At 71.6% G+C, this 57671-nt stretch carries 46 protein-coding genes; 33 read left to right on the top strand and 13 right to left on the bottom strand.

All coding sequences use genetic code 11. The features are described 5' to 3' along the window. Positions 1 to 596 precede the first annotated feature (596 nt). The 6 genes from dxr to ACZ4M8_RS05500 all read left to right on the top strand — a co-directional run bounded on the left by dxr (position 597) and on the right by ACZ4M8_RS05500 (position 9075). On the top strand, positions 597 to 1871 hold the full coding sequence (gene dxr, locus ACZ4M8_RS05525) for a 1-deoxy-D-xylulose-5-phosphate reductoisomerase (protein WP_467603574.1): 1275 nt from the start codon (positions 597 to 599) through the stop codon (positions 1869 to 1871). After that, the gene (locus ACZ4M8_RS05520) at positions 1868 to 3172 is read left to right on the top strand and encodes a M50 family metallopeptidase (RefSeq protein WP_467603573.1); all 1305 of its coding nucleotides are present in this window, start codon (positions 1868 to 1870) and stop codon (positions 3170 to 3172) included. Before dxr ends, ACZ4M8_RS05520 begins: the two co-directional genes overlap by 4 nt. Positions 3173 to 3358: 186 nt before the next feature. Beyond that, entirely contained in the window at positions 3359 to 4516 is a 1158-nt protein-coding gene (ispG, locus tag ACZ4M8_RS05515) for a flavodoxin-dependent (E)-4-hydroxy-3-methylbut-2-enyl-diphosphate synthase (RefSeq protein ID WP_399085093.1), read from the top strand. A gap of 174 nt (positions 4517 to 4690) precedes the next feature. After that, on the top strand, positions 4691 to 5536 hold the full coding sequence (locus tag ACZ4M8_RS05510; protein WP_467603570.1) for a GNAT family N-acetyltransferase: 846 nt from the start codon (positions 4691 to 4693) through the stop codon (positions 5534 to 5536). Between the two features lie 410 nt (positions 5537 to 5946). Next, positions 5947 to 6483 (top strand): GNAT family N-acetyltransferase, encoded by a 537-nt coding sequence (locus ACZ4M8_RS05505; protein WP_467603569.1) that lies wholly within the window; start codon positions 5947 to 5949, stop codon positions 6481 to 6483. Between the two features lie 882 nt (positions 6484 to 7365). Next, entirely contained in the window at positions 7366 to 9075 is a 1710-nt protein-coding gene (locus ACZ4M8_RS05500; RefSeq protein ID WP_467603567.1) for a proline--tRNA ligase, read from the top strand. A gap of 436 nt (positions 9076 to 9511) precedes the next feature. Here ACZ4M8_RS05500 and ACZ4M8_RS05495 read toward each other — a convergent pair whose 3' ends face one another. The 3 genes from ACZ4M8_RS05495 to ACZ4M8_RS05485 all read right to left on the bottom strand — a co-directional run bounded on the left by ACZ4M8_RS05495 (position 9512) and on the right by ACZ4M8_RS05485 (position 11744). Further along, positions 9512 to 10423 (bottom strand): aminoglycoside phosphotransferase family protein, encoded by a 912-nt coding sequence (locus ACZ4M8_RS05495; RefSeq protein WP_467603564.1) that lies wholly within the window; start codon positions 10421 to 10423, stop codon positions 9512 to 9514. A 61-nt stretch (positions 10424 to 10484) separates the two neighbouring features. Continuing rightward, positions 10485 to 10982 (bottom strand): DUF4439 domain-containing protein, encoded by a 498-nt coding sequence (locus ACZ4M8_RS05490; protein WP_467603562.1) that lies wholly within the window; start codon positions 10980 to 10982, stop codon positions 10485 to 10487. Positions 10983 to 11144: 162 nt separating this feature from the next. After that, a complete protein-coding gene (locus ACZ4M8_RS05485) occupies positions 11145 to 11744 on the bottom strand; it encodes a hypothetical protein (RefSeq protein ID WP_467603559.1) in 600 nt (199 codons plus the stop codon). Positions 11745 to 11903: 159 nt separating this feature from the next. Here ACZ4M8_RS05485 and rimP point away from each other — a divergent pair, with 159 nt between their 5' ends. The 8 genes from rimP to ACZ4M8_RS05445 all read left to right on the top strand — a co-directional run bounded on the left by rimP (position 11904) and on the right by ACZ4M8_RS05445 (position 20721). Then, complete coding sequence (gene rimP, locus ACZ4M8_RS05480) at positions 11904 to 12446, top strand: ribosome maturation factor RimP (protein ID WP_467603558.1); 543 nt, start codon at positions 11904 to 11906, stop codon at positions 12444 to 12446. A 2-nt stretch (positions 12447 to 12448) separates the two neighbouring features. Next, positions 12449 to 13441 (top strand): transcription termination factor NusA, encoded by a 993-nt coding sequence (gene nusA / locus ACZ4M8_RS05475; RefSeq protein ID WP_467603556.1) that lies wholly within the window; start codon positions 12449 to 12451, stop codon positions 13439 to 13441. A gap of 134 nt (positions 13442 to 13575) precedes the next feature. Beyond that, on the top strand, positions 13576 to 13863 hold the full coding sequence (locus tag ACZ4M8_RS05470) for a YlxR family protein (protein ID WP_467603555.1): 288 nt from the start codon (positions 13576 to 13578) through the stop codon (positions 13861 to 13863). A 164-nt stretch (positions 13864 to 14027) separates the two neighbouring features. Next, complete coding sequence (infB, locus tag ACZ4M8_RS05465) at positions 14028 to 17072, top strand: translation initiation factor IF-2 (RefSeq protein WP_467603552.1); 3045 nt, start codon at positions 14028 to 14030, stop codon at positions 17070 to 17072. 173 nt (positions 17073 to 17245) lie between these two features. After that, complete coding sequence (locus ACZ4M8_RS05460; RefSeq protein WP_467603550.1) at positions 17246 to 17545, top strand: DUF503 domain-containing protein; 300 nt, start codon at positions 17246 to 17248, stop codon at positions 17543 to 17545. A gap of 61 nt (positions 17546 to 17606) precedes the next feature. Further along, positions 17607 to 18062 carry a 30S ribosome-binding factor RbfA gene (gene rbfA, locus ACZ4M8_RS05455; protein ID WP_399085058.1) on the top strand — a complete coding sequence of 152 codons (456 nt, stop codon included), beginning with the start codon at positions 17607 to 17609 and terminating at the stop codon, positions 18060 to 18062. Continuing rightward, on the top strand, positions 18059 to 18985 hold the full coding sequence (gene truB / locus ACZ4M8_RS05450; protein ID WP_467603546.1) for a tRNA pseudouridine(55) synthase TruB: 927 nt from the start codon (positions 18059 to 18061) through the stop codon (positions 18983 to 18985). Before rbfA ends, truB begins: the two co-directional genes overlap by 4 nt. A 788-nt stretch (positions 18986 to 19773) precedes the next feature. Next, positions 19774 to 20721 (top strand): bifunctional riboflavin kinase/FAD synthetase, encoded by a 948-nt coding sequence (locus ACZ4M8_RS05445; RefSeq protein ID WP_467603544.1) that lies wholly within the window; start codon positions 19774 to 19776, stop codon positions 20719 to 20721. A gap of 593 nt (positions 20722 to 21314) precedes the next feature. On the opposite strand, the gene ACZ4M8_RS05440 is transcribed toward ACZ4M8_RS05445, so the two are convergent. The 3 genes from ACZ4M8_RS05440 to eccE form a co-directional block, all read right to left on the bottom strand. Next, positions 21315 to 24047: an SCO5717 family growth-regulating ATPase gene (locus ACZ4M8_RS05440; protein WP_467603543.1), complete on the bottom strand. Its 2733-nt coding sequence runs from the start codon at positions 24045 to 24047 to the stop codon at positions 21315 to 21317. 317 nt (positions 24048 to 24364) lie between these two features. Next, positions 24365 to 25213 carry a hypothetical protein gene (locus ACZ4M8_RS05435; RefSeq protein ID WP_467603540.1) on the bottom strand — a complete coding sequence of 283 codons (849 nt, stop codon included), beginning with the start codon at positions 25211 to 25213 and terminating at the stop codon, positions 24365 to 24367. After that, entirely contained in the window at positions 25213 to 26430 is a 1218-nt protein-coding gene (gene eccE, locus ACZ4M8_RS05430; RefSeq protein ID WP_467603539.1) for a type VII secretion protein EccE, read from the bottom strand. The genes ACZ4M8_RS05435 and eccE overlap by 1 nt, the downstream gene beginning before the upstream one ends. 335 nt (positions 26431 to 26765) lie before the next feature. On the opposite strand from eccE, the gene ACZ4M8_RS05425 reads away from it, so the two are divergent. The 7 genes from ACZ4M8_RS05425 (at position 26766) to ACZ4M8_RS05395 (ending at position 34299) form a co-directional block, all read left to right on the top strand. Then, a complete protein-coding gene (locus ACZ4M8_RS05425; RefSeq protein ID WP_467603537.1) occupies positions 26766 to 28460 on the top strand; it encodes a type VII secretion protein EccB in 1695 nt (564 codons plus the stop codon). Positions 28461 to 28845: 385 nt separating this feature from the next. Beyond that, on the top strand, positions 28846 to 29184 hold the full coding sequence (locus tag ACZ4M8_RS05420) for a WXG100 family type VII secretion target (RefSeq protein WP_467603535.1): 339 nt from the start codon (positions 28846 to 28848) through the stop codon (positions 29182 to 29184). A 118-nt stretch (positions 29185 to 29302) separates the two neighbouring features. Next, positions 29303 to 29587: a WXG100 family type VII secretion target gene (locus ACZ4M8_RS05415; protein WP_467603533.1), complete on the top strand. Its 285-nt coding sequence runs from the start codon at positions 29303 to 29305 to the stop codon at positions 29585 to 29587. A gap of 268 nt (positions 29588 to 29855) precedes the next feature. Beyond that, a complete protein-coding gene (mycP, locus tag ACZ4M8_RS05410) occupies positions 29856 to 31058 on the top strand; it encodes a type VII secretion-associated serine protease mycosin (RefSeq protein WP_467603531.1) in 1203 nt (400 codons plus the stop codon). Further along, on the top strand, positions 31051 to 31380 hold the full coding sequence (locus ACZ4M8_RS05405) for a hypothetical protein (protein WP_467603528.1): 330 nt from the start codon (positions 31051 to 31053) through the stop codon (positions 31378 to 31380). The genes mycP and ACZ4M8_RS05405 overlap by 8 nt, the downstream gene beginning before the upstream one ends. 69 nt (positions 31381 to 31449) lie before the next feature. Further along, positions 31450 to 32907, top strand: a complete 1458-nt coding sequence (locus ACZ4M8_RS05400) for a hypothetical protein (protein WP_467603526.1) — start codon at positions 31450 to 31452, stop codon at positions 32905 to 32907. 87 nt (positions 32908 to 32994) lie between these two features. Next, entirely contained in the window at positions 32995 to 34299 is a 1305-nt protein-coding gene (locus tag ACZ4M8_RS05395; RefSeq protein ID WP_467603524.1) for a S8 family serine peptidase, read from the top strand. Between the two features lie 297 nt (positions 34300 to 34596). Here the strand turns inward: ACZ4M8_RS05395 and ACZ4M8_RS05390 are convergent, their stop codons facing one another. Together ACZ4M8_RS05390 and ACZ4M8_RS05385 are read right to left on the bottom strand one after the other, a co-directional pair. Continuing rightward, positions 34597 to 35661, bottom strand: a complete 1065-nt coding sequence (locus ACZ4M8_RS05390) for a WXG100-like domain-containing protein (RefSeq protein WP_467603522.1) — start codon at positions 35659 to 35661, stop codon at positions 34597 to 34599. A gap of 142 nt (positions 35662 to 35803) precedes the next feature. Continuing rightward, entirely contained in the window at positions 35804 to 36133 is a 330-nt protein-coding gene (locus ACZ4M8_RS05385) for a hypothetical protein (RefSeq protein ID WP_467603521.1), read from the bottom strand. Between the two features lie 201 nt (positions 36134 to 36334). On the opposite strand from ACZ4M8_RS05385, the gene ACZ4M8_RS05380 reads away from it, so the two are divergent. After that, positions 36335 to 36634: a hypothetical protein gene (locus ACZ4M8_RS05380; RefSeq protein WP_399085014.1), complete on the top strand. Its 300-nt coding sequence runs from the start codon at positions 36335 to 36337 to the stop codon at positions 36632 to 36634. A gap of 117 nt (positions 36635 to 36751) precedes the next feature. Here the strand turns inward: ACZ4M8_RS05380 and ACZ4M8_RS05375 are convergent, their stop codons facing one another. Further along, the gene (locus tag ACZ4M8_RS05375) at positions 36752 to 38761 is read right to left on the bottom strand and encodes an ATP-binding protein (protein WP_467603519.1); all 2010 of its coding nucleotides are present in this window, start codon (positions 38759 to 38761) and stop codon (positions 36752 to 36754) included. A 398-nt stretch (positions 38762 to 39159) separates the two neighbouring features. Continuing rightward, complete coding sequence (locus tag ACZ4M8_RS05370; protein ID WP_467603518.1) at positions 39160 to 39564, bottom strand: hypothetical protein; 405 nt, start codon at positions 39562 to 39564, stop codon at positions 39160 to 39162. Positions 39565 to 39799: 235 nt separating this feature from the next. Between ACZ4M8_RS05370 and ACZ4M8_RS05365 the strand changes: the two genes are divergently transcribed. Continuing rightward, positions 39800 to 40108 carry a WXG100 family type VII secretion target gene (locus ACZ4M8_RS05365; RefSeq protein WP_467603516.1) on the top strand — a complete coding sequence of 103 codons (309 nt, stop codon included), beginning with the start codon at positions 39800 to 39802 and terminating at the stop codon, positions 40106 to 40108. After that, positions 40105 to 40854, top strand: a complete 750-nt coding sequence (locus tag ACZ4M8_RS05360; protein ID WP_467603514.1) for a WXG100 family type VII secretion target — start codon at positions 40105 to 40107, stop codon at positions 40852 to 40854. The genes ACZ4M8_RS05365 and ACZ4M8_RS05360 overlap by 4 nt, the downstream gene beginning before the upstream one ends. Before the next feature lie 219 nt (positions 40855 to 41073). Here the strand turns inward: ACZ4M8_RS05360 and eccCa are convergent, their stop codons facing one another. Further along, positions 41074 to 45030 carry a type VII secretion protein EccCa gene (gene eccCa / locus ACZ4M8_RS05355; protein WP_467603512.1) on the bottom strand — a complete coding sequence of 1319 codons (3957 nt, stop codon included), beginning with the start codon at positions 45028 to 45030 and terminating at the stop codon, positions 41074 to 41076. Positions 45031 to 45317: 287 nt separating this feature from the next. On the opposite strand from eccCa, the gene eccD reads away from it, so the two are divergent. The 6 genes from eccD to ACZ4M8_RS05325 all read left to right on the top strand — a co-directional run bounded on the left by eccD (position 45318) and on the right by ACZ4M8_RS05325 (position 52382). Next, entirely contained in the window at positions 45318 to 46778 is a 1461-nt protein-coding gene (gene eccD, locus ACZ4M8_RS05350; RefSeq protein WP_467603509.1) for a type VII secretion integral membrane protein EccD, read from the top strand. A gap of 154 nt (positions 46779 to 46932) precedes the next feature. Continuing rightward, positions 46933 to 47220, top strand: a complete 288-nt coding sequence (gene rpsO, locus ACZ4M8_RS05345) for a 30S ribosomal protein S15 (RefSeq protein WP_009714645.1) — start codon at positions 46933 to 46935, stop codon at positions 47218 to 47220. Positions 47221 to 47515: 295 nt separating this feature from the next. Next, entirely contained in the window at positions 47516 to 49759 is a 2244-nt protein-coding gene (locus ACZ4M8_RS05340) for a polyribonucleotide nucleotidyltransferase (protein WP_467605241.1), read from the top strand. Further along, positions 49756 to 51135, top strand: a complete 1380-nt coding sequence (locus ACZ4M8_RS05335) for a M16 family metallopeptidase (protein WP_467603506.1) — start codon at positions 49756 to 49758, stop codon at positions 51133 to 51135. The genes ACZ4M8_RS05340 and ACZ4M8_RS05335 overlap by 4 nt, the downstream gene beginning before the upstream one ends. Positions 51136 to 51166: 31 nt before the next feature. Further along, positions 51167 to 51919 (top strand): 4-hydroxy-tetrahydrodipicolinate reductase, encoded by a 753-nt coding sequence (dapB, locus tag ACZ4M8_RS05330; protein WP_467603504.1) that lies wholly within the window; start codon positions 51167 to 51169, stop codon positions 51917 to 51919. Positions 51920 to 51923: 4 nt separating this feature from the next. Continuing rightward, the gene (locus ACZ4M8_RS05325) at positions 51924 to 52382 is read left to right on the top strand and encodes a hypothetical protein (RefSeq protein WP_467603502.1); all 459 of its coding nucleotides are present in this window, start codon (positions 51924 to 51926) and stop codon (positions 52380 to 52382) included. Positions 52383 to 52511: 129 nt separating this feature from the next. Here ACZ4M8_RS05325 and ACZ4M8_RS05320 read toward each other — a convergent pair whose 3' ends face one another. Together ACZ4M8_RS05320 and ACZ4M8_RS05315 are read right to left on the bottom strand one after the other, a co-directional pair. Beyond that, positions 52512 to 53063, bottom strand: a complete 552-nt coding sequence (locus tag ACZ4M8_RS05320) for a hypothetical protein (RefSeq protein ID WP_467603500.1) — start codon at positions 53061 to 53063, stop codon at positions 52512 to 52514. Between the two features lie 133 nt (positions 53064 to 53196). Further along, the gene (locus tag ACZ4M8_RS05315; protein WP_467603498.1) at positions 53197 to 53436 is read right to left on the bottom strand and encodes a hypothetical protein; all 240 of its coding nucleotides are present in this window, start codon (positions 53434 to 53436) and stop codon (positions 53197 to 53199) included. A gap of 229 nt (positions 53437 to 53665) precedes the next feature. On the opposite strand from ACZ4M8_RS05315, the gene thyX reads away from it, so the two are divergent. From thyX to ACZ4M8_RS05300, 3 genes are all read left to right on the top strand, one after another. Beyond that, the gene (thyX, locus tag ACZ4M8_RS05310; protein ID WP_467603496.1) at positions 53666 to 54442 is read left to right on the top strand and encodes an FAD-dependent thymidylate synthase; all 777 of its coding nucleotides are present in this window, start codon (positions 53666 to 53668) and stop codon (positions 54440 to 54442) included. Between the two features lie 193 nt (positions 54443 to 54635). Beyond that, a complete protein-coding gene (dapA, locus tag ACZ4M8_RS05305; RefSeq protein WP_399084976.1) occupies positions 54636 to 55535 on the top strand; it encodes a 4-hydroxy-tetrahydrodipicolinate synthase in 900 nt (299 codons plus the stop codon). 112 nt (positions 55536 to 55647) lie between these two features. Next, on the top strand, positions 55648 to 57333 hold the full coding sequence (locus ACZ4M8_RS05300) for a ribonuclease J (RefSeq protein WP_467603494.1): 1686 nt from the start codon (positions 55648 to 55650) through the stop codon (positions 57331 to 57333). Positions 57334 to 57671 lie beyond the last annotated feature (338 nt).

The raw sequence follows: 57671 nt of genomic DNA, 5'->3' as shown, positions 1-57671 counted from the left end.
GCCCGTACAGGGCTGTCCGCACGAGGCGCCCGCAGGGGGCCCGGCACGTGGAGCCGTCCGCATGGGGCCCGGGACATGGGGCCGTCCGCGTGGACTCGTCCACAGAGGGCCCGGCACGTGGGGCCGTCCGCATGGGGCCCGCCCCACGCGCCGGGCGGGCCCCACTCCACCGAGGCTGGGTGCCCCCGCCCCGCGCCACGCAGGCGCCCCGTGCGACGTGCCCCACCAAGCCGCAGCCCCCTCTCCCGAACAGGACCCCGCCCCGGCGCATGGCGCCGCCACCCACGCCCCGTCCCCACGCATGGGGCGACGTTCCGCCCCACGCGCCCTGCCCCGTCCCTGCCCCCGCGCCCGCACCGGGCGACGGCTCCGCCCCCACGCATGGGGCGATGCTCCGTCCCGCGCATGGGGCGACGGCTCCCCCCGCGCCCCACCCCACGCGCCCGCATCGAGCGACGGCTCCACCCCGCGCATGGGGCGACGCCCCGCCGGCCCCGCGCCCGCCCTGCCCCGTTCGCCCGTTTCCGTCGCGCCGTATGTGCCCGGACGCCGACGCGGGGGGCGTGGCACCCCGGCGACCGGCCACAATGGACCCCATGACCGACTCCCTCGCCCACCCGCACCTGCGTTTCACCCCGGCTCCCACGGGCCCGGAGGCGCAGCACGGTCCCCGCGACATCGTGATCCTCGGATCGACCGGTTCCATCGGCACCCAGGCGATCGACATCGTGCGGCGTAACCCCGACCGCTTCCGGGTGACCGCGCTCTCCGCCGCCGGCGGCCGGGTGGACCTCCTCGCCGAGCAGGCGCACCAGCTGCGGGTCCGCACCGTCGCCGTGGCCCGCGAGGAGGCCGTACCGGCGCTGCGGGAGGCGCTGCGCGCGCGGTACGGCGCGGGGGAGCCGCTGCCGGAGATCCTCGCCGGCCCCGACGCGGCCACCGACCTCGCCGCCTCCTCCTGCCACACGGTCCTCAACGGCATCACCGGCTCCATCGGCCTCGCACCGACGCTCGCCGCCCTGAAGGCCGGACGGGTGCTCGCCCTCGCCAACAAGGAGTCGCTGATCGCCGGCGGCCCGCTGGTCAAGGAAGCCGCCGCCCCGGGGCAGATCATCCCCGTCGACTCCGAGCACTCCGCGCTGTTCCAGGCGCTGACCGGCGGCGCCCGCCAGGAGGTCCGCAAGCTCGTCGTCACCGCCTCCGGCGGCCCGTTCCGCGGCCGCAGCCGCGCGGAGCTGGCCGGGGTCACCCCCGAGCAGGCGCTGGCCCACCCGACCTGGTCCATGGGGCCCGTCGTCACCATCAACTCCGCGACCCTCGTCAACAAGGGTCTCGAAGTCATCGAGGCACATCTGCTGTTCGACGTCCCCTTCGCGCAGATCGAGGTCGTCGTCCATCCGCAGTCCTACATCCACTCGATGGTGGAATTCACCGACGGCTCCACCCTCGCCCAGGCCAGCCCGCCCGACATGCGGATGCCCATCGCACTCGGTATGAACTGGCCCGACCGCGTCCCCGACGCCGCGCCCGGCGTCGACTGGACGACGGCCCGGACCTGGGAGTTCTTCCCCCTCGACGCGAAGGCGTTCCCCTCCGTCCCGCTCGCCTGCCACGTCGGCGACCTCGGGGGCACCGCGCCCGCCGTCTTCAACGCCGCGAACGAGGAATGCGTCGACGCGTTCCTCCACGGCGGGCTGCCTTTCACAGGGATTGTGGATACGGTCGCCGAAGTGGTCGCCGCGCACTCCGTGCCCGGACGGGGAACTTCCCTCACCGTCGCGGACGTACTGGAGGCGGAGACCTGGGCGCGCGCCCGCGCCCGCGAACTGGCCGCCCGTGCGGCACGTACCCCTTCGGAGGCTCGCGCATGACGACCTGGATGACCATCCTCGGCATAGTCGTCTTCGTCGTCGGCCTGCTGTTCTCCATCGCCTGGCACGAGCTCGGCCATCTCTCGACGGCCAAGATGTTCGGCATCCGCGTGCCGCAGTACATGGTGGGCTTCGGGCCGACGCTCTTCTCCCGCAGGAAGGGCGACACCGAGTACGGCATCAAGGCCGTCCCGCTCGGCGGCTACATCCGCATGATCGGGATGTTCCCGCCCGGTGACGACGGAAAGCTCCAGGCCCGCTCCACCTCACCGTGGCGCGGCATGATCGAGGACGCCCGTTCGGCCGCCTTCGAGGAGCTCCAGGAGGGCGACGAGAAGCGGCTCTTCTACACGCGCAAGCCGTGGAAGCGCGTCATCGTGATGTTCGCCGGGCCGTTCATGAACCTGATCCTCGCGGTCGCGATCTTCATGGGCGTCCTGATGGGCTTCGGCATCAACACCCAGACCACCCGGGTCGGCTCGGTCTCCGACTGCGTCATCGCCGCGTCCGCCAAGACCGACAAGTGCCCCACCGGCGCCAAGGACTCCCCGGCCAAGGCCGCGGGACTGCGCGCCGGGGACAAGATCGTCAGCTTCGACGGCCGGCCCGTCCCCGACTGGGACACGCTCCAGGGACGGATCCGCGACACCACCGGTCCCGCCGCGCTCGTCGTCGACCGCGACGGCACCCGCCGCACCCTGCACGCCGACCTCATCGAGAACAAGGTCGCCAAGACCGACGGCCACGGCGGCTATGTCGACGGCCAGTTCGTCACCGCCGGATTCCTCGGCTTCACCCCGGCCAGCGGCGTCGTCCAGCAGTCCTTCGGCCAGTCCGTCGACCGCATGGGCAACATGGTCCAGCAGGGCGTCACCTCCCTGATCCAGCTCCCCGGCAAGGTCCCCGATCTGTGGAACGCCGCCTTCAACGGCGCGGAACGCAAGCCGGACTCCCCGATGGGCGTGGTCGGCGCCGCCCGCGTCGGCGGCGAGGTCTTCTCCCTCCACATCCCCCCGGAGCAGCGCGTCGCGACGATGCTCCTCCTGGTGGCGGGCTTCAACCTCTCCCTCTTCCTGTTCAACATGCTGCCGCTGCTCCCGCTGGACGGCGGCCACATCGCCGGCGCCCTGTGGGAGTCGCTGCGCCGCGCCTTCGCGAAGGTCGTCCGCCGCCCGGACCCGGGCCCGTTCGACGTCGCCAAGCTGATGCCGGTCGCGTATGTCGTCGCAGGTGTGTTCATCTGCTTCACCCTGCTCGTCCTCGTCGCCGACGTCGTCAACCCGGTCACCCTCACCGGATAGCGCGAAGCGGCAGGTCACACAGGAGGACGGCCGGATGTCCCGCGGAGTGCCGCGGGCGTCCGGCCGTCGTCCTACGGCGCGGCCGGGCGGCCACGATGTGCTTCGGGGAACCCCGGTGCCGTAATCTCGGAGGCCGGAGCCCGCCGACTTCGGGACCTAGATCCACACCTTGGGGTTGCTCGCCAGATGACTGCCATTTCGCTGGGAATGCCGGACGTACCGACCAAGCTTGCCGACCGCAGGGTCAGCCGCAAGATCCACGTCGGGACGGTACCCGTAGGCGGAGACGCACCGGTGTCGGTGCAGTCGATGACGACCACCCGCACCTCCGACATCGGTGCCACGCTCCAGCAGATCGCCGAGCTGACCGCCTCCGGCTGCCAGATCGTCCGCGTCGCCTGCCCGACCCAGGACGACGCCGACGCGCTGCCCGTCATCGCGAAGAAGTCCCAGATCCCGGTGATCGCGGACATCCACTTCCAGCCCAAGTACGTCTTCGCCGCCATCGACGCCGGCTGCGCCGCGGTCCGCGTCAACCCCGGCAACATCAAGAAGTTCGACGACCAGGTCAAGGAGATCGCCAAGGCGGCCGGGGACGCGGGTACCCCCATCCGCATCGGCGTCAACGCCGGTTCGCTCGACGCGCGGCTGCTCGCCAAGTACGGCAAGGCCACGCCCGAGGCGCTCGTCGAGTCCGCGCTGTGGGAGGCGTCCCTCTTCGAGGAGCACGGCTTCCGCGACATCAAGATCTCGGTCAAGCACAACGACCCGGTCGTGATGGTCAACGCCTACCGCCAGCTCGCCGCGCAGTGCGACTACCCGCTGCACCTCGGCGTCACCGAGGCGGGCCCGGCCTTCCAGGGCACCATCAAGTCCGCGGTCGCGTTCGGCGCGCTCCTCTCCGAGGGCATCGGCGACACCATCCGCGTCTCGCTCTCCGCGCCGCCCGCAGAGGAGGTCAAGGTCGGCCTCCAGATCCTGGAGTCCCTCAACCTCAAGCCCCGCCGCCTGGAGATCGTCTCCTGCCCGTCCTGCGGCCGCGCCCAGGTCGACGTGTACAAGCTCGCCGACCAGGTCACCGCCGGTCTGGAGGGCATGGAGGTGCCGCTGCGCGTCGCCGTCATGGGCTGCGTCGTCAACGGTCCCGGCGAGGCCCGCGAGGCCGACCTCGGTGTCGCCTCCGGCAACGGCAAGGGCCAGATCTTCGTCAAGGGAGAGGTCATCAAGACCGTCCCCGAGTCGAAGATCGTCGAGACGCTCATCGAAGAGGCCATGAAGATCGCCGAGCAGATGGAGAAGGACGGCGTCGCCTCCGGCGAGCCCGTCGTCACCACCGCCGGCTGACCTCCGCGTCCCCCGCCGCACCGCGCCCGCCGCGACCGAGCCCCGCCGCCCCGTACCCAGGGGCGGCGGGGCTCACACGCAGCGCCATAGGTGGTGTCCGACGACGGGAGGTACAGTGCGAGAACCTGCTCCTGCCTGGCCTCCCAGGCCCGCACCGGTGAGGCTTTCCGACACGTGCTGACGACCACCACCCTCAAGGTTCTGGAGCCGGGGGAGCTCGACGCCGCCCTGGAGGTCCTGGACCGCGACCCGGTCGCCAACGCCTTCGTCGCCGCCCGCGTCCAGGTGGCCGGGCTCGATCCTTGGCGGCTCGGCGGCGAGATGTGGGGCTGGTACACCGGCGGCCGCCTCGAATCCCTCTGTTACGCCGGGGCCAACCTCGTCCCCATCTGCGCCACCCCCGAAGCCGTCCGCGGCTTCGCCGAACGTGCCCGCCGCCAGGGCCGCCGCTGCTCCTCCCTCGTCGGCCCGGCCGAGGCCACCGCCGCCCTGTGGTCCCTCCTGGAGCCCGCATGGGGCCCCGCCCGTGAGGTCCGCGCCCACCAGCCGCTCATGGTCACCAGCTCCCCGTCCGCGGAGATCGCGCCCGACCCGTACGTCCGGCGCATCCGCAAGAACGAGATGGAACTGATCATGCCGGCCTGCGTGGCCATGTTCACGGAGGAGGTCGGCATCTCCCCGATGGCCGGCGACGGCGGACTCCTCTACCAGGCACGCGTCGCCGAACTCGTCGGCTCCGGCCGCTCCTTCGCCCGGGTCGAGAACGGCAAGGTCCTCTTCAAGGCCGAGATCGGCGCCGCCACCCCCCGCGCCTGCCAGATCCAAGGTGTCTGGGTCGACCCCGAACACCGCGGCAAGGGCCTCTCCGAAACCGGCATGGCGGCCGTCCTGCGCTACGCCCTCGCCGACGTCGCCCCCGTCGTCAGCCTCTACGTCAACGACTACAACACCGCCGCCCGCGCGGCGTACCGACGGGTGGGGTTCGAGGAGGTCGGCGCGTTCATGAGCGTGCTGTTCTGACAGGGGCGGGGCGCCTGGGGCGGCATGCGGCGTTCCGGGCATGGTGCGTGAGGCGCTGCGTGGCGCGGTGCGTGAGGTGCTCTGCGGTGTGGCGCGTGGTGCGTTCTGTGGTGTGGCGCGTGATGCGCTCGTGGTGGTGCGGCCGTCGTTCGTGCCGGGCGTCGTCCGCGCCGTGCGGCACCGCTGCACTCGCGCACGGTGCGGACGCCGCGTCGGTGCGGTGCCCGAGGCCGTCCGCCCCGTGCGGCCGCGCCGTCTCGGCGCCCCATGCGGCCGCGCCATGCGGCGACGCACCATCGGCTCGGCCGTGCGACGGCGCCTTGCGTCGCACGGTTCTGCCCGGCCGCACCACCGTGACCGTACGGCTGTGACCGTGCTGTTCCGGTCGTCCGCCTTGTACGCTCCCGACCATGGATGACATCGCGGTCGGCCCCCTCGATCTCGCCGCCCGTGTGGATGACGCGCTGGCGGTCCAGGCCCTCGCCTTCGGCCTCACCGACGGGGAGATGGCCATCCGCCGCCCCATCATCCTCCGGCACCTGCAGTGCCCCGGAGCCCGCGCGCTGGGCGCCACCACGCCCACCGGTCGCCTCGTCGGCTTCATCTACGGCATGCCCAACGACCGCGCCCACTGGTGGTCCGGCGTCGTCGAGCCCTACCTGCGCGCCCAGCGGCTCGACCACTGGCTCGACGACTCCTTCGTCATCACCGAACTCCACGTCCACCCCGCGTACCAGCACCGCGGCATCGGCCGGCGGCTGATCACCGAGCTGACCGACGCCACCACGTGCCCCCGCAGCATCCTGTCCGCCCTCGACACCGAGAGCCCCGCCCGCGCGCTCTACCACTCCCTCGGCTACCAGGACCTCGCCCGCCGCGTCCTCTTCCCCAGCGCCCCCACTCCCTACGCCGTCATGGGCGCCCCCTTGCCCCTGCCCCGCCACTGACGTCACGCGCCCGCGCGGGGCCCGCCGCGGAGGGGGCAGCTGCGCGGGGCGGGTGCGGGGCCGATACGGGACGGGTGTGGGCCGATACGGAGCTCTTCGCATGGGGTGGCCAGGGTGCGTGCTCCGTATCGTGCGGGTCCGGCGCACGCCGCATGGGGCGGCCCGACGCCCGGAACGTGGGGCAGGCCGGGGCCGCACCCGCAGTGACCTGACGGGACTGCCGCCGCCTCGCGCGCCGCCCCGAGGCCGGGGCCCGGCGTCCCGGGGCCCGGAAGCCCCAGGGCCCGGCGCGCGGTAGCCGCCCCATGCGCAGTGCTCCATTCGGCGCCTCGTGCTCCCGCCATGCGCCGCGCTCCATGCGGTGCTTCGTGCTCGCGCCATGCGCCGCGCCCCAGGCAGTGCCTCGTACCGTCCCGTCCGCCACGCTTCCTACCCGCCCCATGCCCCGTGCCCCATGCCCCACGCGAGCGCCTTACGCCGCCCGTCGCCCCGCCCCATGCAGGCACCGAGCCCTACGAGCCGCGCCTTGATCGGGCGCCCCCTGTGTACGCGGCAGGGCCCGCGCCCCATGCGGCTATGCCCCACGCGGTCATGCCCCGTGCGGGTGCTTCACCCTGTATGCGGCCCGGCGGGGCCGCACGCGTCATACCACCGCGCCCTGTACGGCCCGCCCCATGCCCTAAAGCTGCCCGCCCCCGTACCGCGCCCCGTACGTGGCACCTTCGCCGCGCTCCGGGCCCCGTCCGTGGCGCCCCACGCACGGGGCACGGGGCGTCGGCGTGATGCCCCGCGCCCCGTGCGGCGCGGGCAACCCATTTCCGTGCGCCATACCGCGGCGGCTAACCTCCAGGGAGTCACCTTTCTTACGCAGGAGAAATTCCCATGGCCCACGCCGCTCAGGTCCAGCGCATGTCCCGATTGATGATCAAGACGCTGCGCGACGACCCGGCCGACGCCGAGACCGCCAGCCACAAGCTGCTGGTACGCGCCGGGTACGTCCGCCGTACGTCCGCGGGCATCTGGACCTGGCTCCCGCTGGGCAAGAAGGTGCTGGAGAACGTCTCCCGCATCGTCCGCGAGGAGATGGACGCCATCGGCGGCCAGGAAGTCCTGCTCCCCGCCCTGCTCCCCAAGGAGCCGTACGAGGCGAGTGGCCGCTGGGAGGAGTACGGCGACCTCCTCTTCCGCCTCAAGGACCGCAAGGGTTCCGACTACCTCCTCGGCCCCACCCACGAAGAGATCTTCACCCTCACGGTCAAGGACCAGTGCACGTCCTACAAGGACCTGCCGGTGATCCTCTACCAGATCCAGACCAAGTACCGCGACGAGGCCCGCCCCCGCTCCGGCGTGCTCCGGGGCCGCGAGTTCCAGATGAAGGACTCGTACAGCTTCGACACCACCGACGAGGGGCTGGCGACCTCCTACGCGCTCCACCGCGAGGCGTACACCAAGATCTTCGCGCGGCTCGGCCTGGACTACCGCATCGTCTCCGCCGTCTCCGGCGCCATGGGCGGCTCCGCCTCCGAGGAGTTTCTCGCCCCCGCCGCGGCCGGTGAGGACACCTTCGTGGACTGCCCCTCCTGCGACTACGCGGCGAACACCGAGGCCGTCACGGTCAAGGTCGCCCCGGTCGAGGACGCCGATCACGGCCCCGTCGAGGAGCTGGACACCCCCGACACCCCGACGATCGAAGCGCTCGCCGCACACCTGGACGTCCCGGCGTCGGCGACGCTGAAGAACCTTCTGGTGAAGGTCGACGGCGAGATCGTCGCGGTCGGCGTCCCCGGCGACCGCGAGGTCGACCTCGGCAAGCTCGGCGAGCACCTCGCCCCCGCCACTGTCGAACTGGTCACCGCCGAGGACTTCGTCGACCGGCCCGACCTGGTCCGCGGCTACGTCGGCCCGCAGGGCCTGGCCGGCACCGCGTTCCGCTACCTCGCCGACCCGCGGGTCGCCGCCGGTACCGCATGGATCACCGGCGCCAACAAGCAGGGCATGCACGCGAAGAACGTCGTCGCCGGCCGGGACTTCGAGGTCGACGAGTACCTCGACGTGGTCGTCGTCGAGCCCGGCGACCCCTGCCCCCGGTGCGGCGCCGGCCTGCGCATCGACCGCGCCATCGAGATCGGTCACATCTTCCAGCTCGGCCGCAAGTACGCGGACGCCTTCGAGCTGGACGTACTCGGCCAGAACGGCAAGCCCGCCCGCGTCACCATGGGCTCGTACGGCATCGGTGTCTCCCGCGCCGTGGCGGCTCTCGCCGAGCAGAGCCACGACGAGTCCGGCCTGTGCTGGCCCCGTGAGGTCGCCCCGGCCGATGTGCACGTCGTCGCCGCCGGCAAGGCCAAGCAGACCGAACTCGCCCTGGAACTCGGGGAGAAGCTCGGCGCCGCCGGGCTGCGGGTGCTGGTCGACGACCGTGCCGGTGTCTCGCCGGGCGTGAAGTTCACCGACGCCGAACTGATCGGCGTCCCGACCATCGTGGTCGCGGGCCGCCGTGCGGGCGAGGGCGTCGTCGAGGTCAAGGACCGCCGTACAGGCGAGCGCGAGGAACTGACCGTCGAGGACGCGGTCGCGCGACTCGGCGCGTAACACGGACGACGGGGCCGGCCGGGACGATGACTTCCCGGCCGGCCCCGTCGCATGCCCGCGGCGGCCCTGAGCACGGGGCGGCCCCGTGCGGCCCGGGAGGCGGGGGCGGCGTCCCCTTCCACACGGAGCAGCGGCCTGTCCGAGCCGCGGAGCCGCCCCATGCGCTCGCCCCATGCGCTCGCCCCATGCGCTCGCCCCATGCGCTCGCCCCATGCGCTCGCCCCATGCGCTCGCCCCATGCGCTCGCCCCGTGCGCTCGCCCCATGGGGGAGGGAGCGGCGCGCCATTCGTGAACACTGCGGGGCGTGGGACCCCGGGGCGCGGGGCCGGGGCGCACAGCGCATGAGGCGCGCCGCCCCGCCCGTATCCAGCGGTACGGGACGGCACCTCCGGGGCGTAGGTGGCATGGCGCGTCCGCCCGGGAGGGGCGGGCTCCTCAGAGCCAGGTGGCGAATTCCAAGAGGAGTTCGCCATGGCGGCGGTCGCCCGAGGCGATCTCGCGGACCCCGGCGGCCACCGCGCGGTACAGCGTCCAGTCGCGCAGCCGGTCCCGGTCGAGCTCCAGGGAATCGGCGAGCTTCGCCACCCGGCGGCGGACCGCGGCCGCGGCGCCCGAGGCGGCCGCCAGATCCTCGAAACGGTCCATGACCAGCGCCGCGAGATCGTAGGCACGCTCGCCCACCACCGGGGCCGGCCCCACCGCGAGCCAGGGCGCCCGCTCCCCGGCCAGAACCTTGCCCTGGCGGAACGCACCGTGCAGGACGTACTCCTCGGCCGCGGAGGACGGCAGCGCCCGGCGCAGCTCCGCCGCCTGCTCCACCAACGGGGCGGCCGCCGGCGTCCGGGCACCCGCCGTGCGCAGCTCCGCGACCGCCCCCTCGGTACGGCCCGACAGTGTCGCGAAGCCATGGTCCGCATCGGGCACCACCCACAGGCGCCGTACCGTTCCTGCAGCTTCCAGCAGCGCCCGTGCCTCCGGCAGCGACCGCAGCGATACCGCCCCCTGGAGCCGCTCCAGCAGCAGCGCACCGCTCGCCTCGTCCGCCCGTAGCAGCTTCACCGCGCCCCAGCCGTCCCACAGCCGCAGCGCTACCGCCTCCTCGGCGTGGGAGCGGTCCGGTACGGGGAACTTGAGCGCCGCCGGGGTCCCGTCCTGCTGCCGGACGAACGCGACCAGGCTGCTGCGGCCCCCGGGGGTGACCACCCGCTCCAGCGTCAGCTCCCAGGCGGCGAGCCGCTCGTGGACCGCCGACGGCAGCGCGGCCAGCCAGGCACGCACCGGGGCGGCCGGGTCGCTGCCGAGGGAGTTCACCAACCGCCGCGGTGGTTCGACGGGTGCCGTTGCCATGCCGTGCCGTGCCTTTCCGGAAGCAGGGGCCGCCCGGCCCGCGTGGGCCCGCGGCCGGTCGTCAGAGCGCGTTCGCCGAGGCGCTCGTGGACGGGGACGGAGCACCGCTCGCCGCCCGTTCCGCGAGCCCTGGGAAGGCTACGCCGCTGCCGCGCCAGCGCACCGCACGCACCGCCGCCTCACGGAGCGCGGCGGCCGCCTCCGCGCGGTGCGCCTCGTCCCCCGCGCGCACCAGCCCCGCGTAGACGGCGGCGATCCGGTCCTCCAGCTCGGCGGCGAGCCGGACCGCGGCGGCGGCGTCCGGCACCGGGAAGGGCAACTCGTACGCGGCGGCCGCCGCCGCGGGCGTCCCGCCGAGATCACGCACCGTACGGCGCAGCGCGTCGCGGCGCGCACGGTGCGCGTCGTAGGCCTCGCGGGCCTCCTTGCGGCGGTCGTCGCCGACGCGCCCGCCGACCACGCCGTAGCCGTAGACGGCGGCGTGCTCGGCGGCGAGGGCGCTCTGCGCGGCGGACAACTGCGTGGGGCGGGCATCGGCGGTGCGCGGGGTGGGCGTCACGGGGCGGGCCTGTTCCTTCGGAGGGGGCGGGGGTCGGGGCGTGCCGCACGGGGCACGGTGCGGCACGCACGGGGCGGACGCCCCCTGCACGCCGGGCGGGCGCCCCGTGCGGACCGGGGCGCCGCCTGCCCGCGACGGTACGGGCACGGCGTACCGGCGGGGTCAGCCGGCGGCGGTCAGCAGATACGCGTGGGCGGCACCAGCCGCGGCCACCGAGGCGAGCAGGCGGGCCAGGTCCGGCGACGCGGTGCGCAGCGTACGGGCGCGGGCATCGGCCAGCCGGCGCTCGGCATCGGCCAGCGCGCCACGCGCCGCCTTCTCGTCACCGGGGACGTCCGGCGTGTCCGCGGTGGCCCCCGCAGCGGCCTTCTCCGGGGCCTCGGGCTCCGGTGGTGCCGCGGACTTCTCCGGGGCGTCCGGCCTCCCCGGACCGCCGGGCACCGACGGTCCCGGCGAACCCGAGGGCTCGCCGGCGGGGGAGGACGCGCCCTTGGCCGACCGGGCGCCGAACGCCTCCGCATGGCGCGCCACTTCGGCGCGGAGCGGCGCCAGACGGGGCGCCAGGGCGGGGTGGGCGGCGAGGGTCGCGTCGTAACGGGCCAGCAGGCGGGTACTGTCGTCCGCCGCCGCGGCACGCAGCCGCGCCGTGGCCGCCGCCCGCCCCGCACGGGGCGGCCCGGAACCGTCGGAGCAGCCGGTCAGCAGCGGGGCGGCGCCCAGCGCGGCACCGGCCAGCAGGGTCGTTCTACGCGTGAGCGCCACGTTCGGCACCATCCACATCCCGGGTCTTCCGTAGTGATCACCGCTGGCGAGCGTAGCCGCGACCGGCCACCGAATCGTCAGTACCCCGCCGGAACAGATAGGCTTTGACCCGACACGCGACCCACCCACAACAGCACACGCGGCCGAGGAGTCACCCGGATGAGCACCACCCAGAGCGAGAGGCTGCGCGGGCTGCTTGAACCGCTCGTCGCCGCACGAGAGCTGGATCTGGAAGAGATCGACGTGACCCCCGCGGGCAAACGGCGGGTGCTGCGGGTCGTGGTGGATTCCGACGCGGGCGTCCAACTGGACGAGTGCGCCGAGCTGAGCCGTGAGGTCTCGCAGGCGCTGGACGACTCCGACGTGATGGGCGGCGCCCCGTACACCCTCGAAGTCACCTCGCCCGGCGCCGACCGGCCGCTGACCGAGCTGCGGCACTACCGCCGCGCCGTCGGCCGGCTGATCAAGGCGCAGCTGCGTGAAGGCGGCGAGCTGGTGGCCCGTATCCAGGCGGTGGACGAGGACGGCCTCGACCTCGAGGTGCCGGGCGTCAAGGGCCGCAAGCCGACCCAGCGGCGGATCGGCTTCGACGCGATCGCCAAGGCGCGGGTCGAGCTGGAGTTCAACCGTAAGAGTGAGCCGTCCGATCGGCACGCCGAGCAGGACGAAGAGAAGATCGACGAGAGCCAGGAGGAGGCGTAGCCGTGGATATCGACATGAGTGCCCTGCGGGGTTTGGTGCGGGAGAAGGAGATCTCGTTCGACCTGCTGGTCGAGGCGATCGAGTCGGCCCTCCTCATCGCCTACCACCGCACCGACGGCAGCCGCCGTCAGGCGCGGGTGCAGCTGGACCGCAGCACCGGCCATGTGACGGTATGGGCGAAGGAAGACGCGGCGGACCTGGAGCCGGGCGAGGAGCCCCGCGAGTTCGACGACACCCCGTCCGGCTTCGGCCGGATCGCGGCGACCACCGCCAAGCAGGTCATCCTGCAGCGGCTGCGGGACGCCGAGGAGGAGATCACCTTCGGCGAGTTCGCCGGGCGTGAGGGCGACGTCATCACTGGCGTCGTCCAGCAGGGCAAGGACCCGAAGAACGTCCTCGTGGACGTCGGCCCCATGGAGGCCATGCTCCCCGTGCAGGAGCAGGTCCCCGGCGAGGACTACTCGCACGGCACCCGGCTGCGGTCGTACGTCGTACGGGTCGCCAAGGGTGTCCGCGGCCCGTCCGTGACGCTGTCGCGCACCCACCCCAACCTGGTGAAGAAGCTTTTCGCCATGGAGGTGCCGGAGATCGCCGACGGTTCCGTCGAGATCGCCGCCATCGCGCGGGAGGCCGGACACCGTACGAAGATCGCGGTGCGCTCCACGCGCTCCGGGCTCAACGCCAAGGGCGCCTGCATCGGCCCCATGGGCGGCCGGGTGCGCGCGGTCATGGCCGAGCTGCACGGCGAGAAGATCGACATCGTGGACTGGTCGGACGACCCGGCCGAGCTGGTGGCGCACGCGCTGTCGCCGGCGCGGGTGAGCAAGGTGGAGGTCGTCGACCTCGCCGCGCGCTCCGCGCGGGTCACCGTCCCCGACTACCAGCTGTCGCTGGCCATCGGCAAGGAGGGGCAGAACGCCCGTCTCGCCGCCCGGCTGACGGGCTGGCGGATCGACATCCGCCCGGACACCGAGCAGCAGGCCCCCCGGGACTGAGCCGCACGGCACGCCCCCGCGGCACCGTTTGCGGAAAATGAGTGGTGCCGCCGGGGGACGACGGGGAATTCTGAGCAGTCGTCCCGCCTTTACCCCATCGGGGTGAGGCCGGTGCGGGGAGGTAGACTTAAGCAGTGTCTGGCCGGACGCATGCCCGCGCATGCCCTGAGCGAACCTGTGTGGGATGCCGGGAGCGAGCGGCCAAGGGCGATTTGCTGCGCATCGTGGCGATCGAGGGTGAGTGCGCCCCCGATCCTCGCGGTACGCTGCCCGGCCGGGGTGCTCATGTGCACCCGACACGGGTCTGTCTCGACCTGGCGGTCCGCCGCCGGGCGTTCAACCGGGCCTTCCGGGGCCCGGGGCCGTTCGATACGGAGGCCTTGCGGCGGTACGTCGAAGGCGTCGAACAACGGCCCGGGTAATAACGCACAGCACGAATGCACAGCGCACGGAAAACCCCGTGCGGTCAGGTACCTCGCGAGTCGGAAGTAGGTCGAGATTGCGATGAGCACTCGATGAGTACGCGATGAGTACGCCCATGAAGTAGCGACGGTCCGGTGGACAACCCGGACCTAGAAGGAGCGAAGTGGCTAAGGTCCGGGTATACGAACTCGCCAAGGAGTTCGGAGTGGAGAGCAAGGTCGTCATGGCCAAGCTCCAAGAACTTGGCGAATTCGTCCGATCGGCATCCTCGACGATCGAGGCGCCGGTTGTTCGCAAGTTGACCGACGCTTTCCAGGCGGGTGGCGGCAGCGGCCGCGCCGCCGGTAAGCCCGCGGCGCCGCGCAAGGCCGCGCCCGCAAAGCCGTCCGCGCCCTCTCCGGCGCAGGCGGCCCGTCCGGCTGCCCCGAAGCCGGGCGCCCCCAAGCCCGGTGCGCCGAAGCCGGGCCCCGCGGCTCCGGCCGCGCCGGAGCCCCCCAAGAGCAGCGCGCCCACCCCGGGCCCGCGGCCGACGCCGGCCCGTCCGGCCCCCAAGCCCGCTCCGGCCGCCCCCGCGCAGCCCGAGTTCCAGGCCCCGCCGTCCGCGCCCGCCGCGCAGCCCGGCCCGCGCCCCGGTGCCACCCCCGGCCCCCGTCCGGCGCGCCCCGCGCCGCAGGGCGGCCAGGGTGGTCAGGGCCGTGGCAACGCCCCGCGTCCCGGTGGCGAGCGTGCCCCGCGTCCCGGCGGCGGCCGTCCGTCCGGCCCGCGTCCGGGCAACAACCCCTTCACCTCCGGTGGCTCCACGGGCATGGCCCGTCCGCAGGCCCCCCGTCCCGGTGGCGCGCCGCGCCCCGGCGGCCAGGGTGGTCCCGGCGGTCCCCGTCCCCAGGGCGGCGGCCAGGGCGGTCCCCGTCCTCAGGGTCAGGGCGGCGCCCGTCCGACCCCCGGTGGTATGCCCCGTCCGCAGGGTGCGGCCCCCGGTGGCGCTCCGCGTCCCGGCGGCGGTAACCGTCCGAACCCGGGCATGATGCCGCAGCGTCCGGCTGCCGGCCCGCGTCCGGGCCCCGGCGGTGGCCGTGGTCCCGGCGGTGCCGGTCGTCCCGGTGGCGGTGGCGGTCGTCCCGGTGGTGGCGGCGGTTTCGCCGGTCGTCCCGGTGGCGGCGGCGGTCGCCCGGGTGGTGGCGGCGGTTTCGCCGGCCGTCCCGGTGGCGGCGGCCCCGGTGGCGGCTTCGGTGGCCGTCCCGGTTTCGGTGGCCGTCCCGGCGGTCCCGGTGGCCGCGGTGGCACACAGGGTGCGTTCGGCCGTCCCGGCGGTCCCGCGCGTCGCGGCCGTAAGTCGAAGCGGCAGAGGCGCCAGGAGTACGAGGCCATGCAGGCCCCGTCGGTGGGCGGCATCATGCTGCCGCGCGGCAACGGCGCGAAGGTCCGCCTCTCGCGCGGTGCCTCGCTGACCGACTTCGCGGAGAAGATCAACGCGAACCCGGCGTCGCTGGTCCAGGTCATGCTGAACCTCGGCGAGATGGTGACCGCGACCCAGTCCGTCTCCGACGAGACGCTGGAGCTCCTCGCCGGCGAGATGAACTACGTCGTCGAGATCGTCAGCCCGGAGGAGGAGGACCGCGAGCTGCTCGAGTCCTTCGACATCGAGTTCGGCGAGGACGAGGGCGGCGAGGACATGCTCGTCGCGCGTCCGCCGGTCGTGACCGTCATGGGTCACGTCGACCACGGTAAGACCCGCCTGCTGGACGCGATCCGCAAGACGAACGTCATCGCGGGCGAGGCCGGTGGCATCACGCAGCACATCGGTGCGTACCAGGTCTCCACCGAGGTCAACGACGAAGAGCGCCGCATCACCTTCATCGACACCCCCGGTCACGAGGCGTTCACCGCCATGCGTGCCCGTGGTGCCAAGTCGACCGACATCGCGATCCTAGTGGTGGCGGCCAACGACGGTGTCATGCCGCAGACGATCGAGGCGCTGAACCACGCCAAGGCGGCCGACGTGCCGATCGTGGTCGCGGTCAACAAGATCGACGTCGAGGGCGCCGACCCGACCAAGGTGCGCGGTCAGCTCACCGAGTTCGGCCTGGTGGCCGAGGAGTACGGCGGCGACACCATGTTCGTCGACATCTCCGCCCGCCAGGGCACCAACATCGAGCAGCTGCTCGAGGCCGTGGTCCTGACCGCGGACGCCTCGCTGGACCTGCGCGCCAACGCGGAGCAGGACGCCCAGGGCATCGCGATCGAGGCCCACCTCGACCGCGGTCGCGGCGCCGTCGCGACCGTCCTGGTCCAGCGCGGTACCCTCCGCGTCGGCGAGACCATGGTCGTCGGTGACGCCTACGGCCGCGTCCGCGCGATGCTCGACGACAAGGGCAACAACGTCGAGGAAGCGGGTCCGTCGACCCCCGTGCTGGTCCTGGGTCTCACCAACGTCCCGGGCGCCGGCGACAACTTCCTCGTCGTCGACGAGGACCGTACGGCCCGCCAGATCGCCGAGAAGCGCGCGGCGCGCGAGCGCAACGCCGCCTTCGCCAAGCGCACCCGCCGGGTGTCCCTCGAGGACCTCGACAAGGTGCTCAAGGCGGGCGAGGTGCAGCAGCTCAACCTCATCATCAAGGGCGACGCGTCCGGTTCGGTCGAGGCCCTGGAGTCCTCGCTGCTCCAGCTCGACGTCGGCGAAGAGGTCGACATCCGGGTGCTGCACCGCGGCGTCGGTGCCGTCACGGAGTCCGACATCAACCTGGCGTCCGGCTCCGACGCGATCGTCATCGGCTTCAACGTGCGCGCCGAAGGCCGTGCCACGCAGATGGCCGACCGCGAGGGCGTCGACGTCCGGTACTACTCGGTCATCTACCAGGCGATCGAGGAGATCGAGGCGGCCCTCAAGGGCATGCTCAAGCCGGAGTACGAGGAGGTCGAGCTCGGTACCGCGGAGATCCGCGAGATCTTCCGCTCGTCCAAGCTCGGCAACATCGCGGGTGTCCTCATCCGCTCCGGCGAGGTCAAGCGCAACACCAAGGCGCGCCTCATCCGCGACGGCAAGGTGGTCGCGGAGGACCTCACCATTCAGGGTCTGCGCCGCTTCAAGGACGACGTCACCGAGATTCGCGAAGGTTTCGAGGGCGGTATCAACCTCGGCAACTACAACGACATCAAGATCGACGACGTCATCGCGACGTACGAGATGCGTGAGAAGCCGCGCGGCTGATCATGTAGCGCACTGTCCGCGCGGAGCCCGGCCCCCTTCGGGGCGGCCGGGCGGCGGGCGGACCCGGGGCCGGTCGGCGGAGCGTTATTTCCGTCGATCGGCCCCGGCCGTTGCGTGTACGGTGCGAGGGACTCGCGATTCCGAGGCCCCACGGGTGGCTCTACCCGTCGTACATGTACGTAGGGACACTGTCCTTCGATCTGCTTCTCGGCGACGTACGGTCGCTGAAGGAGAAGCGCTCCGTCGTCCGCCCGATCGTCGCCGAGCTGCACCGCAAGTACGCGGTGAGCGTCGCGGAGGTCGGGGAGCAGGATCTGCACCGCCGGGCCGTCATCGGCCTCGCGGTGGTCTCCGGGGACGCGGGGCATGTCACCGAGGTGATGGACCGCTGCGAGCGCCTGGTCGCCGCACGGCCCGAAGTGGAGCTGCTGTCGGTTCGCCGGCGGCTGCACGGCGACGACGACTGGTCATGACGGCCGGGCGGACGGACGCCGGTGGAAGCACAATTGTGGAAGATACGAAGGAGACGGACCAGTGGCCGACAATGCGCGGGCGAAGAAGCTGGCGGACCTCATCCGGGAGGTGGTCGCCCAGAAGCTGCAGCGCGGCATCAAGGACCCGCGGCTCGGCACGCACGTGACCATCACGGACACCCGCGTCACCGGCGACCTGCGGGAGGCTACGGTCTTCTACACGGTGTACGGCGACGACGAGGACCGGGCCAGCGCCGCCGCGGGCCTGGAGAGCGCCAAGGGCATCCTGCGCTCGGCGGTCGGCGCCGCGGCCGGTACGAAGTTCACGCCGACGCTGACGTTCGTCGCGGACGCCCTGCCGGAGAACGCCAAGACGATCGAGAACCTGCTCGACAAGGCGCGGGCCTCGGACGCCAAGGTGCGGGAGGTGTCGTCGGGCGCGCAGTACGCCGGGGACGCCGACCCGTACCGCAAGCCGGGCGACAACGAGGACGATGAGGGCGCAGCCGCAGAATGAAGCGTAAGAACACCGGGCCGGACGGTCTTGTCATCGTCGACAAGCCGTCCGGCTTCACGTCGCACGACGTCGTGGCGAAGATGCGGGGCATGGCGCGGACGCGCCGGGTCGGCCATGCCGGGACGCTCGACCCGATGGCGACGGGCGTCCTCGTCCTCGGCATCGAGCGGGCCACCAAGCTGCTCGGCCATCTCGCGCTGACGGAGAAGGAGTACGTCGGCACGGTGCGGCTCGGGCAGACCACCGTCACCGATGACGCGGAGGGCGAGATCACCGCGTCGAAGGCGGCGCACGGCCTGGCGCGGGCGGACATCGACGCGGGCGTCGCGGAGCTGTCCGGCGCGATCATGCAGGTGCCGTCGAAGGTCAGCGCCATCAAGATCGACGGTAAGCGGTCGTACTCGCGGGTGCGGGACGGCGAGGACGTCGAGATCCCGGCCCGGCCGGTCACCGTCTCGTCGTTCCTCGTCCACTCCGTGCACGAGGCGGAGGCGGAGGACGGCACCCCGGTGACCGACCTGCTGGTCTCCGTCACCTGCTCCTCGGGGACGTACATCCGCGCGCTCGCCCGGGACCTCGGCGCCGGATTGGGCGTCGGCGGGCATCTGACGGCGCTGCGGCGCACCCGGGTCGGGCCGTACAAGCTCGACCGGGCGCGGACCCTGGAGCAGTTGCAGGGTGCGGTGGACGACACCGAGGGCGCCGGGCTGCCGGTGATGCCGATCGGTGAGGCGGCGGCCGCCGCCTTCACCCGGTGGGACGTCACCGCGGCGCAGTCCCGGCTGCTGGTGAACGGTGCGCGGATCCCGATGCCGCTGTTCGAGACCGACGGCCCCGTGGCGGCCTTCGACCCGGACGGCACCTTCCTCGCCCTGGTGGAGAACCAGGGGGGCCGGGCCAAGAGCCTGGCCGTGTTCGCCTAGGAGGGGCGGGGCCGTACGGCGCGGAGGGCGTCGGGCTGCGTGGCGTTGGCCGCGTGGTGCGGGGGCGTCGTGCGGCCGACGGCCGGCAGGCATGTGAAGGACGGGTGAGGCCGGTCCGGAGCCATGGGGCTCCGGACCGGCCTCTTTGTTCGGGCGGGGGCTCTGGGCCTTGATCTCTGTGCCCTGCGCCCCGTGCCCCCTGCCCCGCGCCCTCTGCCCCTGCCCCGTGCCCCCGCGCTTCGTGTGGAGTGAGGGTTGTGTTGTGCCTGCCTGGTGCATGAGGCGGACGGCGTGTGGGGCCGGCATGGGGCAGCGCGGGGCTGCCCGCGTGACGGGGCGGGTTCGGGCGCTGTGTGAGGGCGGAGTTCGGGGCGCGGCCTCGTGCCGTGCGTACGGGACGTTCCGCACGGGGCGGGTGGTTCCTGGTGCGGGTCCGCATGGTGCCCCGCGCTTCCGTTCGGGCTGAGGGGGCGGGCAGGCGGCCCCATGCGCTGCGCCCCGTGCGCTGCACCCCGCGCGGCGGTTCCGCTCAGCCTCGTGCGGTGCGGGGCAGCCGTCCGGGCCCCGTGCGCCGCCTCCCCGTGGGCCCCGTGCGCCGCCGCCCCGCGGGGCCCACGCGGGTGCCCCATGCGTCCGTGTCAGGGGGCGGGGGACGAAGCGGGCGGGGGCTTCGGAACGGTGAGGCCACCCTTCTCGGGTGGCGTGGGGCCCGGCATGGCAGTCTTAGACCTGCGTCATGCCGACTTGACGCAGTGGACGGACAAGAGTTCGGGCGAGGAGCGGGCACAGTGCAGCGCTGGCGTGGCTTGGAGGACATCCCCGAGGGCTGGGGGCGCAGCGTCGTCACCATCGGCTCGTACGACGGAGTGCACCGCGGCCACCAATTGATCATCGGTGAGGCCGTCGCGCGCGCCCGGGAGCTGGGCATCCCCGCGGTGGTCGTCACTTTCGACCCGCACCCCAGTGAGGTCGTCCGTCCCGGTACCCACCCGCCGCTGCTCGCCCCGCACCACCGGCGCGCGGAGCTGATGGGGGAGCTGGGCGTCGACGCCGTTCTGGTGCTGCCGTTCACCCGGGAGTTCTCGCAGCTGGCGCCCGCCGATTTCGTGGCGAAGGTACTGGCCGACAAGTTGCACGCGCGGATCGTCGTCGAGGGCCCCAACTTCCGCTTCGGGCACAAGGCGAAGGGCACCGTCGAGACCCTCGCCGAACTGGGCGTCGCCCACGGCTTCACCGTCGAGGTCGTCGACCTCGTGGAGCGGGGCTCGGTGGGCGGCGGGGTGCCGTTCTCGTCCACGCTCACCCGCCGGCTGGTCGCCGAGGGCGACGTCGCGGGCGCGGCGGAGGTCCTGGGACGACCGCACCGCGTCGAGGGCATCGTCGTCCGCGGCGCGCAGCGCGGCCGTGAGATGGGCTTCCCCACCGCCAACGTGGAGACGCTGCCGCACACCGCGATCCCGGCCGACGGTGTGTACGCGGGGCTCCTGCACGTCGAGGGCGAGGCGATGCCCGCGGCCGTATCGGTGGGGACCAACCCGCAGTTCGACGGGGAGAACCGCACGGTCGAGGCGTACGCGATCGACCGGGTGGGACTCGACCTGTACGGCCTGCACGTCGCGGTGGATTTCCTCGCGTACATCCGGGGCCAGGAGAAATTCGCCACGCTCGACGCGCTGTTGGAGCGGATGGCGATCGATGTGAAGCAGGCCCGCGAACTGATCGCCGCGGCGGACTGAACCGGCCGGCGGGGCGGTTTCGCGCCGCACGACGGGGCGCCCGGAGAGATATCCGGGCGCCCTTTGCCGTGCCTCCGTGCCACGCGTCGGCCCCGTGCGGGCGCCCTGGCCGGTGCAGCGGGGCCTGGTGCCGGAGCGTGACCTCCGCGCCATACGTCGTGGCCCCGTGCGGGCGGTCGCTTCGTGAGGCCCGTCCCGTGGGTATCGGGGGAGCGCCCTGTGTGCCCCGTGCGGGTGCGGGCGTACGGCCCCGTGAGGCCGTGGGCGCCCATGTCACGCCCTCCGACGTCTGTGACCGGACGCCTGCAGGACATCAGCCGGCCCGCCCCACGCGGCGCGGGCGTCCGCCGCATGGGGCCCGGGGCGTGCGTATCGCGGATGCGCCGCCGTACGCCCCGTGCACGTACGGCAGTCCGGCCCCGTGCGGGCCTCATGTGGGCCTCACGCGGTCATGACGGACACTCCGCCCAGGGGCAACCGCCCGCACCGTGCAGGCCACGCTCGTCCGCACCGTGCGTGCGGGGCCCGGGTGCGCGCGGGGCCCGGCACCGTGAAGTGCCGGGCCCCGCGCGCGTGGTGTGGCGCCTTACGCGTCACTGCGGAGGTTGCTGCTGCCATCCCTGCTGGTCGGGCTGGGGGGAGTCCGGGGCGGGCTGCTGCTGCCAGTGGGCGGGCGGCTGTTGCGGCTGCTGGGTCCAGCCGCCCTGCTGCGGCGGGTAACCGGCCGGCGGCTGCGCCTGGTGCTGCTGCTGCGGCTGTCCCTGCTGCGCGTACTGCTGCTGCGCGTACGGGTCCTGGGCGGCGTACGGGTCCTGGCCCATCTGCTGTCCCTGCTGCGGGTACATCCCCTGGGCCTGCTGGGCGCGCGAGAAGTCCTCGGCGACCAGCGCGGACAGGTTGAAGTACGCCTCGCGGGTCTTGGGCCGCATCATGTCGAGGTCGACCTCGGCGCCGGCGGCGAGATGCTCGTCGAAGGGGACGACGACCACGCCGCGGCAGCGCGTCTCGAAGTGCGACACGATGTCGTCGATCTTGATCATCTTGCCGGTCTCGCGGACCCCGGAGATCACCGTGATACCGCGCTGCACCAGGTCGGCGTAGCCGTGCGCGGAGAGCCAGTCGAGCGTGGTGCTGGCGCTGCTCGCACCGTCGACGGACGGCGTGGAGATGATGATCAGCTGGTCGGCGAGGTCCAGGACGCCGCGCATGGCGCTGTAGAGCAGGCCCGTACCGGAGTCGGTGAGGATGACCGGGTACTGGCGCCCCAGGACGTCGATCGCGCGCCGGTAGTCGTCGTCGTTGAACGTCGTGGAGACCGCCGGGTCGACGTCGTTGGCGAGGATCTCCAGACCGGACGGCGACTGCGAGGTGAACCGGCGGATGTCCATGTAGCTGTGCAGGTGCGGGATGGCGTGCACCAGGTCGCGGATGGTCGCGCCGGTCTCGCGGCGGACGCGGCGGCCGAGCGTACCGGCGTCCGGGTTCGCGTCGATGGCCAGGATCTTGTCCTGCCGCTCGGAGGCGAGCGTGGCGCCGAGCGCGGTGGTGGTCGTCGTCTTGCCGACGCCGCCCTTGAGGCTGATCACCGCGATCCGGTAGCAGGACGTCACCGGTGTGCGGATCAGCTCCAGCTTCCGCTGACGCTCCGCCTCCTCCTTCTTCGCGCCCAGCTTGAACTTGGACGGCTGTGCGTTGGCGCCCGGCTTACGCCGCTTGGGCTGGTTGCGCAGCAGCCGGTCCGAGGTCAGCTCGACCGCGGCGCTGTAGCCCAGCGGCGCGCCCGGGGTGGCCCGCTGCTGCTGCGGCTGCTGCTGTCCCGGCTGGGAGTACGAGGCGTAGTTCGCCGCGCCGCCGCCGGCCTGCTGCCCCGGCAGCGGCTGGTGCGGCACCTGTCCCTGCTGCCCCTGCTGAGCGGCCTGGGCCTGCGGGTCGTACGCGGCGGGCTGACCCTGCTGCGGGTACCCGGCCTGGTGCTGCTGTGCCTGCTGCGCGGCCTGTTGGGCCTGCGGGTCGTAGCCCTGCTGCGGGGCGGCCTGCGGGTGCGGCTGCGGTGTCTGCTGCGGGTATCCCTGCGGGGCGGGCTGCGGATAGCCGTACGCGGACTGCTGCGCGGGTGCCTGCTGCTGAGGCTGTTGCGGGTAGCCGTACGCGGGCTGCGGATAGCCGTACGCGCCCGGCTGCTGCTGGGGCGTCTGCTGCGGGTATCCGCCCTGCTGGGGGTGGCCCTGCTGCGGGGCCGCCTGCTGCGGGAAACCGGCCTGCGGCGCGGCCTGGGGGTGGACCTGCGGCTGCTGCTGCGGGGGCAACTCCTGCCCCGGCTGCGGCTGCTGAGCCTGCGGCGGCTGGGCCTGGGCCTGCTGGGCCTGAGCCGTCCGCGGATCGGCCGGCTGGTACTCCGGCGGCAGCGGCGGCAGCCCGCCCTGACCGGGCACGCCCTGCGCGGCGGCGTCCGGCTGCGCGGGCCACGGAGCACCCTGCGGCGGCACACCCGGCTGCGCCCCGCCCTGCGGAGGAACGCCCTGCGACGGAACGGCCTGCGGGGCGCCACCCTGCGGGGGCTGCTGGGGCGCGACCGGCTGCTCCGGTACCGGCTGCGCGGGCCGCTCCTGCTCGGGTACTGCGGCCTGCGGGGCCTGCGGGACCTGCGGCGGCACCGGCTGCGCGGCGGCCCGCGGTGCCTCCGGGGCCGGCTGCTCCGGTGCCTGCGGGGCGGCTGCGGTCTCCTCCGGGGCCTGCGCGGCCTCAGGCCGCGGCGCGTCGGCCACGGGTGCCCCGGCCGGCTGCGCACCGGCCGCCCCGTCGGTCCGCGGCGCGGCCGGTGCCGGCGCCTCGGCCGGGGCCGGTTCGGGCACGTCCGGCTCGTCGTCGTCCCACAGCGAGGCCGACGGGTCGGCGCCCGTACCGGAGCGGACGTTGCCGCTGGCCGCCACCGGGGCGGCGGGCTTCGGGGCGTCCGCGGGCGGCGCGTCCTGGGGCGCGGCGGTCTCCGCGGGCTCCTGCGGCCGCAGCATCGGGAAACCGGGCGGCGCGGTGTCGGCGGGCGGCGGCACCGGGGCGCCGGCGGTGGGGCCGGGGGCGCCCTGCGGTCCACCGGCCACCGGCGGGCCCGCGACGCCCTGGCCGGGCAGCGGCTGCCCGGTGGGCGGCGGCGCGGGGGCGGGGGACGGGGCGGGAGCCATGGGGGTGCCCGCGCCGCCGCTGGTGTCGTTGCTCGCGTACCAGGCCGGAGCCGCAAAATCGATCTTGAATTCGCCCGTCAGGTCGAACTCGGACTGCTCGTCGTCAGGGTCGTTCCCGTCCGGGCGGAAAGCCTCCCGCTCGTTCACTGTGCCTCCTGGTGTACTGCAACGCACCTGAACGGCAGGACCGGATACAGGCGGATCGATCGGATGTCACGGAATTCGGAACACACCGCCCGGGACTGCGCCAACACTGCTTTCTCCATCCCCGTACCGGCTGCCGTCCGGTGTGCTCCTGCGGCTTCATACAGCCTAATCAAGAGTCGGGCCCGAACGGCAGCCGACGTCATGTCGTCTTCTGACCCTGCGGCACGCCTACGGGCGCATCCGAGGATGCGCCCGTAGGAAATGCCCTTCGCGGACGGGCCGCACGGCGCGCGGCGCCGCCTGCCCGTACGGTGCCGTCAGTCCATCCGGCGCGGCCCGCCGAGCAGATTGGTCTCCGCCTCGGTGGGCTGCGTCATCACGAACTGGTGGTGGTCGCGGGTGCACCAGAGCATCGCGTTGTCGCTCAGCGTCGGCAGCACCGCGCCCACCTGCTGCGGCAGTCGCATCACGCGCGTCACGACCTCCGCCTCCTCCGGCGACAGCCGCTGGAGCCCGACCAGATCCGCCCGGCCCAGCATCTGCGGCGAGCGCGGTCCGAGGAACGGCAGCACCGTGAGCACCGACTGCCAGGGGCTCGGCGCGAGTTGGTTGCGCGGGGGGCGCGCGCCCATGTCCCGCACCACCAGCACGGGGCTGGAGACCGACGGCCCCTGGGGCGCGATCTGCCGCACCTCGTGCACCGACACGCACTGCTGACCGCCGCCGGCGGCCTGCGCCATCTGAGCCCAGGCCGGCGGCCGCGCCGTCTCCACCGCCACCCGCGCACCGGTGGCGACCGTACGCAGCGCCAGCACCTGCGCCATCCACATACTGCCGACCAGCGCGATCTCCAACGGCGCGGGCCGCAGCAGGCTCAGCACCGCGGGCTGGTTCTGCGGATCGATGCCGATGATGACGCCGTCGTCACCGACCGGCAGGGTCAGCGAGGCCAGCGACTCGGCCGTCAGCACGTGCGGGGCACGGCGCGGACCGCGCAGCCCGAAGCCCGGCTGCGGCACCGGGCCCGAGCGCGCCGACCGCTGCTCGTCCGCCCGCGGCTGGTGCGAGGGGCGGCGCCCCTGCCCGGCGTCGGGCGCGCCGATCGGCGGATTGCGCCAGCCCGTCCCGGAGTTGTTGACACGCGGCTGATACGTGGGAGAGGCCATCAGCGGGTACCTCCGAGGGGGAGCGTGGCGAGCAGGCCGGGCAGCTGTTCCCGGTCGAGCCGGACGAGACCGACCTTCGCCGAGCCGGAACGCCGCTCCAACTCCCGCTGCGCGGCGTCGAGTTCGTTCTCGCTACGGGTCGACAGCCGGACGTAGCCCGAGATCGCGGGCGCCCGCCCGCTGCCGTGCGTCGCGGTCAGCGCGAAGGTGCTGGCCATCGCCGGAGTGCTGGTCAGCAGCTGGGTGACGGCCGCCAGCGGCGCACCGCCGGGACCGAGCTGGGGCCAGCGGCCGATCCAGTACGTGGTGTGCCAGCGGTCGTCGCAGCGCCACGCCCGCGTCGTCTCCTGGGTGCGGCGCCCGGAACGGCCCTCCCGCCCCATCGCGCCGTTGGCGGCCCGCGGGCTCACGCACACCGCCGTGCCGACCGCCGCCACGACCTCCCGCTCGGCCAGGACGCGCGCCCGCACGCCGTGCGAGGTCAGCCGGCTCACCAACTGGTCGGCGGCGCGCAGCAGCGAACGCTTGGCGCCCTCCATCCCGCCGCCGCGGGCCTCGATCGCCTCCGCGCACAGCTCCGGGTCGAGCTTGAGCGCGATCCACGTCAACTGCACCGCCGGGGTCTGCGACTGCGCCGCCAGCGGGGCGTACGACCGCGCGGCGACGGCCTGTTCGGGCAGGTGCGGCGCCGGAGCCGGCTGCGTGTACTGCACGTACTGCACCGACTCCAGGTGGATGTCCTCGATGTCGAGCGCGGTGTGCAGCACGTCGAGCGGCAGCATGTGGCTGCCCCGGGCGGGCCGCAGCGGTTCGTCCCGGGGCTCGACCTGTACCAGCGCGGTCAGGAAGGTGCCGTCCCCGACGAAGCCGACGGCCCGCTGCTCGGCGTCGGTGTACTCGTAGGTGCGCAGCGCCGGATCGCACTCGACGACCGGGGCGAAGGCCGGCTCGACGCCCGGCGCCACCGGGGCGCTCGCGGCCTTGCCGCGGCGCTTCATCGCGCGCACGGTCGTGATCCACTCCGGGAGCGGGATCCGCCGGCGCCTGCCGAGCGCGAAGATGACGAGGACGGCGGCGAGCACGACCGCGACGGTCAACGCGATCACGTTCACGGAGGCGCCGACCAGGACCAGTGCGGCGGCGATCTCGATGATGGCCAGCTGCTGTACGCGGACCGGGCCGATGCTGCCGATCTCCGGCCGCAGCCGGGGGGCCACCGGCCCGCCCGGCGAACCCTGCCCGCCCCGGCCGCCGCCGGCCCGGTCCGATCCGTCCCGGCCGCCGTGTCCCGCGTCGCGCGGTGCAGCGGAAGGCGGTTGCTGCTGTTGCCGCCCATTGCGGCGTCGAGCCCTGGTGGCGCTGGACATCCCCCGGCCTGCTCCTCTACTGGTGGTGTGGCCTCACGGCGCATCAATCGCCGTCGAGACTGGTGCGTTGGAAGGTGGCACCCGTACCGTACGGGTCGATCGACACACGGCATAGTAGAGGGCGCTACGGCGTGAGTGCCGGGGGCGGTCGATGTGGATCCGACACGCGGGGAGAGAAAGCAACAATGGCATCACGTCGGGACGAGCTCAATGCGTATTCATTCGCGAGGAAGCGTACGAATGCCGCATTTCTGAAGCCGCTGCCGAGCGGCTCGATCGAGAGTGCGCCGCGCCCCCTGAAGGCCGTGCTGCCGAGCGTTCTGATGGGCGTCGTGATCCTGGTCGGCTTCGGTGCCTGCGGCATCCTGAGCCCGGTGGCGCCCCAGGGGTGGGACGCGGTCGGGGAAAATGTCATCGTCGGCTCCGATTCGACCACCCGTTACGTCGTACTGAAGAGCGACAACGGTCAGGGCAAGAAGGAAAAACTCCTCCACCCCGTTCTGAACCTCGCCTCCGCGAAACTCCTTCTCGATCCCGACAAGTACAAAGTCGTGAATGTGAAGGAATCCGAGCTGGACGGAAAGATCGCGCACGGACCCGCCGTCGGAATTCCGTTCGCCCCCGACCGTCTTCCCAGCAAGGACGATGCCGGCAAGGCGAAGACCTGGGCCGTCTGCGACCGTCCGGGCAGCGGTACCAACAGCAAGCCCCAGCAGGCCGTGTTCGTGCTCGGGGGCAAGGACAAGGAACTCGTCCAGGGCAAGGGCCGCCTCGACATGCGTCAGGTGCTCTTCGTCCGTGACCCGCAGGGCAAGCTCTGGCTGGTCGACCACAACGGCTTCAAGTTCGCGCTCGACGCCACCTTGCACGGCAACATCCCCCAGCCCCCCGGCGCGGGGGGCAGGAACGGCGCGGACCCGGACACGGTCCTGCGCCGCGTGCTCTTCCAGGAGGCGGAGCCGCAGGACGTGACGCAGGCGTGGATGGACACCCTCGTCAAGAGCCCCGTGCCCCTCTACATGCCGGTCATCAAGAACGCGGGCCGCCCCTCGCAGGCCCCCGGCGTCCCCCCGCAGCACCGCACCATCGGCACCGTCCTCGAAATCCCCGGCAGCGCGGACCAGAGCGCGGCGGACGGAGAGAAGGCGGGCAAGAAGTACGTCGTTCTCGCGGACGGCGTACAGCAGGTGTCGGACTTCGTCGCCCAGCTCCTGCTGGAGGGCCCGAACGCCCGCATGGTCCACCCCGACGGCTCGGCCATGAGGCCCGAGCAGGTCTCCACCTCCAGCATCGACCCGATGCGGGACGACAAGGGGCGGTTCATCTCATACCTGGGCAAGGTGCCGGGCACCGACGTGGACATGCCCTGGCCGACCGAGGTCGTCGACATGGCCAACAACTTCGCCCAGGGGTCCCAGACCGGCGGCCTGACGACCCCCACCGACAACGGCGTCTCCTGCAGCGTCTACGACGGCACCACCACCAAGCTCCCCGGCGGCGCCGACAAGGCACTCGGCTACCCCAACGGCCTGCCGAACATGGGCACCTGGATCGGCAAGGACTACCCGGCGAACATCGCGAGCGGCGCCTCCTCCTACGTCACCCCGGGCAGCGGGATGCTCTTCCAGCGGGTCCGCACCCCCCAGGAGCAGGACGGGTCGCTCTACCTCGTCACCGACACCGGCCTGCGGTACCGCGTGCCGGTCAACAACGACAGCTCCGACAAGGCGGGCAACGCCAACCAGGAGGTCAACCAGGCGGCCCTGCGCCTGGGGTACAAGGGCGTCCACGCGGACCCCGTGCTGATGACATGGGCGGACCTGCTCTCGGAGGGGCCGGCGCTCAGCGTCGCGGCCGCCCGTAAGACCGGCACGTCCTGACGCGAGGGGGCGGGCTTCTCCGGCCCGCCCCGATACCGCACCGGATTCCCGGGTGGGCCACCTGAACCGGGTGGCCCACCCGGCTTTTTCCGGATTTGCTCCACGGCTTCCGCTGCTTCCCGGGAAGGCCCCGGAAAACCTTGATGCCTTTCTTCGCGGGCCGATAGAATGCCAAGTGCCCACTTCGCGTGATGATTTCCGTGAACCAGCCCTGCAAGATGGCCAGTTGGGGCCGTGGTGATCCCGTCACAACATCGCTCCCTCTGTTGGGGGCTGTCGTACGGAGTGGTTAAAGTGGTCGCCGGCGCCAGCAGACGGCGCCGACCGCGCGGCGCCTTCACCGGTGCGGTGCGGGTGACGTGCGAGTCTCATGGGGGACGTTGCGATGAGCGGTAATAGCTTCAAAGTCACCGAAGCGGAGATGGTCCGGTTCAGCGGAAAAATCGGAACGGTCTCCGAGACGATCCAGGGTGAGATCCGGCACCTGAACATGGTCGTCGACAACATCACCTCCGGTTGGAAGGGCCAGGCGGCCAACTCGTACAACCGGCTCCAGAGCCAGGTCAACGAGGACGCGACGCGCATCAACCAGCTTCTGCGGGAGATCAAGGAAGCGATCGACGAGACGACGAAGAACTACTCGGCGTCGGAAGAAGAGCAGAACGCGGCGTTCAACAACGTGGGGTCCCAGCACTCCGGCCCCTCCAGCTCCCCCTTCGGGTGAGCCCGGCCGGTACGGCCACGTACTGAACTCCAACCGCAGTGGGCATCTCCCGGTACACGCCGGGTCCTGCCGTGGTTCCGCGAATCGATCAGCTTCCCTTCAAGCCCGAGGAGACATCATGTCGGGAATTGTCGTAAACGCTCAGACGATCCGGCAGGCATCGTCCGACGTGCGTCGCACGGCGCGCCAGATCCGCCAGCAGCTCGATGACCTGGAGAGCGGCGTCAAGCAGATCGCCCAGGACTGGGAGGGTGCGGCGCAGCAGGGGTACCAGGCCCGTCAGCAGGAGTGGGACAAGCGCGCCCACTCCCTGCAGCAGACGCTGGAGGCCATCAGCAAGGCGCTGGAGACCGCGGCCGACAACTACGAGCACACCGAGGGCCAGAACGCCAAGATGTGGTAGTCGCTTCCCGCCCCGCGCGGGCGGGAGCAACCACCGGCTGAGCAGCCCCGAGGCTCGCACAGTGGCAGAAGAGGGCGGGCGCGCTGCACCAGTGCGCCCGCCCTTCTGGCGTCCGCCTCCGCACCGCTCGCCGCTCCTCAGCCCGACGGCACCTCCGTACCGCTTCTTCGTCTCGTCCCGTCCACCACGCATGGAGAGCTGACAACCCGTGGGATCTCGCGCCAACGGTCACCGAGCAGGGCACCACCGCCGCGCGGCGGGTGTATGGGTGACAACGGCCTGCACCATCGCTCTTTCCGGCGTCACCGCGCTCCCGGCGGCCGCGGACGAGAACGTTCCGCTGAACAGCGGCGAGTGCAGGTTCAACACCACCGACATCAAAGAGACCCCGTGGTCCCTGCAGCGCCTCATGACGCAGCAGCTGTGGGCGAACACCAAGGGCGCAGGCGTCCGTGTCGCCGTCATCGACACCGGCATCGACGCCGGGAACGACCAGATCAAACCGGCCATCGGGGCCGGCGGGCGGTCCTTCGTCAAGGGCGGTAAGCCCACCGAGGACCGGGTGGGACACGGCACCAAGGTCGCCGGCATCATCGCCGCCCAGCCGCGCTCCACCTCCGGCTTCTACGGGCTGGCGCCCGAGGCCAAGGTCATCCCGTTCCAGCAGACCGACCAGGAGAAGCCCGGCACCGCCGACAGCCTGGCCAAGGCCATCAACGCGGCCGTCGACGAGCACGTCGACATCATCAACATCTCCCAGGGCACGGACGCGAGCGAGGACCTGCTCCCCACGCTGAAGGCCGCGGTCGCCAACGCCGCGCGCAAGAACGTCCTCATCGTCGCCTCGGCGGGCAACGACGGCGCCTCCGGCAAGGAGAAGCGCATGTACCCGGCGGCGTTCCAGGAGTACGACAACGTCCTGGCTGTCGCCGCCTCGGACCGCAACAACGAACGCGCGGCCTTCTCCCAGCCCGGCGACTACGTCGACATCGCGGCGCCCGGCGTCGACATGGTCTCCACCGTGCCCGACGGCGGCAACTGCGTGGACCAGGGCACCAGTTTCGCCGCCCCGTACGCCGCCGGTGCCGCGGCGCTCCTCAAGGCCCAGCACAAGGACTGGAAGCCGCAGGAGCTGATCTGGCACCTGGAGCAGACCGCCGAGCGCGTCAGCCGCGGTCCGGACCACAACATCGGTTGGGGCGTCATCGACCCGGTGGCCGCCCTCAACGACACCACCAAGCCGACCGGTCGGCCCACTCCGGACAAGCCCGCCGCCCAGAACAACACCAAGATCGAACCGGCGGCTCTCACCATCGGAGAGAGCCCCGAGGACCGACGGGCGCGGATTTCCCTTTACATTGTGGGCGGAGGACTTCTGGCGGTCGCCGGAGTTGTCGGGGCGTCCATCGCACTGCGCGACTGGCGCCGCAAGACGGGAATCGCATCACACGGGGAGACACATCATGGGTGATCAATACCGCGTTGATCTCGGCGCGCTCGAGGACACGGTCAGGAAGCTCAACGGCATCCTCAAGGACCTCGGTAACGCGCATGCGGACACGCGTTACAAGACATCGCTGTCGCCGAACGCCCTGGGCGCGGACGCCCCTGGTGCCACCTTCCTGGAGGCGCGCAAGCTGACGAACGCCCATACGGAGATGAAGACGCACATCGAAGAGGTTGTGCAGCATCTCAACGAGGTCATGGACAAGTTCGGGACCAATACGCGCAAGGCGCACGGGAATTACCAGGACCAGGAAGCGACGACCGCCGGGGGCATGTCCGGTGAGTGAGCCGGAAATCCGGTCGGTCGAGCACGGAAGGTCCGTAGTCGGCGTGGAGAAGCAGAGGGGGAACAGGGCATGAGCGGTGGCGATTCCGAGTACATCCCGGCAACGATGTGCTATGCGGCGGAGCACGAGACGAACTTCGCCGAGATGGACATGGACACCATGCAGGCCATGGTGAAGGCGTCCAACCCGAGTGAGGTGCACAACGTCTCCAAGGGCTGGAAGGACGTGCACGACCAGCTCGTGGGCGGTAGCGGCGGAGGCATCAAGGGTGCCTTCGACGCAGCGGTCAAGGAGGTCCTTCAGCACTGGGAGGGAACCTCGGCGGACAAGTTCCGGGAACAGGCCAACAAGATCAGCAAGAAGATCTCGGACTGCTCCCTCTACGCCGACTACACCTCCCGCGCGATGAAGAACGCGGCGAACGTCCTCGAGCAGCTCAAGCCCGAGGTCGAGGCGATGGAGAAGCCCGGCACGGTCGACAGCGCCGTCAACTGGCTCGGGGACGGCGGCAGCCGCGACGACTCGGGCCTCAAGCGTGACCTCGCCAATCCGGGAATGACCACGCAGCAGGCGCTGGACAACAACGCGGGCAGCCTCTCGTCGGGCAAGGAGCAGCAGCTCCGGATGGCCGTCAAGATGGAGCAGCTCGGCGCGGCCTACGTCTCCCAGGCGAAGTCCATGGGGACGTGGAAGGGCGGCAAGCGCCGCGACGACTCGGAGGACTACCCCGGCACGCCGGGCGGAGAGCCGCCCGCGCCGATCCCCATGCCGGTGCCTTCGGGTGGCTCGGGGCCGGGCAAGGTCAATACGCCGTCGATGAAGCCCCTCGGAACGGGGCCGGGTTTCTCGTCCGACGGCCTGCACGCGCCCAAGGCCAACGGGATCACCGGTGGCGTCTCGACGCAGCCCGGCAAGGGCTCGTTCACACCTGACGTCAGTACCGGCCTCGACAGCTTCCAGCCCCCGAAGGGCGGCGGAGGCGGCCTTTCCGGTGGCATCGGTGGCGGCGGTATCGGCGGCGGTGGTCTGAGCGGCGGTGCCGGTGGCGGTGGTGTCGGCGGTGGCAGCGGAGCCGGTGGTATCGGTCCGGGCGGCCTCGGTGGCGGCATGGGCGTCACCGGTGGCGGTGCCGGGGCCGGCGGTGCCGGGCGTGGTGCCGGACGGACCGGCATGCCCGGAATGGGTGGCGCCGCGGGCGCCGGCCGGGGCGCCGGGGCCAAGGGCGCGGGCGGTGCCGGACGTGGTGGCGCTCTCGCCCGTCAGAAGGGCGGCGTCATCGGTGCCGGCAAGGGCAAGGCCGGTGCCGCCGGACAGGGCGGCTCGGGGCTGCACCGCAGCCGTGGCGGAGCACAGGCAGGCGCCGGTGCCGGCGGCCGTCGTCCCGCGGGCATGGCGGGCGCACCCGGTGTGCACGGCGCCAAGGGCAAGGAGAAGGGGCAGAACAACGGTGAGCGCCCCGACTACCTCGTCGAGGACGAGGAGACCTGGACGCCGGAGCGTAACGTTGCGCCGAAGGTCATCGAGTAAGAACCTGTCGGCTGTCGATCGGTGGTAACAAGGTGGGGCCCTGGCTCTCCGTGCCGGGGCCCCTTCCTGTTGGAGAGGTGTAATGGCATGAGCTTCACACGGAAGCTGCGTGTGGTGGGTGGCGCGGTGGTGGCCGGTGCGCTGCTCTTCGGCACCGCACCGGTTGCGTCGGCGGATGAGATCAGAGATGCGCAGTGGCCTTTGAAGGCATTCTCCGCGGAGAAGATCTGGGCACTCTCCACCGGCAAGGGCGTGACCGTCGCCGTCATCGACGACGGCGTCGACTCCAGCCATCCCGACCTCAAGGGAAATGTTCTTCCCGGCAAGAGTTTTGAGGACGGGGGCTCTTCGGAGCCGAAGGACGGAGACACCCACGGCACGCAGATGGCGTCGGAGATCGCCGGCCACGGCCACGGGGCCGGGGGAGCGTCGGGGGTCAAAGGACTGGCGCCCGACGCGAAGATCCTCCCGGTACGGGACACCGGTATGACGGAGAAGGGCTTCGGCCCGGCCATCCGTTACGCGGTGGACCACGGTGCCTCGATCATCAATATCTCGCAGGCCGTCTCCACGAAGAGCGATGACGACGAGGCGGCCATCGCCTACGCGCTGAAGCACGATGTGCTGGTGGTGACCTCGTCCGGAAACGAGGGCAAGGGCGCGGAAGCGATTGAATACCCGGGAAGTTACCCCGGTGTTCTGACGGTGGGCGGTGTCCAGAACTCGGGAGAGATCTGGAGCAAGTCCAACTACGGGCCGCCCGTCCTGCTGAGCGCTCCGGCGGTCGGCATCGTATCGGCCGGTAACAGTGGCACCTCCATGTACCAGAAGGGCACCGGTACGTCCGACGCGACGGCTTATGTATCGGCCTCTCTCGCTCTTCTCCGGGAGAAGTTCCCCGACCTGACCGTAGGCCAGTTGGTCAACCGCCTCACCAAGAGCGCCGGTCTCCCCGCCTCCGCGAAGGGGATTCAGCTTCCCGATCAGAAGTACGGTTACGGATTCATCCAGCCGCTCGCCGCGCTCAAGCGGGATATTCCGGCGGGGCCGAAGAACGGGCCGTTGAAGATGCCGACGGCCACGTCCTCTCCGGCCGGGGGGGATTCGGCGGTTTCGCAGGGCAGTGACGGTTCCGGGGATTCGGCGCAGGCGGCGGACACGGCGGGGGTGAGTCCGCTCTTCATCGCGATTGTCGCGGTCGCGGGCCTTGTCGTCATCGGGATCGTGGTGGCGATCGTGCTGCTGGTGCGGCGGAAGGGCCGGCGGAACGGCCCGCCGCCGGGTGGGCCCGGTGCTCCCGGCTTCGGCGGGCAGCAGGTGCCGTATCAGCAGGGTGGTGCCCCGGGGCAGTATTCCGCGCCGCCCGGTCAGTACCCGCCGCCCGGTCAGTAGCATTTGGCGGACGCGGCCTCTTGTCTCCCCGCATGCGGGGAACGAACGAGTTCCCGGCATGCGGTGAGGCGTTTCGGCAGGCCTTTCCCTCTCGGCAGGTCTTTCACGGGTGCCGGGCAGAGGTGACAGAACAAAGAGCGAAGAACGAAACGAAGAGCGGGGTCTGTGGCAACGTAGGGACGTTGCCACAGACCCCGCTCTTCTGTGTTTCGGGCGGCGGGCCGGACCGGGAATTCCGGAGAATGGCGAAGGGGAAGGCGAAGGGGAAGGCTGGTGTCGGGGCCCGGTGGATAAGGGTCAGCCGAAGACGGACCGTACGCTTTCCTTGACGCTGTCCGTGTGTTCCTGGTGGCGGGTGGCGGCGCCGCCGGTGCGGTTGTCCACCTGCCGCTGGGCGTGGTCGAGACCGCGATCGGTGAGGTCGGTCCGGGCGCGGTCGACGTAGGTGGTGGGGTCGGCGAGGCTGGTGACGCCGTCCTTGTATTCGCCGATCCTTTCCTCCGCGTCCTTCTGGACTTCGTCGACGTATTCCTTGGCGTGTTCCTTGCCGATGTCGGCGGTTTCGTTCCAGCGGATGCCGTCGCGTTCGTCGAAGTGGGATTCGATGCCCTGCTCGACGACGTTCTGTGCCATCTTGGTGCCGGCTTCTTTCGCCTTTTCCTTGGCGCCGTCGATGACGGTTTCCTGAACGAACCCCTTGGCCTGGTCCTTGGCCGCGGTGACGACCTTGTCCTTGACCTCGTCCTTGACGGTCTTCTTGATGTAGTCGGCCGCGAGTTTGCGGGATTCCTTGGAAACCGCCTTCTTGGCCATGTTCTTGATGGCGTCCACGGTGGCGTGCTCCATGGCCTTCGTGGCCGCCTGGATCACTTCCCGCTTGATCTTGTCGAGAATCTGCCGGACGATCAGGCGCGTCGCCTGTGTCGCGCCGGCGGCGCCCAATTCGGAGAGGCCCAGGGTGAAGGGGGCGGCGGCCTGTGCGGAGATGAGTTCCACGGCCAGCAACACGAGCTGGGCGATGACCGCGACTTTCCCTTCGATGACGGCGAGCGCGGCGGCGTCGAAGGCGAGCGCGATGACCTCGGCGGCCGCCGCGGCGTCACGGAGATAGTTGTCGCCGCTGTTCCCACCGCCGGCGAATGCGCCCCATTCGTTGGTGAAAGCCTCGATGGCCTCACCGGAGTTGGCGGAGGTGACCTCGTTCGCCGCTGACGAGCCCTGGGAGAGGGTTTCGTTGACCTGCTCGGCGAAGGTGCGCCATGCCGCCGCGCATTCGAAGAGCGCGTCCTCATCGGCCTCGGGCCAGTCGTATCCGAGGAGGTTCAGGACCCAGGTGACTTCTCCTGGAAGCGTCAGTGACACGGTGTTGTCCCCCGTACGGTGTGGCAGTCAAGTGTGGCGTGGCCGCGGCCGGTCGGCCGGGGCGCGGTGTGGCAGGTGGTGCCGGGGCGGTCCGGGAGTTCCGGGAGATCGGCGCCGGAGTGTGCCGGGGCGGGCGGCCCCGTCAGATCATGGGGCGGCCGACGGCGCTGATGGTGTGAATGCCCTGCTCTTCGGAGGCGTTGTATGTGCGGGACATCTCTTCGAGCTTCTCGCCGATTCCTTCGAGGCGTTCTCCGAGGGAGTCCATCGACTTGAACATGCCGTCCCGGATCGGCTCGTAGATTGTTTTGAAGATTTCGCCGAAGTCGCAGTCCTGCAGCGGATCGCCGATGCCCTTCAGGTCGTCCTGAAGCTTCTTCGACGCCTTGGAGAAGTCGCTGCCGATGTGGGTGAACGCGGTGCCCTGTGCCTTCAGGACGTCCGGATCTACGTCAAAAGCCTTATCTGCCATCGCTGCCCCCGTTGTGTGCCGCTTTCCGCATGGCAATTTTCACATCCAACGCTCTCACTTTATGTGATCCGTATGGCGCACTGTCAAACGGGAATGTGCAGAATCTGTGGGAATTGTGGAGCCTCAATGGGCGTGTGGAACGGGGGAGGGAAGCGGCTTCCGGACGGGGCCGGGGGCGGTGGTCCCGTAGCATCTCGGATCATGGAAGAAGGCAGGGGCGAGGAGCCTCTCTCGGGGGAGCGGGCGGCGCCGACGCCCCGTCAGGCGCGGCGGATACGGATCGCCCTGGCCTCGGTGATGATGGGCGCGATGGCCGTGGTGCTGGTGGTGCGGCTGGCCAGCCGGACGTCGGTGCTGGTGGTCGGGGTGTACGGAGCGGCGCTGGTGCTCTGCGGCGTGGTCATCGAACTCAGCCGTCACGGCCGCACCCGGTTGGGGAGTTGGCTGCTCGGGGTCGGACTGGCCGCCGCCCTCGCCGCGGACTGGCTGCTGCTTCCGTGAACCGGCCGAAGCCGTTCCCCGTCGGGTGACCGCCGCGGCCCGCCGCCGGGCCGCACGGAGCGGGCCGCACGGAGCGGACCCGGCCCCGCACCGGGCGCGCCGTCTCGCCGTCCGGTGTTACGAACGGTCGGCCGAGACGGCCCCGTCGGCCGTCACAGCGGGTGCCGCCGCGGTGATCCACCGGGCGGTGACACCGCGCTCGGTGGCGAGCAGCAGAACGCCGTCCGCCGACAGGTCGGCGCCGAGGACGGGGGTTTCGGTGAGCACCGAGGCCACCACCTCCTGGGTCCGCCGGTCCCTGACCCGCACGTATCCGTCGTCCCGGTCGATGCCGAACGGGGCGGCGGCGCGCTCTTCCTCGGACGGGCGGACCACCTGTCCGGGCGCCGCGTCGACCGGTGTGCCGTCCGCCAGGGCGTGGACGGTGTACGCGCCCTCGCCTCCGGGCAGCGGCCGGGCACCCGGCGTCGCGGCCGGCACCTGGACGACCGCCACCGGCACGGGTGCGGGGCCGCCCGGCACCACCCCGGCGGCGACGGTGGTCACCCCGGCGGCCGGCAGGCTCCACAGGGTGCGCCACGGCAGCGCGAGCCCCAGGCCGTGCAGCGCCTGTGCGTACGGCAGCAGGCCGTCCTCGACGAACGCGGTCTCCAACAACGCCGCGCGGAGGGCGGGCGCCGCCCCCGAACGCGTCAGCAGCGGCGCCGTACGCAGATACGTACGGGCCGGGGCGCCCAGCTCCTGGGGCGGTACGGACTCGACGGCGGCGCGCAGCACCACCGGGTCGGCGTGGGTGAACAGGCCCGGGTCGGTGAGGAGTTGGGGCAGCAGCCCGGCGTCCAGGGTGTGTCCGGCGAGGTGGTCGCGGACGTAGGGGTCGGCCCGGGACCAGTCCTGGCCCGGCACCGCCTCCAGCAGTTTCATGGCGATCCGGGTCTGCGCGCCCCGGACGTCGGGCAACTGCCCCCGGATCTCCGCGGCCAGCGCCGGGTGGACGAGCCGGACCAGCGGCCGGCCGTCGCCACCGCCGTCCCCGGTGGTGGACGGGGCGTCCACCCGTGTCACGAACGGGGCGGTCAGCGGCGCGTCCTCGGCAGGCTCCCGGCCCGCACCGTGCTCCGCCACGGCGTCCGCCAGCGGGCCCCACAGCGGGAGCGGCACCCCGCCGCCCTCGGCGAGCGCCAGCGGTGCCAGCAACCCCCGCAGCGTCTGCGGGTCCTCGCCCAGCCGCCGGGCGTGCTGGTCGACCACCTGCCCCACGGTGGCGGGCAGCCGCTCCGCGTCGTCCGGATCGAACCCTTCGGGCGCCAGCAGCGCGGAACGGACGGCCAGCTCCACCGTCAGGTGGTTCCCGTCGGCGCGGGACGCCAGCGCTCCGGCGAGCGCCGCACGCCGCCGCGCGTCGGTGGTGAACGGCAGGGCGACCGCGCCCCGGACCGGGTCGAGCGCCGCCGCGGCGTGCCGTACCAGCCCTTCCGGATCGGCCCACTCCGGTGCGTCGAGGTCGATGATCTGCGCCTGGCCCTGCGGCAGTCCCGCCGTCAGCTCGGCGGCCGACTCGCGCGGGACGACGGCCAGGAGCTGCACGGTGGGGACGGCGGCGAGCGGGGCGAGGACCTCGCGCACCAGGCGGACCGGTTCCCCGGCGGCGCGCACGGGGCCCGCCGCCGCGATGTCCGGGACGACCACCGTCACCGGCTCCTGCCGGGCGCCCAGCTCGGTGAAGACGTCGGCGGCGCGGGTGGCGGCGAGGCCGAAGTGGTCGGCGACGCTCCACAGCAGCTGCGCCGCGGTGAGCCCCTCGGGACGGGGCACGGCGGGCGCGGGGAGGTCCGGCGGTACGGTCGCCGGGTCCAGTTCGTCCAGCGGCAGCCGGGTGCGGAACTCCGGGTCGCACAGCATCAGGAAACCGGTGAGCAACCGGCCGCGTCCGCTGCCCGGGGCGCCCGTCAGCGCGATGACGCGGGGCGCGCCGGGCCAGCTCATCCGCCAGGCGGCGAGGGCGCGCAGCACCGCGGTGCGGCCGCCGATGTACGGGTGCGGCGCGTAGCCGGGCGCCGTGGCGCCGTCCGTCCGCGCGGCGCCGATGATGTGCCCGTCCCCCATGAATCCCGCCTCCACCGTCATGCTTTTCCGGCTCCACCGGCGATCTTATGATCCGCGCCGGGCACCGGGAGCAGGCCGGGGCAGGCTGTTCCGGAACCGGTACACGGGCGGGTACCGGTGGCCGCGACCCGGATACCGGGCGGCCGCACCGCTGCCGGCAGCGGCCTTTCGGGGTGAAAAGCCGCGTACCCCCGATTTCCGTACGCCTTTCCCGGGGCACGGCGGGACGCTCTCCGGCGGACGGGACCCGGCGGGTCTTCCGTACACCGCGAGGGCGGCGGAACCGCGCCGCGTGAAGAAAGAAAGGGGAAGGGGAGAAGAAAAGGGGCGGGACGGCGGGAATTGCGGGGGAGGGACGGAGAAAGGGGTGAGGGGCGGGCCCTGCCGCGGGCCCGCCCCTCGCCCCTTTCCGTGGTTTCTCAGCGGTGGGAGGAGCCGCCACGGCCGCGGCGCGGACCGGTGACGAGACCGGCGGAGGGCCCGTCGCGCTCCGCGCGCTCCTTGTCCTCCTGCTCCTCCTGCTGCTTCTGCCAGGCGGCGAACTTCTCGCGCGACTCCTCGCGCTCCGCCATCGTCTGGTTCTCCGCCGCGCGCCGCATCTCCCCGATACGGTCGCCGATCGCGTCCAGGTACGTCGGGGTCTGGATCGCTTCCTTCATGCCGATCCGCCCGGCCAGCACCTCCCTGGCCATCTCCTGGAGCGGTCCGCCGACGCTGGGGTTGTCCGCCAGGGTCTTCAGCGCCTTGCGCAGCCGGTGCGCCTGCTCCGGATCCTGGGCGACATCCATCAGGTCCTCGTCCTGGATCTGCCGTTCGTTGCTCATGCTGTGCCCCCTTGAGTGTGGCGCAGCCACCCCATGTGCTGCACCGGCGTGATGAGTGTAATGACGAGGGCGAAGAGAGCGCCAAGTCGGGTTGTCGCTATTGCCGGATATCGCGTACCGCGCATTCCGGATGCCGCTGTCCGGCCGCCGAACGGCGGGACGAAGGCCCTTTACCGGTGTGCTACACCTGGGAAGATGTCCGGCAGGTCACTGTCATTCAATTCGGGGAGAAAAGATGTCCGATGAAGTCCGGACCGATACCGAGCAGTTGCACAAGCTCGGCACGGTCTTCGAAAAACACGCGGACGATCTGGCACGGCAGTTGACCGCATTCCGGCGCCGGGCGGACGCCACCGCGCTGCACGACGGTTTCGGCGGCGAGGAAGCGGCCCGTTCCCATGTGGAACTCTACGAACAGGCCGAACGCGCCCTCGGGCAGCTGCGGCAACGGCTCGCCGAGGTCGGCGTCGACATCCGGCGGACCGCCGACGCGACGCAGGCCACCGACGACGAGCTGGCCACGATGATCAGGAGTGTCGGATGACGGGGCAGGGCAACCCGGAGGCGCTGCGGGAGGCCGCGGCCGGCTGGCGGGCGATGGGCAGCCACCTCGACGGCATGGTGCGCGAGCTGGACACGCACGTGGGCCGGGCGGCGGCCGCCGACTGGCAGGGCCCGGCGGGTGAGGCGTTCGCCGCCGACTGGCACCGCCTCAAGCGGTCGGTGGACGACTCGCTGCCGGTCTTCGAACTGGCCGCCGCCGACCTGGACTCCGCCGCCTCCCGGCCCGCGGAGCCGGAGCCCGACGCGGCGAAGGACGCCCCCGCGCCCGCCGCGCCCGCGGACACCTCCCAGGGCGGCAACCGCGATCTGATGTACGGCGTCATGGCCCTCGGACAGCTGGGCAACGCGCTCGGCGGCTTCGCACGGGGCAAGGGGGGCGCAGGCGGCGGCCAGGGCAACCGGCCGCCGCTGCGGGGCGAATGGGCGGTCTCCGACGCGCCCGCGGGCCCCGACCCGTTCGGTCCCGCCGGCCCCGTCCGGGGCGGCGCCGGTGTCGCCAAGGGGGCCCGTACCCCCGAGAGCCCGCCCGCCCCGTCCGGTACGGACGGCCCGAAGGACGCCGCCCCGGTGGGCAGGGGTCCCGACGGCCCGCCCGCGGCCCGCCCGGCGCCCACGACCGCCGCCGCCTCCGCGCCGGCCGCCGAGGCCCCCGGCAAGCCCGACGACACCACGGGCACGCCCGGCACCCCCCGCCCCGACGTCGGCAGACACGGCGCCTTCGGCTGAACCGCCCACCGGGCCCGGCTCACCGCGCCCGCCAGGGCACGGGGCCGGGCCCCATGCGTCGGGCCCCATGCGTCGGGCCCCATGCGTCGGGCCCCATGCGTCGGGCCCCATGCGTCGGGCCCCATGCGTCGGGCCCCATGCGTCGTACGCGGAACGGCGGTGGGGCGCCCCCCGTGAAGAGGGGCGCCCCACCGCCGTTGTGCTGGACGGTTGTGCCGGTCAGCGGCTGTTCGCCGGGAGCCAGCCGGTCTGGACCAGCTGTGCGCCGCGCTTGCGCGTGACGAACGTGGCCCGGCCGGGCGTCAGGCTCTGGCCCTTGATGTTGCCCATCAGGGCGCCCTCGCCCGGGTCGGCCGAGAGGATCAGGCCCTGTGCGCCCAGCTCCTTCGTCCGCTGCATCACCGGCTCGAACGAGGAACGTCCGGCACCCGAGGAGGTACGCGCCAGGATCAGGCGCAGACCCAGGTCACGGGCGAACGGCAGGTACTCCAGGAGCGGCTGCAGCGGGTTGCCGCTGCTCGTCGCCACCAGGTCGTAGTCGTCCACGATCACGAACGCGTCCGGCAGGTCGTACCAGCTGCGGTTACGCAGCTGCTCCGGGGTGACGTCCGGGCCCGGCATCCGGCGGCCCAGCGAACCGGCGAGACCGGAGATGACCTCCTCCAGCTGCGGCCCGGCGGCGCAGTACTTGTACAGATGGCTCTCCGGGACCTCGCCGAGCAGTGCGCGGCGGTAGTCGGAGACCACCATCAGCGCCTTGTCGGACGAGTACCGCTCGGCGATCTGCTTGGTCAGCAGGCGCAGCAGCGACGACTTGCCCGACTCGCTCTCGCCGTAGATGACCAGCAGCGGGTCGGTCTCGAAGTCGATGAAGGCGGGCGACAGCGTCGTCTCGTCGACACCGATCGCGATGCCGTGCTCCGGGTAGTCGCTGCCCTTGGGCAGATCCCGGGCGTACAGCATCGTCGGCAGCATCCGCACCTGCGGGGCGGGCTCGCCCTGCCAGTGCTCCCGGACCGTCTGCACCAGGTTCGCCATACCGTCGCTGAGCGACTCCGGGTCGCTGATGCCGTCCAGCCGCGGCAGCGCGGCGAGGAAGTCCAGCTTCTCCGGCGACAGACCACGGCCCGGCTTGCCCATCGGCACGTTCTCCGCGCGCTTGCGGTCGAACTCCGACTCCATCGCGTCACCGAGCCGCAGCTCGACACGGTTGAGGAGCTGATCGCGCAGGGCCGGCCGGATCTCCGTGTAGCGGGAGCCGGCGATGATCAGGTGGATACCGAAGCCCAGACCGCGCCCGGCGATGTCCAGGATGACCGGGTCCAGCTGCTCGTAGTCGGTCTTGAACGTCGCCCAGCCGTCGATGATGAGGAAGACGTCGCCCCACTTCTGGTCGGGGAACGCCCCCGAGGCACGCCGCTGGCGGTACGTGCCGATGGAGTCGATGCTGTGCTGCCGGAAGAATTCCTCACGCTCGTTGAGGATGCCGACGACCTCGGCGACCGTACGGCGGACCTTCTCAGCGTCCAGGCGCGAGGCGACCCCGCCGATGTGCGGCAGGCCCTCCATGGAGAGCATGCCGCCGCCACCGAAGTCCAGGCAGTAGAACTGCACCTCGGCCGGGGTGTGGGTGAGCGCGAACGACGCGATCGTCGAACGGATCAGCGTCGACTTGCCGGACTGCGGACCACCGACGACCAGACCGTGACCGGCACCGGACGAGAAGTCCAGGTACATCACGTCGCGCCGCTGCTCGAACGGCTTGTCCACCAGCGCGACCGGCACCACGAGCTTGCCGAGCGCGCTGTACTCCGGCGCGTGCACGCCCCGCTCGGGGGTGACGGCCAGCGCCGGCAGCAGCTGGTTGACGGTCGGCGCCTCCTCCAGCGGCGGCAGCCACACCTGGTGGGCGGGCGGGCCCTGGCCCTGCATCCGGTGGACGATGACGTCCAGCACGGTGTCGGCCAGCGCGTCGTCCTGCTGCGGCGCCTCCGGCTCGACCGGCGTCGGGTCCTCGATGATCTGCTCGGCGACCGGCGCCGCGGTGAACGGCACCGGCAGCCGGTTGGCCCGGCCACCGCCGCCCCCGCCGCCCGCACCGGGACCGCGGTAGGGCCCCGACACGTACGCGGCCTTGAACTGCACCATCGTCTCGGTGTCGTACTTCAGGATGCCGGAGCCGGGGACGTTCGGCAGGTGGTAGGCGTCCGGTACACCGATCGCGGTCCGCGACTCGGCGGCGGAGAACGTCCGCAGACCCAGCCGGTACGACAGGAAGGTGTCCAGACCGCGGAGCTTGCCCTCCTCCAGACGCTGCGAGGCGAGCAGCATGTGCACACCCATCGAACGGCCGATACGGCCGATCTGGATGAACATCTCGATGAAGTCCGGCTTGGCGGCCAGCAGCTCGGAGAACTCATCGATGATCATCACCAGCGACGGCAGCGGATCCAGCGGGGCACCCGCGGCGCGCGCCTTCTCGTAGTCGGTGATGTTCGCGTAGTTGCCCGCCGAGCGCAGCAGCTCCTGACGGCGCTGGAGCTCACCGGTGATCGAGTCGCGCATGCGGTCGATCAGCGAGACGTCCTCACCGAGGTTGGTGATGACCGCCGCGACGTGCGGCATCTCCGACATACCGGTGAAGGTCGCGCCACCCTTGAAGTCCGCGAGGATGAAGTTCAGCGTCTCGGACGAGTGGGTGACCGCCAGCGCCAGCACCAGGGTGCGCAGCACCTCGGACTTACCGGAACCGGTCGCACCGACACACAGACCGTGCGGGCCCATGCCCTCCTGCGAGGCTTCCTTGATGTCGAGCATGACGGGCTGACCGTCCCGGTCGACACCGATCGGCACCCGCAGCCGCTCGTGCAGCGTCCGCGGCCGCCAGGTGCGCTGGACGTCGACGGAACCGGCGTCGCCGATGTCCATCAGGTCCGTGAAGTCCAGGTTGGACAGCAGCGGTTCCTCGCCGTCCGCCCCCGAGCCGGCCCGCAGCGGCGCCAGCTGACGCGCCAGCGCCTCCGCCTCCGGGATCGACAGGGTGTCGCAGACGCCCTCGTACACCGCGCCGTTGGCCGACTCCAGCACCAGCTTGCCCGGCCAGACCTGGACGGCCAGACCGCCGCGGATCTCGTCGAGGTCGCCGGGGACGATCTCGATGATCGTGACGCCCTGGAGACCCTCCGCACCGGCGATCACCGAGTCGATCGGCACCTCGCCCGCGTCCAGCACGATCACCAGGTGCGGGGTGTCCGTCACCGGGGGGCCCTGCGGGTTGAAGCGGCCGCGGCCCTCCAGCTCGTCGGCGAGCAGCTCCTCGACCTCGCCGAGGTCACCGACGACCAGACGGCGACTGCCCGCACCGTCCGTCGTCTTGTCCTGCACGTGCGGCAGCCACTTCGTCCACTCCCAGTCCGCCTGCGCGCCGGGCGAGGCGACGACCGCGACCTTCAGGTCCTCGGGCGAGTGCAGCGTGCACAGCTGCGACACCATCGCGCGCGCGGCGCCGTAGACGGTGTCCGGGTCGCCGGAGACCGTCAGGTGGTAGAAGGCGCGCAGCGACACCGCGAGCGGGAGGTTCTCCAAATGCCCGTGCTTGTCGAGGAATTCCTTCATCGCGTGCGCGGTCAGCGGCTCCAGCTCGTCGACCGGCGCGGTCTCCGGAGCCTTCAGCGGGGTCGCCAGCTGCTGCGGCCCCAGGCCCAGCCGCACCTGTGCGAAGTCCGGGTCGCCCGCCCGGCGTTCCCAGACCCGCTTGCCCTCCGCGACGACCGACCACAGCTGGCCGGGGTCGGGATGGGTGAAAAGCTGCGCGTCCCGCTGTTTACGCGCGGTACGCCGGACCTCTTTCCGCTTCTGCGAAAGGTACTTGAGGTAATCCTGGCGCTCTTGAACCATTTGCCCGGAAGGGCCTTGACGCGCTTTGACGATCTGCACGATCGCCATTGCCAGAGTGGAAACCACCATCACGCCGCCCATGATTTTCATGAACGGCTGGCCACCCATGAAAAGGAAAGCCGCCGATGAGCCCATACCCATCATGGGCATGAACATCATCAGAACGTTCTCCTGTTCCCCTTCCCGGGGAAGCTCCGGAGGCGCCTCCAGCGTCACCTCCTCACCGGGAACTTCAGGCGGTAGCGCGCGGGGCGGGCGCTTGACGATGACAACGCTCACCGAGGCATCAGTCCTTCATGCATCTCGCAGTCTCGGACCGCCCCCGTTGGATTCGACGGTCCCCCGAGCCAAGTCCTTGGCCCGACGCAGGCGTTGATCCTACTGTTCGGAGTCAAGTCTCGGGGGGAGTGGGGCAAGCGCCGAATCGGACGGTACGCTGACGCCCCGCGAGCGTGCCGCGGCGGCGTGAATAAGGCTTCCCGAGGGCTCCCTGAGGGATCCGTATGTGACTCCATATATACGCCACGCACGCGACAAACCGCCCAACGGATAGGGGGAACCGCCAGGTGAGCACGACCACAGGAACCGGCTTCTGCCGGGTCACAGTCGCCGCGCCGGACGCACGGATCGATGTGGCACTGCCGGAGGACGTCGCACTCGTCGACATCTACCCGGAGATCCTGCGCCTGTCCGGGCAGTCCCAGGCGGAGGGCGCCCCCACCGGTTACCACCTCGTGCGCCGTGACGGCACGGTGCTGGACGCCGGCCGCTCGCTCGCGCAGCAGCAGATCCTCGACGGCGACCTCCTCCTGCTCAAGCCGTTCGCCGAATCGCTGCCGCTCCCCGTCTTCGACGACGTCTCGGACGCCGTCGCCTCCGCGGTCAAGCAGAACCGCACCCGCTGGAGCGACGACCTCATGCACTACGTCGGCCTCACCGCCGGCGTGCTGCTGCTGACGATGATGGCGTTCGCCCTCTGGTTCTCGAACCCGGTCGACCGCGACATGCACCGGCTGCCCGGCATCATCGCGGGCGTCGTCGGCGTCGTGCTCGTCGCCGTCTCCGGCGTCCGCGCCCGCGTCTACGACGACCACGGCTCCTCCATCGCGCTGGGCCTGTCCTCGCTGCCGCACCTGCTGATCGCCGGCTCCGGCATCTTCCCCGTCAACGCGGGCGAGGGCCCCGGACGCCTCCACCTCCTCGTCGGCTGCGTGGTCGTCCTGATCGCCTCCGTCCTGCTGGTGGTCCTGCTGCCGCAGGGCGACGCCCCGTTCGTCGCCGCCGCCTTCCTCTCGGCGATCGGCACCCTCGCGGTCTTCGCGGCGATCCTCACCGACGCCGCCCCCATCGAGGTCGCCGCGGTCACCGCCGCCGTCTCCATCGCGCTCGTCGCCTGGCTGCCCGGCCTCTCGGCCCGCTTCGCCCGCCTGCCCATCGGCTACAAGTCGCCCGACCAGATCGCCAAGGGCTACGACGCCGACGGCGACTCCGAGGCCGTCGACTTCATCAAGATCGGCAACCAGGCCCGCCGCGGCCACGAACTGCTGCTCGGCCTCGTCGCCGGCTGCTCCGCCCTGGTCGTCGGCTCCGCCGGTGTGGTCCTCGGCTTCTCCGACAACATGTGGGCCCAGCTGATGGCGCTGGCCGCGGGCATCACGATCATGCTGCGCGCCCGGCTCTTCGACTACACCGCGCAGATCGCCTGCATGACCGTCGCCGGCATCCTCACGATCGTGCTGCTCATCCTGGGCATCACGCTCCACCCGCCGGTCGACGCCCTCGTCGAGCTGGCCCGCTTCGGCGACTCCGGCCCGCTCAACATCCGCACCGTCTGGTTCTCCGCCAGCATCGCCGGCGGCGCCGCGCTGCTCGTCGGCGTCGGACTGATCGTCCCCCGCAAGGGCGTCACCCCCTTCTGGGGCCGGATCTTCGACATCTTCGACGGCCTGGTCCTGCTCTCGCTGGTGCCGCTCTGCCTCGCGGTGCTGGACGTCTACGCCAAGGTGCGCGGTCTGACCGGCAACTGACCGGCACCCGCGCCCCACGACGGCCCCCCAGGTCCGCCCGGGGGGCCGTCGCCGTCGGCTGGTACGCTGTGTGACGGTCCGCCGTGAGTCATCAAGATTCCCTGTGAAGCAAATCCAGGGACGCTCCCGGGCCGATCACCCAGAGGAGTATCGCGTGTCGCTCGACGCCGCCACGAAGAAGCAGATCATGACCGAGTTCGCCACGAAGGAAGGCGACACCGGCTCCCCCGAGGTCCAGGTGGCCCTGCTCTCCCGCCGCATCTCGGACCTCACCGAGCACCTCAAGACCCACAAGCACGACCACCACTCCCGCCGTGGTCTGCTGCTGCTCGTCGGCCAGCGCCGCCGCCTGCTGCAGTACCTGGCGAAGAAGGACATCACGCGCTTCCGTGCGCTGGTCGAGCGCCTGGGCATCCGCCGCGGCGCGGCGGGCGCCAAGTAAGACGCCGTGAAGGGAGCGGTTCCCGCCGGGGGCCGCTCCCTTTGCCGTACGCACCGGACACCGGCGTCGCCGCGAGGCGGCCGGAAGCTTTGTAGTCTGGTGTCACGAGCACAACCGAACGAGGGGGAGCGCCCCCTGGCCGCCGGTCCTCGGTAGTGGCCCCCGGATGTACCCCGCGCGAGACGTCTGCGCGGCGCGCCCCGGGAGCTTCGATCGAAGACCGGCCCGTACCGGCGCTCCCCGACGAAGGTCCGCCGCCACACGGGCGGCGGACGCTGACGAGGAGATTTTCTTGGTGGAGAACGAGACCCACTACGCCGAAGCCGTCATCGACAACGGCACCTTCGGCACCCGCACCATCCGCTTCGAGACGGGCCGCCTGGCCAAGCAGGCCGCCGGCTCCGCCGTCGCGTACCTGGACGACGACACCATGGTGCTGTCGGCCACGTCCGCGTCGAAGAAGCCCAAGGATCAGCTCGACTTCTTCCCCCTGACGGTCGACGTCGAGGAGCGGATGTACGCGGCCGGCAAGATCCCCGGCTCCTTCTTCCGCCGTGAGGGCCGGCCCTCCGAGGACGCGATCCTCACCTGCCGCCTGATCGACCGGCCGCTGCGCCCCTCCTTCGCGAAGGGCCTGCGCAACGAGATCCAGATCGTCGAGACGATCATGGCGCTCAACCCCGACCACCTCTACGACGTGGTCGCCATCAACGCCGCCTCCTGCTCCACGCAGCTGGCCGGCCTGCCCTTCTCCGGCCCGATCGGCGGCACCCGTGTCGCGCTGATCAACGGCCAGTGGGTCGCCTTCCCGACCCACACCGAGCTGGAGAACGCGGTCTTCGACATGGTCGTCGCCGGCCGGGTGCTGCCCGACGGTGACGTCGCGATCATGATGGTCGAGGCCGAGGCCACCGAGAAGACCGTCCAGCTGGTCAAGGACGGCGCCGAGGCCCCGACCGAAGAGGTCGTCGCCGCCGGTCTGGAGGCCGCCAAGCCCTTCATCAAGGTGCTCTGCAAGGCCCAGGCCGACCTCGCCGCCAAGGCCGCCAAGCCGACCGGCGAGTTCCCCGTCTTCCTCGACTACCAGGACGACGTCCTGGAGGCGCTCACCGCCGCGGTCAAGGACGAGCTGGCCCAGGCGCTGACCATCGCCGGCAAGCAGGAGCGGGAGAACGAGCTCGACCGCGTCAAGGAGATCGCCGCCGAGAAGCTGCTCCCGCAGTTCGAGGGCCGCGAGAAGGAGATCTCCGGTGCCTACCGCGCGCTGACCAAGAAGCTGGTCCGCGAGCGCGTCATCAAGGACAAGGTCCGCATCGACGGCCGCGGCGTCACGGACATCCGTACGCTCGCCGCCGAGGTCGAGGCGATCCCGCGGGTGCACGGCTCGGCGCTGTTCGAGCGTGGCGAGACCCAGATCCTGGGCGTCACCACCCTCAACATGCTCCGCATGGAGCAGCAGCTGGACACCCTCTCCCCGGTGACCCGCAAGCGCTACATGCACAACTACAACTTCCCGCCGTACTCCGTCGGTGAGACCGGCCGCGTGGGCTCGCCCAAGCGCCGCGAGATCGGCCACGGCGCGCTCGCCGAGCGCGCCATCGTGCCGGTCCTGCCGACCCGCGAGGAGTTCCCCTACGCGATCCGCCAGGTCTCCGAGGCGCTGGGCTCCAACGGCTCGACGTCCATGGGCTCGGTCTGCGCCTCCACCATGTCGCTGCTGAACGCCGGTGTGCCCCTCAAGGCCCCGGTCGCCGGTATCGCCATGGGTCTGATCTCCCAGGAGATCGACGGCAAGACCCACTACGTCGCCCTCACCGACATCCTCGGTGCGGAGGACGCCTACGGCGACATGGACTTCAAGGTCGCCGGCACCAAGCAGTTCGTCACCGCGCTGCAGCTCGACACCAAGCTCGACGGCATCCCCGCCTCGGTCCTGGCCGCCGCGCTGAAGCAGGCCCGCGACGCCCGCCTCCACATCCTCGATGTGATGAACGAGGCCATCGACGTCCCGGACGAGATGTCCCCCAACGCCCCGCGGATCATCACCGTCAAGATCCCCGTGGACAAGATCGGTGAGGTCATCGGCCCCAAGGGCAAGATGATCAACCAGATCCAGGAGGACACCGGCGCCGACATCACGATCGAGGACGACGGCACCATCTACATCGGTGCCGCCGACGGCCCGGCCGCCGAGGCCGCCCGCGCCACGATCAACGGCATCGCCAACCCGACCATGCCGGAGGTCGGCGAGCGCTACCTGGGCACCGTCGTGAAGACGACGACCTTCGGCGCGTTCGTCTCCCTGCTCCCGGGCAAGGACGGCCTGCTGCACATCTCGCAGATCCGCAAGCTCGCCGGTGGCAAGCGCGTGGAGAACGTCGAGGACGTGCTCGGCGTCGGCGCCAAGGTCCAGGTCGAGATCGCCGAGATCGACCAGCGCGGCAAGCTCTCCCTGATCCCCGTGATCGAGGGCGAGGACGGCACCGAGTCCGACAACAGCGGCTCCGCCGCGGGCAAGAAGGACGACGCCGCCAAGTGACGTCCCGCACGCACCGTGCGACGGCCCGCCCCTCTTCGGAGGGGCGGGCCGTCGCCCGTACCCAAACACTTCTCAAGGGCGAGGGCGGCGCGGGCACCGTCCGCCGCACCGTCCTGCCCGGCGGACTGCGGGTGGTCACCGAGACCCTGCCCACCGTCCGCTCGGTCAGCTTCGGCATCTGGGCCCACGTCGGCTCCCGCGACGAGACCCCGTCGCTCAACGGCGCCACCCACTACCTGGAACACCTGCTCTTCAAGGGCACCGAGCGGCGCAGCGCGCTGGACATCTCCGCGGCGATCGACGCCGTCGGCGGCGAGATGAACGCCTTCACCGCGAAGGAATACACCTGCTACTACGCGCGGGTCCTCGACACCGACCTGCCGCTCGCCATCGACGTCGTCTGCGACATGCTCACCGGCTCCCTCATCGAGCCCGAGGACGTCGAGGCGGAGCGCGGCGTGATCCTCGAAGAGATCGCGATGACCGAGGACGACCCGGGCGACGGCGTCCACGACCTCTTCGCGCACACGATGCTCGGCGACACCCCCCTGGGCCGCCCGGTCCTCGGCACCCCCGACACCGTCAACGCCCTCACCGCCGCGCGCATCCGCCGTTTCTACAAGAAGCACTACGACCCCACACACCTCGTCGTCACCGCCGCCGGCAACGTCGACCACGCCAAGGTCGTCCGCCTGGTCCGCCGCGCCTTCGAACGGGCCGGCGCCCTCGACACCGCGGCCGGCGCCCCGATCGCCCCGCGCGCGGGCTCCCGCACGCTGCGCGCCGGCGGCCGCGTCGAGCACCTGAACCGCAAGTCCGAGCAGGCCCACGTCATCCTCGGCACCCCGGGGCTGGCCCGCTCCGACGAGCGCCGCTGGGCCCTCGGCGTCCTCAACACCGCGCTCGGCGGCGGGATGAGCTCCCGTCTCTTCCAGGAGGTCCGCGAGAAGCGCGGCCTGGCCTACAGCGTGTACTCGTACACCTCCGGCTACGCCGACTGCGGCCTCTTCGGCGTCTACGCGGGCTGCCGCCCGAGCCAGGTCCGCGACGTCCTCGCGATCTGCCGCGACCAGCTCGACCAGGTCGCCGCCGAGGGACTGACCGACGACGAGATCCGCCGCGCCATCGGACAGCTGCGCGGCTCCACCGTCCTCGGGCTGGAGGACTCCGGCGCCCTGATGCACCGCATCGGCAAGAGCGAGCTGTGCTGGGGCGCCCAGCTCTCCGTCGACGAGATGCTGGAGCGGATAGCCGCCGTCACCCCCGACGAGGTCCGCGAGGTGGCCCGTGAGGTGCTGGGCGCGCGGCCCTCGCTGTCCGTCATCGGCCCGTTGAAGGACCGGCAGGCCGACCGGCTGCACGAAGCCGTCGCCTGACCCGCCGTACCACCGAGAGAGAGCTGACACGATGAGCAAGCTGCGCGTGGCCGTCATCGGCGCCAAGGGCCGGATCGGCTCGGAAGCCGTCAAGGCCGTCGAGGGCGCCGAGGACATGGAGCTGGTCGCCGCGCTGGGCCGCGGCGACTGTCTGGAGGCGCTGACCGACGCCGGTGCCCAGGTCGCCGTCGAGCTGACCCACCCGGACGCCGTCATGGGCAACCTCGACTTCTGCGTCCGCCACGGCATCCACGGCGTGGTCGGTACGACCGGCTGGACCGAGGACCGCCTCGCGCGGCTGCGCACCGCGCTGGCCGCCTCCCCGGCGACCGGCGTGCTCATCGCGCCGAACTTCTCCATCGGCGCCGTGCTGACCATGACCTTCGCCCGGCAGGCCGCCAAGTTCTTCGAATCGGCCGAGATCATCGAGCTGCACCACCCGAACAAGGCGGACGCCCCGTCCGGGACGGCCACCCGTACCGCGCAGCTCGTCGCCGCGGCCCGCGAGGAGGCCGGCTGCGCCCCGCAGCCGGACGCCACCAGCACCGCGCTGGACGGCGCCCGCGGTGCGGACGTCGACGGTGTGCCCGTCCACTCGGTGCGGCTGCGCGGGCTCCTCGCCCACCAGGAGGTGCTGTTCGGCGGCGTGGGGGAGACCCTCACCATCCGCCACGACTCGCTGCACCACAGCAGCTTCATGCCGGGCATCCTGCTCGGCGCACGCCGTGTGGTGTCCACCCCGGGCCTGACGCTGGGCCTGGAACACTTCCTCGACCTGGGCTGACGTCATGGGCGGAAAGATCACCTACTTCTTCCTCGCGACCGTGCTGGTGCTGGTCTTCGGCGTGGTCGCGATGGAGGGCGTCCTGCTCCTGCTGACCGGGGAGCCGGCCGCGATGGGCATGGGCGCCATAGCCTTCGTCCTGCCGGTCATCGGCGCGTGGTTCCTCTGGCACAACACCCGCTTCGCCCGCGACGCGCACCGCCTCGGCCGGGAGCTGGCCGCCGAGGAGGGCGACGGCGCCGAGGGCGAGCCGCTCGCCCGTACCCCGGGCGGCCGCATCGACCGGGACGCCGCCGACGCGGTCTTCGCCCGGCGGCAGGCCGAGACGGAGGCGGCGCCCGACGACTGGCGGGCCTGGTTCCGCCTCGCCGTCGCCTACCACGACGCCCGCGACACCCCGCGCGCCCGCAAGGCCATGCAGCGCGCCATCGCCCTGCACGACGGGGCACCGGCCCGTACCTGAACGGGGCCGTGCCCGGACCGCGACCACCGCGTACGGCCGCGGGCCGGCGAGCACGGCACACATGACGGCGGCGCCCGGCCGGGAACACTCCCGGCCGGGCGCCGCCGTCGTACGTATCGCTCCGACCCGCTACCTGCGGTACTCCGCGGCCCACGCCTCCAGGACGTCGGCGGCCCGCTCGAACGCCTCCGGGCGGCCGAGGAAGTCGGCGTCGTGATCGGTGAGCAGTACCCGCGACGCACCGGACACCCGCCGGTCGACCAGCGCCTGCCCCTGCACCGTGCGCGGCAGCCCCAGCCAGCGCACCGGCTGCTGCACCGTCCGCAGAGCCCCGGTGGCGCTCCACGCCTCGGTGACCGTGCCGAACAGACCGACCCGCCGCAGCCCGTGCGAGCTGACCCACACGCCCACCCGCAGCAGCCGCAGCGCCAGAGCGATGACGACGAGCGCCACGGCCACGCAGGTCACGGCGCCCGCCGGCGAACCGGCGAAGCCGATGATCATCGCGGAGAGCAGGACGAACGACGCGAGCAGCAGGGCCACCGCCGAGATACCGACCCGCCAGGGACCGGGGCGGTAGGGCCGCCGCCAGACCTCGGGCGCCTCATGGGGCAACGGCGCAGCCGCCGGACGGTTGCCGGCGTCGAGGTCACGGTCGGCCGTCAGGAAGGGCAGGGGCACGGCTGATCCTCACTCAGGGCACTGACGAAAGCGGTGATCCGGTGAGGCTATCTGCCGGACGGGGCCGGGGCCACCGGTGCCCTCGGGCACGGGCGGCCCCGGCCCCGTGGTCAACGGTCGCCGGCCCCGCGGCTCAGCGGTGCGCGGCCTCGGACTGATGCGTGCCGGCGGCGCCGGGGCTCTCCTGCTGGAGCGCGGGCAGCCCGAGCAGCAGGGAGCCGGCCAGGCCGCCCATCAACGTCAGGGTCATCAACGTGCGGCCCGCCAGCTGGGAGCGGGAGGCGCGTTCGCGGGGCGGGGGAGTGACATTGCTGCGGAACCGGTCTGCCTCGGCGACGAAGGCGAACGGGACGGGCTCACGCCGGCGGAACATCTGGGGCTCTCCTAGGAACCTCGAAGTGGGCACTTTCACAGAGTCAGACGTCTGTGGCGTCCGTTTGGTGCCCGTTTCCAGTAACTTCTGTGAAAAATATCAACGCCCCCGCCCCCTCCGGGCGCCGGGGTCCCTTTTGCCCGCTAACACCGCATCAGGCGGGATTTCCCGCGCTGTCAGTGGCGGGCCGTAGGCTGGGCGCGCACGGAACGAACGGAAGGAACCGCCGGTGTCCCAGACCCCCGCCGCGAGCACACAGAGCCCCCAGGGCCCTGACAGCTCCGACAGCGAGCCCGCCCGCTTCCGGAGCGAGGTGACGGTCGAGCTGGTCAAGCACAGCGCCGCGGACAGCGACGTGCTGTGGGCGGCCCGCGTCTCCACGGCCGGTGAGCAGTCCCTCGACGAGCTGCAGAAGGACCCGGAGCGCTCCAAGGGCCTGATCAACTACCTGATGCGCGACCGGCACGGCAGCCCGTTCGAGCACAACAGCATGACCTTCTTCATCAGCGCCCCGATCTTCGTCTTCCGCGAGTTCATGCGCCACCGCGTCGGCTGGTCGTACAACGAGGAGTCCGGCCGCTACCGCCGCCTGGAGCCGGTCTTCTACGTCCCCGGCGCCGACCGCAAGCTCGTCCAGCAGGGCCGCCCCGGCAAGTACGAGTTCGTCGAGGGCACCCCCGAGCAGCACGAGCTGACCGGCCGCGCTATGGAGGACGCCTACCGCCGGGCGTACGCCGCCTACCAGGAGATGCTGGCCGCCGGCGTCGCCCGCGAGGTCGCCCGCGCGGTCCTGCCCGTCGGCCTCTACTCCTCGATGTACGCCACCTGCAACGCCCGCTCCCTGATGCACTTCCTCGGGCTGCGCACCCAGCACGAACAGGCGAAGGTCCCGTCCTTCCCGCAGCGCGAGATCGAGATGGTCGGCGAGCAGATGGAGGCCCACTGGGCGCGCCTGATGCCGCTCACGTACGCCGCGTTCAACGCCAACGGCCGCATCGCCCCGTAAGGCGCCGACCTGCGGTGCGGACCCTCCGGCGGCCCACCCCGGAGGTGTCCGTATTGCAGCATTTTGAGAACTTCATCTACGCTGAAGAAACGGACCCGGCACTGCTTGAACCCCCGAGCAGGCAGTGCCGGAGTCCACATCCTTGGCTCCCCGGAGGCGCACCCAGCGGTGAGCTACGAGTAGCGTGGGACCCATGGCTCCGACTTCCACACCGCAGACCCCGTTCGGGCGCGTGCTGACCGCGATGGTCACCCCGTTCACGGAGGATGGCGCACTCGACCTCGACGGCGCGCAGCGGCTCGCCGCCCACCTGGTGGACGCAGGCAACGACGGTCTCGTCGTCAACGGCACCACCGGAGAGTCCCCGACCACCAGCGACGCGGAGAAAGCACAGCTGGTCCGCGCCGTGGTCGACGCCGTCGGTGACCGTGCCTTCGTGGTCGCCGGAGCCGGCACCAACGACACCCGGCACAGCGTCGAGCTGGCCCGCGCCGCGCAGGACGCCGGCGCCCACGGTCTCCTCGCGGTCACGCCGTACTACAGCAAGCCGCCCCAGGAAGGACTCCTGCGGCACTTCACGGCCATCGCCGACACCACCGACCTGCCGGTGATGCTCTACGACATCCCGGGCCGCAGCGGCGTCCCGATCAACACCGAGACGATCGTCCGGCTGGCGGAGCACCCCCGGATCGTCGCCAACAAGGACGCCAAGGGCGACCTCGGCCGCGCGAGCTGGGCCATCGCCCGCTCCGGCCTCGCCTGGTACAGCGGTGACGACATGCTCAACCTCCCGCTGCTCTCCGTCGGCGCGGTCGGCTTCGTCTCGGTCGTCAGCCACGTCGTCACGCCCGAGCTGCGCGCCCTGCTCGACGCCCACCTCGCCGGTGACGTCACCAAGGCGACGGAGATCCACCAGAAGCTGCTGCCGGTCTTCACCGGCATGTTCCGCACCCAGGGCGTCATCACCGCCAAGGCGGCCCTCGGCCTCCAGGGTCTGCCCGCCGGGCCGCTGCGCCTGCCGCTGGTCGAGCTGGCACCCGAGGAGACGGAGCAGCTGACGCGGGACCTCGCCGCCGGCGGGGTACAACTCTGAGTACAGACTTCACAACTGAAAACGGCCCTTAACCGCCCCACAGCAAGTGCACGAATGTCATGCGCGCCACGTGCCCCGACGGCAGCGTGGCGCGCGTGGTGAGGAGAGTCTTTTGAGTCATCCGCATCCCGAACTCGGCCGTCCCCCGAAGCTCCCCAAGGGCGGCCTGCGGGTCACGCCCCTCGGCGGTCTGGGGGAGATCGGCCGCAACATGACGGTCTTCGAGTACGGAGGCCGGCTGCTGATCGTCGACTGCGGAGTGCTCTTCCCCGAGGAGGAGCAGCCCGGAATCGACCTGATCCTGCCGGACTTCACGTCCATCAGGGACCGGCTCGACGACATCGACGGCATCGTGCTCACGCACGGCCACGAGGACCACATCGGCGGCGTCCCCTACCTCCTGCGGGAGAAGCCGGACATCCCGCTGATCGGCTCCAAGCTGACCCTCGCGCTGATCGAGGCGAAGCTCCAGGAGCACCGCATCCGGCCGTACACCCTGGAGGTCAAGGAAGGCCACCGGGAGCGGATCGGCGCCTTCGACTGCGAGTTCGTCGCCGTCAACCACTCCATCCCGGACGCCCTCGCGGTCGCCATCCGCACCCCCGCGGGCATGGTGGTGCACACCGGCGACTTCAAGATGGACCAGCTCCCGCTGGATCGCCGGCTGACCGACCTGCCGGCCTTCGCCCGGCTCGGCGAGGAGGGCATCGACCTGCTCCTCACCGACTCGACCAACGCCGAGGTCCCCGGTTTCGTCCCGCCGGAGCGGGACATCTCCAACGTCCTGCGCACGGTCTTCGCCAATGCGCAGAAGCGCATCATCGTGGCGAGCTTCGCCAGCCACGTCCACCGGATCCAGCAGATCCTCGACGCCGCCCACGAGTACGGCCGCCGGGTCGCCTTCGTCGGCCGCTCGATGGTCCGCAACATGGGCATCGCCCGCGAGCTGGGCTACCTCAAGGTCCCCGCGGGCCTGGTCGTGGACGTCAAGACCCTCGACGATCTGCCGGACGACGAGGTCGTGCTGGTCTGCACCGGCTCCCAGGGCGAGCCGATGGCGGCGCTGTCCCGGATGGCCAACCGCGACCACCAGATCCGGATCGTCCCCGGCGACACGGTGATCCTCGCGTCGTCCCTGATCCCGGGCAACGAGAACGCGGTCTACCGCGTGATCAACGGCCTGACCCGCTGGGGCGCCGACGTCGTCCACAAGGGCAACGCCAAGGTCCACGTCTCGGGCCACGCCTCGGCCGGCGAGCTGCTGTACTTCTACAACATCTGCAAGCCGAAGAACCTCATGCCGGTGCACGGCGAATGGCGCCACCTGCGCGCCAACGCCGAGCTGGGCGCGCTGACCGGCGTCCCGAAGGACCGGATCGTGATCGCCGAGGACGGCGTCGTGGTCGACCTGGTCAACGGCGTCGCGAAGATCGTCGGCAAGGTGCAGGCGGGATACGTGTACGTCGACGGGCTCTCGGTCGGCGATGTCACCGAGACCCATCTCAAGGACCGCCGCATCCTCGGCGACGAGGGCATCATCTCGGTCTTCGTGGTGGTGGACAGCACCACCGGCAAGATCGTCGGCGGCCCGCACATCCAGGCCCGGGGCTCCGGTATCGACGACTCGGCGTTCTCCTCGGTCATCCCGAAGATCGACGAGTCCCTGGCCAAGTCGGCCCAGGACGGCGTCGTCGAGCCGCACCAGCTCCAGCAGCTGATCCGCCGCACGATCGGCAAGTGGGTGTCGGACAACTACCGCCGCCGTCCGATGATCCTTCCCGTGGTCGTCGAGGTCTGACAGGTACGTACGGCTGCCGGCAGGCACGCCCGTGGAGCGGGGCGCCCGGATTTGCATCCGGGCGCCCCGCTCCAGTAGGTTTACGTCTCCGCCTGAACGGGAAGCCCCGCACGCCGCGTGCGTACGGACCGCTCTCCCGAAACGGCGGGAATTCCGACCCGGAGAAATCTGATAAAGTCGGGTCAGCCGAAAGGAAAAACCCCTCCGACGGGTAATCGGAAACGAATTCGGGCCGGAAACGGTGAGAATCGGATCTGCTAGAGTCGGAAAGGCCGGAAAGCGAAAGCCGAAGGCCACCCCGCCTCCTACCGGGGACCGGAAACGCCCAGCGGATCTGG

The organism is Streptomyces sp. NPDC027185 (assembly GCF_055567035.1).
This window is presented reverse-complemented; position numbering and strand designations above follow the sequence as displayed.

Bases quoted from the DNA above. Each gene is read 5' to 3' on its own strand.
- dxr (WP_467603574.1), top strand. From the start codon at position 597: ATGACCGACTCCCTCGCCCACCCGCACCTGCGTTTCACCCCGGCTCCC.
- ACZ4M8_RS05520 (WP_467603573.1), top strand. From the start codon at position 1,868: ATGACGACCTGGATGACCATCCTCGGCATAGTCGTCTTCGTCGTCGGC.
- ispG (WP_399085093.1), top strand. From the start codon at position 3,359: ATGACTGCCATTTCGCTGGGAATGCCGGACGTACCGACCAAGCTTGCC.
- ACZ4M8_RS05505 (WP_467603569.1), top strand. From the start codon at position 5,947: ATGGATGACATCGCGGTCGGCCCCCTCGATCTCGCCGCCCGTGTGGAT.
- ACZ4M8_RS05500 (WP_467603567.1), top strand. From the start codon at position 7,366: ATGGCCCACGCCGCTCAGGTCCAGCGCATGTCCCGATTGATGATCAAG.
- ACZ4M8_RS05495 (WP_467603564.1), bottom strand. From the start codon at position 10,423: ATGGCAACGGCACCCGTCGAACCACCGCGGCGGTTGGTGAACTCCCTC.
- rimP (WP_467603558.1), top strand. From the start codon at position 11,904: ATGAGCACCACCCAGAGCGAGAGGCTGCGCGGGCTGCTTGAACCGCTC.
- ACZ4M8_RS05460 (WP_467603550.1), top strand. From the start codon at position 17,246: ATGTACGTAGGGACACTGTCCTTCGATCTGCTTCTCGGCGACGTACGG.
- truB (WP_467603546.1), top strand. From the start codon at position 18,059: ATGAAGCGTAAGAACACCGGGCCGGACGGTCTTGTCATCGTCGACAAG.
- ACZ4M8_RS05435 (WP_467603540.1), bottom strand. From the start codon at position 25,213: ATGGCCTCTCCCACGTATCAGCCGCGTGTCAACAACTCCGGGACGGGC.
- ACZ4M8_RS05425 (WP_467603537.1), top strand. From the start codon at position 26,766: ATGGCATCACGTCGGGACGAGCTCAATGCGTATTCATTCGCGAGGAAG.
- ACZ4M8_RS05420 (WP_467603535.1), top strand. From the start codon at position 28,846: ATGAGCGGTAATAGCTTCAAAGTCACCGAAGCGGAGATGGTCCGGTTC.
- ACZ4M8_RS05415 (WP_467603533.1), top strand. From the start codon at position 29,303: ATGTCGGGAATTGTCGTAAACGCTCAGACGATCCGGCAGGCATCGTCC.
- ACZ4M8_RS05405 (WP_467603528.1), top strand. From the start codon at position 31,051: ATGGGTGATCAATACCGCGTTGATCTCGGCGCGCTCGAGGACACGGTC.
- ACZ4M8_RS05400 (WP_467603526.1), top strand. From the start codon at position 31,450: ATGAGCGGTGGCGATTCCGAGTACATCCCGGCAACGATGTGCTATGCG.
- ACZ4M8_RS05395 (WP_467603524.1), top strand. From the start codon at position 32,995: ATGAGCTTCACACGGAAGCTGCGTGTGGTGGGTGGCGCGGTGGTGGCC.
- ACZ4M8_RS05385 (WP_467603521.1), bottom strand. From the start codon at position 36,133: ATGGCAGATAAGGCTTTTGACGTAGATCCGGACGTCCTGAAGGCACAG.
- ACZ4M8_RS05380 (WP_399085014.1), top strand. From the start codon at position 36,335: ATGGAAGAAGGCAGGGGCGAGGAGCCTCTCTCGGGGGAGCGGGCGGCG.
- ACZ4M8_RS05375 (WP_467603519.1), bottom strand. From the start codon at position 38,761: ATGACGGTGGAGGCGGGATTCATGGGGGACGGGCACATCATCGGCGCC.
- ACZ4M8_RS05370 (WP_467603518.1), bottom strand. From the start codon at position 39,564: ATGAGCAACGAACGGCAGATCCAGGACGAGGACCTGATGGATGTCGCC.
- ACZ4M8_RS05365 (WP_467603516.1), top strand. From the start codon at position 39,800: ATGTCCGATGAAGTCCGGACCGATACCGAGCAGTTGCACAAGCTCGGC.
- ACZ4M8_RS05360 (WP_467603514.1), top strand. From the start codon at position 40,105: ATGACGGGGCAGGGCAACCCGGAGGCGCTGCGGGAGGCCGCGGCCGGC.
- dapB (WP_467603504.1), top strand. From the start codon at position 51,167: ATGAGCAAGCTGCGCGTGGCCGTCATCGGCGCCAAGGGCCGGATCGGC.
- ACZ4M8_RS05325 (WP_467603502.1), top strand. From the start codon at position 51,924: ATGGGCGGAAAGATCACCTACTTCTTCCTCGCGACCGTGCTGGTGCTG.
- ACZ4M8_RS05315 (WP_467603498.1), bottom strand. From the start codon at position 53,436: ATGTTCCGCCGGCGTGAGCCCGTCCCGTTCGCCTTCGTCGCCGAGGCA.
- dapA (WP_399084976.1), top strand. From the start codon at position 54,636: ATGGCTCCGACTTCCACACCGCAGACCCCGTTCGGGCGCGTGCTGACC.